Source organism: Allobosea sp. WAO, from assembly GCF_001509835.1.
In the GTDB taxonomy this organism is placed as follows: domain Bacteria; phylum Pseudomonadota; class Alphaproteobacteria; order Rhizobiales; family Beijerinckiaceae; genus Allobosea.
Genome location: NZ_JXTJ01000004.1, coordinates 281772 through 338230 on the forward strand (window position 1 = coordinate 281772; position 56459 = coordinate 338230).

Here is a 56459-nt window from a genome sequence, read left to right on the forward strand (position 1 = left end):
ACGGCCGCCTATCTCGCCGTTTCCGACAAGAACAAGCAGGGCGACCGATGAGTCTCATCGCCACTCTGGGCGCCATCGAGATCGGACTTGTGTTCGCTCTCGTGGCGCTCGGCGTCTACATCACCTTTCGCGTGCTCGATTTCCCCGACCTGACGGTCGACGGGACCTTGCCGCTCGGCGCTGCCGTCGCGGCGGCGATGATCGCGGGCGGCGTCAATCCGATCTTCGCGACGCTGGCGGCGATCGTCGCCGGCTGCCTCGCCGGCACGGTCACCGCCTGGCTCAACATCCGTTTCGCGATCCTGCACCTGCTCGCCGGCATTTTGACGATGACCGCGCTGTTCTCGATCAACCTGCGGGTCATGGGCGTACCCAATATCCCGCTGATGAACCGGCCGACGGTGATCGACTACTTCGCCTGGCTTAACCCGCTGATAGCCGCCACCGGCCTGCCCGGCCGTCCGAGCCTGCGCGTGCTCGCGCTGCTGATCATCGTCACCGTGATCGCCGCGCTGCTCGCGCGTTTCCTCAAGACCGAGTTCGGCCTCGCCATGCGTGCGACCGGCGCCAATCCGCGGATGGCGCGGGCGCAGGGCATCCGCACCGACATGCATATCTATGCCGGCGTCGCCCTCTCCAACGGCCTTGTCGCCCTGGCCGGCGCCCTGTTCGCGCAGACCGCGGGCTTCGCCGATGTCAGCATCGGCACCGGCACCATCATCGCCGGCCTCGCCGCCGTGATCCTCGGCGAGACGATCTTCCGTAGTCGGTCCATCGTCGTGGCGATCTTCTCCTGCCTGATCGGCGCCATCGCCTACCGCCTCGCCATCGCGCTTGCGCTGAATGCCGGCTGGCTCGGCCTGCGCGCCTCCGACCTCAATCTCGTCACCGCTGTGCTGGTCGGCATCGCGCTGATGCTGCCTGGTGTCGCCAACCCGCTGCGCGGCCTGTTCAAGCGGAGCGCGCCATGATCAGCGTCCGGGATGTCCACGTCACCTTCGGGCGCGGCACGCCGTTGGAGAACCGGGCGCTGCGCGGTCTCGACTTGAAGGTGGCCGACGGCGAATTCGTCACCGTCATCGGCTCGAACGGCGCCGGCAAGTCGACCTTGCTCAATGTGCTCAGCGGCGATGCCCGGGCCGAGCGCGGCACGGTCGAGGTCGACGGCATCGACGTGACGCGCTGGCCGACGCCGAAGCGGGCCGGCCTGATCGCGCGCGTCTTCCAGGACCCGATGGCCGGCACCTGCGAGCGCCTGACCATCGAGGAGAACATGGCGCTCGCCCAGGCACGCGGCCGGGCACGCGGCCTCGGCGCTGCGCTCGACACATCGTGCCGGGCCCTCTTCCGCGACAAGCTGGCGATGCTCGGCCTCGGGCTGGAGAACCGCCTCGGCGATTCCATGGGGCTGCTCTCGGGCGGCCAGCGCCAGGCGGTCAGCCTCTTGATGTCGACGCTGGCAGGCACGAAGACCCTGCTGCTCGACGAGCACACCGCTGCGCTCGACCCGCGCACCGCCAGTTTCGTGCTCGACCTGACCCGGCGCATCGTCGACGAGCAGAAGCTGACCGCCCTGATGGTCACCCATTCGATGCGCGACGCGCTCGACCATGGCAGTCGCACGGTGATGCTGCACGAAGGCAAGGTCGTCTTCGACATCGAGGGCGAGCGCCGCAAGGCGATGGACGTGCCCGACTTGCTGCGACTGTTCAAGCAGGTGCGCGGCGAGGAGCTTTCGGACGACAGCCTGCTGCTGAGCTGAGCCCTCCGTCGTCATTCCGGGGCGACGCATCTGGTATCCATGAACACCGCAGCGCCCTCCAGTTCGTCATGCTCGCCCTTGTGGCGAGCATCCACGTCTTGGACGCCGCACGGGATCAGGGATGCGAAGACGTGGATGGTCGGGACAAGCCCGGCCATGACGGAAAGGACGGTGTTCATGGTTTCCGGGCTCAGGCCTTCGGCCCACCCCGGAATGATCGCAGATGCGCTCAGGCTCGAATCTTCACATTCCGCGTCAGGAAATCGATGAAGGCGCGCATCCGCGCCGGCACGAAGCCGCCCTGCCCGAGATAGACGGCGTGAATGACCTCGATGTCGCCGGGGTTGAAGTGGTCCAGCACCGTGACGAGCCGGCCCGCGGCGATCTCCGCCTCGACATGGAAGCGCCCGAGCCGGGCGAGCCCGATGCCGGCGACCGCGAGTTGGCGCGCGATCTCGCCGTCCCCAACCAGGGTGTTGCCGACCGCGGCGATCGAGATCAGCCCGCCATCGACGCGAAATGGCCAGCCCTCGACCGAGCGGGCGAAATTGAAGCCGATGAGATTGTGTTTCTCGAGCTCGGCCGGCGTCTTCGGCGTGCCATGGCGCGAGAGATAGTCGGGCGAAGCGACGACCGCGACCCTGCTCTCGCCGATCTTGCGCGCCATCAATTGGTTGCCGCGCAAGGGGCCGGGCGCGACCCGGATCGCGATATCGGCCCGCTCCTCCAGGAGATCGACGACCTGGTCGGTCAGGACGAGGTCGATGGAAAGCTCCGAATGCTCGGCCAGGAAGGCCGGCAGCAGCGGCAGCAGAATTTGGTTGCCGAAGGCGACATTGGCGTTGACCCGCACCCGCCCGCGCGGCGCCCGCCCCGCTGCCACCTCACCCTCGGCTTCGGCGATGTCCGAGAGAATGGTGAGGCAGCGCTGGTGGAAGGCCTGCCCCTCCGCCGTCAGTTGCAGCTTGCGCGTCGAGCGATTGATCAGCCGCGCGCCGAGCCTAGCTTCCAGCCGCGTCACCAGCTTGCTGACCGCCGACGGCGTCATGCCGAAGAGCTTGGCCGCGGCTGAGAAGCCGCCGCGCTCGACCACGGCAGAGAACACTTCCATCTCACCGGAGCGGTTGCTGAGTAGAGCTGCCATGATGAATTCAAGTCACAAGTGATGTTACGGGCAGCATCCTAGTTCAAATCGTTGCATTGCACCATCTGGCTGGCTCCAGTCTCGCTTGGCGCGGAGCCTCCCATGCCCATTGCCGTCTACGCCCTCACCGCCGGTGCCTTCGGCATCGGCACCACCGAATTCGTCATCATGGGTCTGTTGTTGCAGGTCGCCAGCGACCTCCAGGTCTCGGTGGCGATGACCGGCCTGCTGATCTCCGGTTATGCGCTCGGCGTCTTCGTCGGTGCGCCCATCCTGACCCTCGCCACCCGCAAGCTACCGCGCAAGCAGGTGCTGATTCTGCTGATGGCGATCTTCACCCTCGGCAACATCGCCTGTGCGCTCGCCCCGAGCTACGGCCTCTTGATGGCGGCGCGCATCGTCACCTCGCTGGCGCACGGCACCTTCTTCGGCGTCGGCTCGGTCGTCGCGACCAGCCTCGTCCCGGAGGACAAGAAGGCTTCGGCCATTGCCGTGATGTTCACCGGACTCACCATCGCGACCCTTCTCGGCGTCCCCGCCGGCGCCTGGCTCGGCCTGCATTTCGGCTGGCGCGCCACCTTCTGGACCATCGCCGTGATCGGTGTCGTCGCCATGCTGGTGCTCGCCCGTTTCGTTCCGGCCGACAAGGGCAAGGTCGAGGTCGCGCCGCTGCGCGACGAGCTTGCAACCCTCGCCGACCCGCAGGTGCTGCTCGGCCTCGCCATGACCGTGCTCGGCTTCGGCGGCGTTTTCGCGGTCTTCACCTATATCCAGCCGATCCTCGTCGAGATCACTGGCTTCTCGCAGGAGGCCGTCTCGCCGATCCTGCTGCTCTTCGGCCTCGGCCTGCTCGTCGGTAACATGCTGGGCGGCAAGCTCGCCGACCGCAATCTGCCCGTCGCCCTGCTTGCGACCACGGCGAGCCTCGCCATCGTGCTCTTCGCGATGACAGCGACACTGCACTCGCCTGTCGCCGTGACGATCTTCGTCGGCCTGATCGGCGCCGCCGCCTTCGCCACGGTCGCCCCGCTGCAGATGCGCGTGCTCGACAAGGCCGGACCGGCCGGGCGTAATCTCGCTTCCAGCCTCAACATCGCCGCCTTCAACCTCGGCAATGCCTTCGGTGCCTGGCTCGGCGGCGTCACCATCGAGCATGGGCCGGGGCTCGCCGCCGTGACCTGGGTTGCCGCCATCGTGCCGCTGGCGAGCCTGATCCTGGCCGTGATCAGCCTGCGCCTCGACAAGCGCCCGCAGGCGGCGCTGCAGACCGCTCCCGTATCCTGCCCGCAGTAAGCGTTATCAAAGACCTCGCATAAGGAATTCAACCATGGACTACAGATATCTCGGCCGCTCCGGCCTCAAGGTTCCCGCCCTGAGCTTCGGCGCGGGTACCTTCGGCGGCCAGGGCCCGCTCTTCGGCAACTGGGGTACCAGCGACGCCAAGGAAGCGACCCGCCTCGTCGACATCTGTCTCGAGGCTGGGGTCAACCTGTTCGACACCGCCGATGTCTACTCGAACGGCGCCTCCGAGGAGGTCCTTGGCGCCGCGATCAAGGGCCGGCGCGACAAGGTCCTGATCTCCACCAAGATGAGCCTGCCGATGGGCGATGGTCCCAACGATGCCGGCTCCTCGCGCAGCCGGCTGATCGACGGCACCGAAGCCGCGCTACGCCGGCTCGGCACTGACCATATCGATCTGCTCCAGCTCCATGCCTTCGACGCCTTCACGCCGATCGAGGAGGTGCTGTCGACGCTCGATGCGCTGGTTCGCGCCGGCAAGATCCGCCAGGTCGGCGTTTCAAACTTCGCCGGTTGGCAGCTGATGAAGTCGCTGGCCCTCGCCGAGAGGCACGGGTTCCCGCGCTATGTCGCGCATCAAGTCTACTATTCGCTGGTCGGCCGCGACTACGAGTTCGACCTGATGCCGCTCGGCCTCGACCAGGGTGTCGGCGCCCTCGTCTGGAGTCCGCTTGGCTGGGGCCGCCTGACCGGCAAGATCCGCCGCGGCCAGCCTCTCCCGGAGGGCAGCCGCCTGCACCAGACCGCCGATTTCGGCCCGCCGGTCGACGATGAGAAGCTCTATGCCATCGTCGACGTGCTCGACGAGCTCGCGGAGGAGACCGGCAAGACGGTTCCGCAGATCGCGATCAACTGGCTGCTGCAGCGTCCGACCGTCGCCTCGGTGATCATCGGCGCCCGCAACGAGCAGCAATTGCGCGACAATCTCGGCGCCGTCGGCTGGGCGCTGACGCCGGAGCAGATCGCCCGGCTCGACGAGGCGAGCGCTACGGTCCCGCCGTACCCGGCCTTCCCGTATCATCGCCAGGAGGGCTTTGCCCGGCTCAACCCGCCGGTGGTTTAGCTCCTTCTTCGCTCACATCGTCATCCCGGACGCAGCGAAGCGGAGGTCAGGGATCCCTGCCGGAGCCTTCCCGATCTAAGTTCAGGCATGGATCCCGGGTCTCCCTTCGGTCGCCCGGGACGACATAGTCTGGAGGAACATCGACGCGGCTTGATTTTTTGCGCTCCCGCCTGTCGGCTGCGGGCCCGGCCAGACGTCCTTGGCCATGAGAGGAGCCGCCGATGCACTACGCCATCCTTTGCTATCATTCCGAAGAGGTCGTCACGGCCTGGACGAAGGAGCAGAACGAGGAGGTCATGGGCCGCCTCGAAAAGGTCCGCCAGCGCATCGCCAAGGAAGGCAAGCTCGGCCCCGTCGCGCGCCTGCTGCCGACCACGGCGGCAACGACCCTGCGCAAGGATCGTGACGCGCCGCTTATCCTCGACGGCCCCTTCGCCGAGACCAAGGAGCAGTTCCTCGGCTTCTACATCGTCGACGTCGCCGATCTCGACGAGGCGCTCGGTATTGCGCGCGAGCTCGGCGAGGCCAATCCCGGCGGCGCCTTCGAGGTTCGCCCGCTTGCGGTCTACTATCCGGCGGGAGTCTGAAGATGGCCGACCTCGCCTGGATCGATGCGGCGCTGCTTGCGGCCCGCCCCCAGGCGATCAGCGCATTGCTGCGCTATTTCCGCGATCTCGACATCGCCGAGGAGGCCTATCAGGAGGCCTGCCTCAGGGCGCTCAAGACCTGGCCGCAGAACGGGCCGCCGCGCGACCCAACCGCCTGGCTGATCTTCGTCGGCCGCAATGTCGCGCTCGATCAGGTCAGGCGACAGAAGAAACAGGAACCGTTGCCGCAGGACGACCGGATTTCCGACCTCGGCGATGCAGAAAGCGATGTCGCCGAGCGGCTCGACGGGGCCCACTACCGCGACGACATCCTGCGGTTGCTGTTCATCTGCTGCCATCCGGAGCTGCCGGCGACGCAGCAGGTCGCGCTCGCCCTGCGCATCGTCTCGGGGCTGAGCGCCAAGCAGATAGCGCGGGCCTTTCTCGTCGGCGAAAGCGCGATGGAGCAGCGCATCACCCGGGCCAAGGCGCGGATCGCCGCCGCCGAGGTGCCATTCGAAGCGCCCGGCCCTGTCGAGCGCGGCGAACGGCTCGCGGCGGTCGCGGCGATGCTCTACCTCGTCTTCAACGAAGGCTACTCCGCCTCGGGAGCGGAAGCCGATCGTCGCCGGCCGTTCAGCGAGGAGGCGATCCGCCTGGCCCGGCTGCTGCTCAGGCTGTTCCCGACAGAGCCGGAGATCATGGGCCTGGCGGCGTTGATGCTGCTGCAGCATGCGCGCGCCGCGACACGCCTAGACGATAGCGGCGCGATCGTGCTGCTCGACGACCAGGACCGGGCGCTCTGGGACCGGCATCTGATCGCCGAAGGCCTGGCCTTGATCGACAAGGCGATGCGCCACCAATCCCCGGGTCCTTACCAACTCCAGGCGGCGATCGCTGCCGTTCATGTCCGTGCGGTGCGGCCTGAGGAGACCGACTGGGCGCAGATCGACCTGCTCTACGCCACGTTGGAGCATGTCCAGCCCTCGCCGGTGGTGTCGCTAAACCGTGCCGTCGCGGTCGGCAAGCTGCGCGGGCCCGCAGCCGCCTTGTCCTTCATCGAGCCGTTGGAAGCGTCGCTAGCCGGCTACTTCCACTTCTTCGGCCTGAAGGGCGGGCTGCTGCTGCAGCTCGGCCGCGGTCGCGAGGCGCGGATCGCCTTCGACCGGGCGATCGCGCTCGCGAACAGTGCCAGCGAGGCGGCCCATATCCGCCTACATATCGACCGGCTGATGCGAGAGAGCGAAACCTCGAGCGCCGGCTGACACCACATCTAGCCGGACCGTGCAGCGCAGACGCCACTCGCATATTCACGCGTCAAATCAATGTACTGAGGTACGATCCTCGCCCTTTAGATCAGCGATCGAGACTTAGTGCCAGCCGCGTGAGCAGGCGGGCGAGCTCGGCCTGCTCTGCCGCGTCCAGCCCGCCGAGCAGCCGGTGCTCCAGCGCCATGTCCTCGCGAAAGGCGGCCTCGGCCTTGGTCCGCCCGGCTTCGGTCAACTCGACCAAGAGGCTGCGCCGATCCTCCTGCGCCTCGCGGCGCCGGATCAGCCCAGCGGCCTCCAGTCGATTGAGGCGCGCCGTCAGGCCACCGGAGGAAATCATGAGCGTCTGGTAGAGCTCGGTCGGCGTCAGCCGCCAGGGCTCGCCGGAACGCAGCAGGGTCGAGATCACATCGAACTCGCCGGCATCGAGACCGTGCCGGGCGAAGACTGCCTCGATATCTGGCCGCAGCCGCAGGGTGATCCGCCTGGCGCGGCCGATCACCGCCATCGGGCTGGTATCGAGGTCGGGCAGTTCGCGCGCCCATTGCGCCCGCAGCCGGTCGACATGGTCCTGCCGCTCTCCAACCGCACCATCCATGCCGTTCCCCTGCTCCTGTCCAATCCTGTCAGGAGAACGCTGGCTATATCTTGACGTCAAGACATTATCGCATTTATCTTGACGTCAAGATAAATGGAGGAAGCGATGTCAGCACAAATTCCATTCACGCTAGCCGGGCTGGACCATGTGGTGTTCCGCACCAGCGATCCCGCCCGCATGCTGCGCTTCTACCAGGACGTGCTCGGCTGTCCGCTCGAGCGCCGCCAGGACGAGCTCGGGCTGGCGCAGTTGCGCGCTGGCCGCTCGTTGATCGACCTCGTTGACATCGCCGGCCCGCTCGGCCGTGCCGGCGGCGCCGCCCCGGGCGCGGAAGGGCGTAATGTCGATCATATCTGCCTCGGGATCAGGCCTTTCGACGAAGAGGGCCTGCGCGCCCATCTGGCACGTCATGGCGTCGCGATCGTCGCTGCCGGTTCGCGCTACGGCGCCGAGGGCGAAGGCCAGGCGATCTACATCCGTGATCCCGACGGCAACGCGATCGAGCTCAAGGGAGCCGAGTGAGCACCGAGACCGGCCTCGGAAAATAATTCACGGCCTTTGTCGGCACCGGAAGGTCGTCAACGTCCTAGCGTCAGGCCTCCGGAAAACCCGGCCGGCAGAGACGAAACCAACGTCCAACAGCAGCAAAAGAGGGAATTTCGCCATGTCGCAAGCAGCAACCGCCCAAAAGCCAGAAGCCCAGCCCGAAACCCGCGGCGGCGTCGTGCCCTATATCAGCGTCGATGGCGCGGTGAAGGCCTCCGAATTCTACCAGAAGGCCTTCGGTGCCGAAGAAGTCGCCCGCCAGCCGGTCGACGACAAGGGCCGCACCATGCACATTCACCTCTACGTCAATGGCGGCTCGCTGATGTTGAGCGATCCCTATCCGGAGTACGGCTACCCCTGGCAGGCGCCGCAGGGCTGCACGATGACCCTGCGCGTCGACGATATCGACTTCTGGTGGAAGCGCGGCGTCGAGGCCGGCATGGAGGTCGTCACCCCGGTCGAGGTAATGTTCTGGGGCGACCGCTACGGCCAGTATCGCGACCCGTTCGGCTTCCTCTGGGCGCTGGTCTCCGCGGTCAAGTAAGCGCCCCGCCGGCACGCAAAGCCAGTTTCACGAAGCTCTCGCCGGCCGCCCCCGCGCGCCGGGCCGGCGAAGCCATGCCCGATCAAACCATGCCGTTCCGGAGAGAACCATGCACTCGGAAATCCAAATCACCGCTTCTCCACCCGTGACGCTTTGGATCGGCCGCGTGATGAGCGGGCTGGTCATTGCCTTCCTTATCTTCGACGGTGGCATCAAGCTCGCACCTCTCTCGGTGGTGACCGAGACGATGCAACAGCTCGGCTATTCCGCTTCGCCGGAGCTGGCACGCGGGCTCGGCGTGATGACCCTGGCAATCGCTCTGCTCTACGCGCTGCCGCGGACCAGCATTCTCGGCGCGATCCTGCTCACCGGGCTGCTCGGCGGCGCCATGGCAACACATCTGCGGGTCGGCAGCCCGCTCTTCAGCCATCTCTTCTTCGGCCTCTATCTCGGCCTGATCGCCTGGGGCGGGCTGTACCTGCGCGATGAGAGGCTGCGCCGCCTGATCCCCTTGCGTGCAGAAATCTGACCGCTCGCCAAATACGCGCCCCTATCCTGTCGCAAACTGACGGGAAGCCGTCGCACCTTCTTCAGCAAGCCTTCTCGGAGGCGCCAACACAGGAGGAACACGCCATGTCCAACATTGTTGAAGCCGAAAAGACGCAGGACTTTTCCGGATGCATGCCGGCCAAGCCGCAGCAGGAGCATGAATGGCTGCACAAGCTCGTCGGCGAATGGACCTATGAGGCCGATTGCCTGATGGGCCCGGACCAGCCGGCGATGAAATCGAGCGGGACGCATCGGACGACCTCGTTCGGCGGCCTCTGGATCGTCGGCGACGGCGAGGGCAAGATGCCGGACGGCTCACCCGCGCAGACCCGGTTGACCCTCGGCTACGATGCCTTGAAGGGCGCGTTCGTCGGCAGCTTCATAGGCTCGATGATGTCCAATCAGTGGGTCTACTCCGGCAAGCTCGACGCTTCCGGCAAGATCCTCACCCTCGACACGGAAGGCCCCGACTTCACCACGCCGGGCAAGACCGCGAAGTATCAGGACATCCTCGAGATCAAGAGCGACGACCACCATACCCTGTCATCGCAGGCGCAGGGCCCGGACGGGACGTGGCACAGCTTCATGACCGCGCATTATCGCCGCAAGCGGTAGCGCCAAGGCATCACACGCAGCTGCGGCAACCATTGAACGAGGGCGCGGGCCGGCCGGCTCCGCGCCCTCGTGCTTGACCCGCACGCGCGTTCGGGGCCATGTGCAATCGCAATGACAACGGGTGGGGACGGCCCCGGACGGCGATGCGCATCCTGCTGATCGACAATTACGACAGCTTCACCTGGAACCTGGTCCACCTGATCGGCGGGCTCGGAGCCGAGGTCGAAGTTCGCCGCAACGACTCGCTGACGGTCGCGGAGGCGCTTTCCGGCGGCCACGGCGCGATCGTGCTTTCGCCCGGCCCGTGCACGCCGACCGAAGCCGGCATCTGCCTCGACCTCGTGCGCGAAGGCGCCGGCAAGGTGCCGATGTTCGGCGTCTGCCTCGGCCTGCAGACGATCGGCCAGGTCTTCGGCGGCGAGGTCGTGCGTGCGCCGCTGCCGATGCACGGCAAGGTCTCGACCGTGACCCATAGTGCGCGCGGCCTGTTCCACGGGATAAATGGGCCGCTCGAGGCGACGCGCTACCATTCGTTGGTGGTGAAGCGCGAGACCTGCCCGGAGGTCCTTTCGATCGAGGCGGAATCCGGTGACGGCATGATCATGGCGCTCTCGCATCGCGAGCTTCCGGTGCATGGCGTGCAGTTCCATCCGGAAAGCATCGCTTCGGAGCATGGCGCGACGATCCTGCGCAATTTCCTCGATCTCGCCGAACGATGGTCGGCTGCGTCCGACTCCGCCGCCCTTTCCGCGACAGCCTGATCGATCGAGTTCCCATGGAAGACTTCAAGCCCTTCATCGCCAAGGTCGCGACCGGCGCCTCGCTTTCGCGCGAGGAGGCTAGAGACGCCTTCGAGACCATGCTTTCGGGCGGCGTCACCAACGCCCAGGCCGCCGCCTTCCTGATGGCGCTGCGCGTGCGCGGCGAGAGCACCGACGAGATCGCCGGCGCCGTCAGCGCGATGCGCGCCCGCATGCTCACGGTCTCCGCCCCCGCGGATGCGATCGACATAGTCGGCACCGGCGGCGATGCGTCCGGTTCATACAATGTCTCGACGCTGGCCTCGATCATCACCGCCGCCTGCGGCGTGCCGGTCGCCAAGCATGGCAACCGCGCGGCGTCCTCGCGCTCCGGCGCCGCCGACGTCCTGACGGCGCTCGGCGTAAAGGTCGGCCTGGAGCCGGCCGGGATCGAACGCAGCATCCGCGACGCCGGCGTCGGCTTCATGTTCGCGCCGGCCCATCACGCCTCGATGCGCCATGTCGCACCGGTGCGCACCGAACTCGGCACCCGCACGATCTTCAACCTCGTCGGCCCGCTCTCCAACCCGGCCGGCGTGAAGAAGCAGCTGGTCGGGGCCTTCTCCGAGACCTGGCTCGAGCCGATGGTCAAGGTGCTCGCCTCGCTCGGCTCGCAGTCGATCTGGGCCGTGCACGGCTCGGACGGGCTCGACGAGATCACCACCACTGGTCCGACCCGCGTCGTCGCGCTGAAGGACGGCAAGATCGAGAGTTTCTCGATCTCTCCCGAGGATGTCGGCATCGCCCGGGCGAAGCCCGAGGATCTGCGCGGCGGCGAACCGGAGCAGAACGCAAGAGCCTTGCAGGACGTGCTCGACGGCAAGAAGAGCGCCTTCCGCGACATCGCCGCCTTCAACGCCGCCGCAGCTTTGGTCGTCGCTGGCAAGGCCGGCACGCTCGGCGGCGGCCTCTCGCAGGCCTATCAGGCGCTCGACAGCGGTAAGGCCAAGGGGGTGCTCGCCGCGCTCGTCTCAAGCTCGAACGCCTGAGGCCGCCATGTCAGACATCCTGAAGCGGATCGAAGCCTATAAGCGCGAGGAGATCGCGGCGGCACGCAGCGCCGTGCCGCAGCCCGAGATCGAGCGCCGCGCCGCCGCCATGCCGCCGGCGCGCGACTTCCTCGGCGCGCTCGAAGCCAAGCGCGAGGCCGGACTGCCGGCGCTGATCGCCGAGATCAAGAAGGCGAGCCCGTCCAAGGGCCTGATCCGGCCGGATTTCGACCCGCCGGCGCTGGCGAAGGCCTATGCCGAAGGCGGCGCCGCCTGCCTTTCGGTGCTGACCGACACACCCTCCTTCCAGGGCCAGCCGGAATATCTGGCGCAGGCGCGCGAGGCCTCCGGTCTGCCGGGCCTGCGCAAGGATTTCATGTTCGAGCCCTATCAGGTCTTCGAGGCACGCAGCTGGGGTGCCGACTGCATCCTTGTGATCATGGCCTCGGTCGACGATGCTGCGGCCCGCGAACTGACCAATACCGCCAAGGCGCTCGGCATGGCGGTGCTGGCGGAGATCCATGACGAAGCCGAGCTTGAGCGAGCGCTGAAGCTCGACACCCGCCTCGTCGGCATCAACAACCGCGATCTGCGCAGCTTTGAGGTCAGCCTCGTCGTGACCGAACGCCTCGCACCGCTGGTGCCGACCGACCGGCATCTCGTCGGCGAGAGCGGCATATTCAGCCATGCCGATATCACCCGGCTGCAGGGCTGCGGCGTCAACACCTTCCTCGTCGGCGAGAGCCTGATGCGCCAGCAGGATGTCGCCGGTGCGACCCGCCAACTCCTGACCGGAAAGACGGCGGAGGCGGCGGCGTGAGCCGGCTTTCGCATCTCGACAGCCAGGGCCAGGCTCATATGGTCGATGTCGGCGACAAGGCGGAATCCGCCCGGATCGCCGTCGCCGAAGGCAGCGTCGTGATGCAGGCGGAAACGCTTGCGATCGTGCGCGCCGGTGAAGCCAAGAAGGGCGACGTGCTCGGCACCGCGCGCCTCGCCGGGATCATGGCAGCCAAGCGCGCGCATGAGCTGATCCCGCTCTGCCACCCCTTGCTGCTGACCAAGATCGCGGTCGATCTTACCATCGACGAGGCCCTGCCCGGCGTGCGCGTGCGGGCCGAGGTGCGCCTCACCGGCAAGACCGGCGTCGAGATGGAAGCGCTGACCGCCGTCAGCGTCGCCTGCCTGACGGTCTACGACATGGTCAAGGCGGTCGATCGCGGCATGCATATCGAAGCTATCCAGCTCGTCCACAAATCCGGCGGCAAGTCCGGCGCCTACGAAGTTGCGGAAGGGCAGAGATGAGCCTGACACCGGTTGCCGTCGCGCTGCGCGCGCTGCTCGACAGCGCTCCCGGAACCACCGGCGCCGAAACGCTGCCGCTGGCGCGCTGCGCCGGCCGGGTGCTGGCGGCCGATGTCGCGGCGCTGCGCACCCAGCCGCCTTTCGCCAATTCGGCCATGGACGGCTATGCCGCCCGCGCCAATGACCTCCAGCCCGGCAAGGAATTGCGGGTGATCGGCGAATCCGCCGCCGGCCGCGGCTTTGCCGGCTCCGTGGCGCCGGGCGAGGCGGTCCGCATCTTCACCGGCGCGCCGCTGCCGGAGGGCACTGATGCCATCCTGATCCAGGAGCATGCGGAAGGCGTCGACGGCCCGGTGATCCGCGTCACCAAGGCTGCGAACAAGGGTCAGTTCGTTCGTGCCGCCGGGCTCGATTTCAGCAATGGCGAAGTCCTGCTCGCGGCCGGCCGCCGGCTCGACAGCGCGGCGCTCGGTCTTGCCGCCGCGATGGGGCATCCGGAGCTTCCGGTTCGCCGCAAGCCCGTGGTCGCGATCCTCGCCACCGGCGACGAGCTCGTCCTGCCGGGCGAGCCGGTCGGCCCCGACCAGATCGTCGCCTCGAACAGCTATGCGTTGGCCGCGCTGGTCGAGCAGGCGGGCGGCACGGCGCTCGATCTCGGCATCGCCCGCGACAACCATCCCGACCTTGCGGCCCGCATCGAGGCGGCGAAGGCGGCGAATGCCGATGTGCTGATCACGCTCGGCGGCGCCTCCGTCGGCGCGCATGACCTCGTCCAGGCTGCGCTCAAGGCCCAGGGCATGGATCTCGGCTTCTGGAAGATCGCGATGCGGCCGGGCAAGCCGATGATGATGGGCAGGCTCGGCCCGATGGTCGCGCTTGGCCTGCCGGGCAACCCGGTCTCCTCGATCGTCTGCGGACACCTCTTCGTCACGCCGCTGATCGAGGCCCTGCTCGGCATGGCCGAGCCGGAGCGCGACCGCGGCGAGCCCGCGATCCTCGCCGTCGACCTGCCGGCGAATGACGAGCGCCAGGACTATCTGCGCTCGACCTTCGTGACCGAGGCGGGCGAGCGCCGGATAAAGCCCTTCCCCAAGCAGGATTCCTCGATGCTGGCGAACCTCGCCCGGGCCGAGGCGCTGGTGATCCGGCCGGTCTTCGCCGAGCCGGCCAAGGCGGGCGATCCCTGCCGGATCATCCGGCTGCGCTGACTGGCGGGTCAGCGGCAGCGTCGATAGCGCGTGCCGCCATAGACGACTTCATCGTTCGAGACGACCTTGAGCGTCCGGCTGGCACGGCGCTTCGGCCCGTCGATGCTGAAGCAGGTTCCGTTCAGCCGGTATTCATTGGCGGAGACGCGCTCGATCCGGCTGAACTGACAACCGCCCTCGCCGGCCTCGCCGGTGCGGCCGCCGCGGTTGAAGCCGACATAGGCGCCCTCGGTTCCTTCCTTGAGCCATCTGCAGCCCTGCTGCGCGGGATCGCCGAACTCGCCGCGGATCGGCAGTTCGGCGGCACTCGCCACGCCGGCCGCCGCGATGGTCATGATCCCGCTCAGAATCGTCAACCTGACCGCCATTTCCGCCTCCGTCCCGTCTCGGTGCCCTCTGCTCTGAAATCTTCACTTGCAAGAAGAAGGGAGGCTTTCGCGCCTGCCAATACGAGCCGTAGACCTCTCTTGCGGAACACAAGGCGAACAGGTATGTTGTTCGCGCTTTGTTTCGATTCCGATGCGAAAGGCTGGGGCGGCAAGATCATGCTGACACGCAAACAGTTCGAACTGCTCCGCTTTATCCACGAACGGCTGCGTGAATCCGGCGTGCCGCCTTCGTTCGACGAGATGAAGGACGCGCTCGACTTGCGCTCCAAATCCGGCATCCACCGGCTGATCATGGCACTGGAGGAGCGCGGCTTCATTCGCCGGCTGCCGAACCGTGCCCGCGCGCTCGAAGTGATCAAGATGCCGGACGGAATCGGCGGACCGCAGTCGCAGCGTGGGCGCTTCAGCCCCTCGGTCGTCCAGGGTGGCCTCGGACAGACACCGCCGCCCGCACCGGCAGCCAACCTCGCCAAGCCGCGCCCGGCGGGCACCGAGGAGAACGGGCGCTCGACCGTCTCGATTCCCGTCATGGGCCGCATCGCTGCCGGCACGCCGATCTCGGCGATCCAGGACCGCAGCCATAGCGTCTCCATGCCGGCCGACATGCTCGGCGGCGGCGAGCACTACGCGCTCGAGGTCCGCGGCGATTCGATGATCGAGGCTGGTATCCTCGACGGCGATACCGTCGTCATCCGCAAGCAGGACACCGCCAATACCGGCGACATCATCGTCGCCCTGATCGACGATGAGGAGGCGACGCTGAAGCGGCTGCGCAAGCGCGGTTCCTCGATCGCGCTCGAGGCGGCCAACCCCGCCTATGAGACCCGCGTCCTCGGCCCGGACCGCGTCAAGATCCAGGGCCGGCTCGTCAATCTGATGCGGCGCTACTGAAGTAGCCCGCTTTCCTCCGCCTGCTCGGTCGACGCGTTCGCGGGCGCACGTGCCGGCTCCGATGAGGAAGACGCGGCGGGCCGGGCACGGGTCCAGGGGCGCAGGCGCGTTGCGTCCTCGGCGGTGTAGGCGCGCCAGCTGTTGCCGCGCGAAGGGCCTAGCGCCGTCGCTCCATCGCGGGTGAGTGCTGCCCGGTCGATCAGCCGGGCGGTGCAGGTGCCGTTGGCGTGGAGCGGCGTGACGACGAGGTCGGCGCGCTGGCAGTCTTCGACGATGGCAACGCGGTCCCGGGTATAGGCGACGCTGCGGCCATCCCTGAGGCGGATCACGCAGCCGCGCGCATCGCAGGCGGCGCCTTCCCGCAAGGCGGGATCATCCGGGGAGCGGGAATCCCCGTCGGCATGGAGCCATTGCGCCAGGACGAAACGGCTCGGCTTGCCCGCGAGGACGAGCCGTCCTTCAGCGCCACGCACCAGGATACCGGAGCCGTCGCGCTCGATCAGGATGTCGGGCCGCGTCGGGTCCGAGGCGAGCGCCAGGCCGGCGCAGAGCGGCAGCGCCGCCAGGAAGCGCAGCGCGGTCGTCCACAAAGTCAGCCAGAGCAGCGCCAGCGCGAATAGGGCGAGCGCCGCAGCGTCGAAGGCCGGCAGCACCACCGTCGAGCGCTCGATCCCGGCAACCCAGTGGGCGAGCCGCAGGACGAGGCCGGAAGCCCAGCCCATCAACGCCCAGGCCGGCCAGTCGAGCCCGAACGGATAGGCCAGCACGCCGAAGACCGCGGCCGGCATGACGATGAGCGACACGAAAGGCAAGGCGAGCGCGTTGCCGAGCAGGCCGAACGGGTTGAAGGTCTGGAAGTGATAGACGCCGAAGGGCGCGGTGGCGGCCGTCGCCAGCAAGGTGGTGACGATGATGCCGACGGCCGAGAGCCAGAGCGGCCTTAACGGCCAGGGCCAGCTGGCGGCGGCCGCATCCGGCGGGCGCTCCTGCCAACGCTCGGCGAAGGCGATCAGCGCGGCGACCGCGCCAAAGGACATCTGAAAGCTCGGCCCGAGCAGCGCTTCCGGTTCGCGCAGCAAGACGATGATCGCGGCCAAAGCGAGATTGCGCATACTGAGGGCCGGCCGGTCGACCAGGATGGCGCCGAGCATCACCAGTGTCATGATCAGCGAGCGCACGGTCGCGACCTCGGCGCCCGAGAAGACGCAATAGGCGGTGGCACCCAGCATGGCGGCGAGCGCGGCGAGCTTCTTGACCGGCCAGACGAGCGCAATGGCGGGCGATAGCGCCAGCAACGCCCGCGCCAGCCAGAAGATCGTCCCGGCCGCCAGAACCATGTGCAAGCCCGAGATCGAGACGATGTGGTAGATGCCGGCGGCGCGCAGATCGTCATTCGTCGTCTCGGTGATCAGACCGCGCTTGCCGGTGACCAGCGCGGCCGCCATCGCGCCTGCCTGCCCGCCGCCGATCGTGGCGATGCGCTCGGTCAGCGCATTGCGGGCCTGGTCGATGGCGACGCTCCAGGCGAGCTGCCGCGACGGCGGCACCGGTGCCGGGGCCAGCGCGACCTTGCCGGCGATGCTGCCGACCGCGCCGATGCCGCGGAAGAAAGCGTCGCGGGCAAAATCGTAGCCGCCGGGACGCGCCGGGCCGGGCGGTGGCAGAAGCCGAGCGGTCGCAACGATGTGATCGCCCGGCTTCAGCGTCGTCGCGACCGTGCTGACACGGATCCGACGCGGCCTCTGCTGCGGGTCGACGCCCGGCATGTCGGTGACCAGCACGACAAGCCGGACGCCCTTCTCACGCTGCTCCAGCGCCTCGACGAAGCCGGTGACCTTGCCGACGTGGAGGCGGGCGAGCGCTGGCGCAGCGATGCTCGCCGTGCGCCAGGCTCCAGCGGCGAAGCCAGCGAAGAGAGCGGCGAGCGCCACGCAGATCGCCATGGCGCGCCGCTTCCGGCGCAGCAGCAGCGCCGCGAGCGCCGACAGCGCGAAGCCGAGCAGCGGCGCGGCCAGGCCCGGCTCGCGATCGGCGAGGAAATACAGGATGACGCCGAGCCCGAGCGGCGCGGGAAGCCAGTTGAAGAGACGGCGCCGTTCGATCTCGGTTTCGAGCATGGCGCCGAAGCGCATGCGCCAGCTCGCGGGGTCCCAGGCCGGGCTCTGCGACAGCCGACGCGTCCACCCTGCCCCGCCCTGCAAGGCAAGGACAGCCCCAACGGCCTTGCGGCGACGCCCGGGCGGAACGGAGAGCAATCGGCCTCCCTTTCGCCGCCGGCGCAGGAAGGCGCTTAACGGCGGCCGCAAAGCCATGTTACAGCGACCGCGCCGGTTGTCAGCCCCGGCCGAGACCGCCTGTGAGCCGGCCCTCGCCCTCCCTTCGCCCGTTCCGTCGGAGTCCTTCTTTCATGAGCGATGAGGTCGTCACGCGCTTTGCGCCGTCGCCTACCGGATTCCTCCATATCGGCGGCGCCCGCACCGCCCTGTTCAATTGGCTCTACGCCCGCCGCCATGGTGGCAGGATGCTGCTGCGTATCGAGGATACCGATCGCGAACGTTCGACCGATGCCGCGATCGCCGCGATCCTCGACGGGCTGTCCTGGCTCGGCCTCGATTGGGATGGCCAGACCGTCTACCAGTTCCAGCGCGCAGCCCGCCATCGCGAGGTCGCCGAGCAGATGCTCGCCGCCGGTCGCGCCTACCATTGCTATGCGACGCCGCAGGAACTCGACGAGATGCGCGAGAAGGCCAAGGCCGAAGGCCGGCCGATGCGCTATGATGGGCGCTGGCGCGACCGCGATCCCGCGACGGCGCCGGCCGGCGTCAAGCCGGTGATCCGCCTGCGGGCCGACCAGACCGGCGAGACCGTGGTCGAGGACGAGGTCCAGGGCCGCGTCGTCTGGCAGAACGAAAATCTCGACGACCTCGTCCTGCTCCGCTCCGACGGCAACCCGACCTATATGCTCGCCGTGGTCGTCGACGACCACGACATGGGCGTCACCCATGTCATCCGGGGCGACGACCACCTCACCAATGCGGCACGGCAGACGCAGATCTACCAGGCGATGGGCTGGAAGGTTCCCAGCATGTCGCACATCCCGCTCATTCACGGCGCCGACGGAGCCAAGCTCTCCAAGCGCCATGGCGCGCTCGGGGTCGATGCCTACCGCGCCATGGGCTATCTGCCGGCCGCCTTGCGCAACTACCTGCTGCGCCTCGGCTGGAGCCATGGCGACCAGGAGATCTTCTCGACCGAGGAGATGACGGCGCTGTTCAACCTGTCCTCGATCGGGCGCTCTCCGGCGCGCTTCGACTATGCCAAGCTGGAGAACCTGAACGGGCTCTACATGCGCCAGTCGGACGACCGCGAGCTGCTGGAGGCTCTCAAGGCGATCCTGCCCGAGATCGGCCCGGCCCGCGGGGTGCCGGCAAAGCTCGACGCGGCACTCGAAAGCCGCTTCCTGGCCGCCATGCCCGGGCTGAAGGAACGCGCCAAGACTTTAGTCGAACTGCTGGACAGCGCCTTCTATCTCTATGCCCAGCGTCCGTTGGCCCTCGAGCCCAAGGCGGCCGCGCTGCTCGACGACGCGGCGCGCGAGCGGATGCCGAAGCTCGCGGAAAAGCTGGCGGCACTGCCGGAGTGGGAAACCCCGGCACTCGAAGCCGCCGTGCGTGAATTCGCCGAGACTAGCGGCGTCAAGCTCGGCCAGGTGGCGCAGCCGCTACGTGCCGCCCTTACCGGCCGCACCACCTCGCCGGGGCTGTTCGACGTGATGGCCGTGCTCGGGCGCGAGGAGGTTCTGGCGCGGCTCTCCGACGTCGCCTGAGCCGGACCGGCGCAGGCGGCAATGCCGCAGTGCGGGAGGGAACAGCCGTGGCCATGTCGCTCTCTGTTGAACCCCTCCCGGAAATGGTCTAGCAACGCGGCGTGGCGGCTGCTCCCTCCCCGGAACAGCAGCCGCCAAAAATGCTTCAAAATCAGTCTGATGAACGCTTCCTCGCCGCAGCGGCACCCTCACATTCCGTCATGGAGCCGGCATTGCGGAGCTTCGGACGGCGCCTGATGACCAGTGATCGGTCGGAACGACATTCGGCCGCTGAGATGATTTGAGATCGAGCCTGAAAGGATCGGCATCCATGAGCGGAACCACGAGTCAGTTGAATGTTGACGGCAAGACCGTCGACATGCCGGTCAAGACTGGATCGATCGGGCCTTCGGTCATCGACATCAGCAAGCTCTACGCCCAGACCGGGATGTTCACCTACGATCCCGGCTTCACCTCGACGGCGAGCTGCGAGTCGCAGATCACCTATATCGACGGCGACGAGGGCGTGCTGCTCTATCGTGGTTACCCGATCGAGCAGCTCGCCGAGCATGGCGACTTCCTCGAGACCTGCTACCTGCTGCTGTACGGCGATCTGCCGACCGCGGCCCAGAAGGCCGATTTCGACTATCGCGTCACGCGCCACACCATGGTGCACGAGCAGATGGCCCGCTTCTTCCAGGGCTTCCGCCGCGATGCGCATCCGATGGCGGTTCTGGTCGCCTCGGTCGGCGCCATGTCGGCCTTCTACCACGACTCGACCGACATCTCGGACCCGCAGCAGCGCATGATCGCCTCGATGCGGATGATCGCCAAGATGCCGACGCTGGCGGCGATGGCCTACAAGTACACGATCGGCCAGCCCTTCGTGTATCCGCTGAACTCGCTGGACTACAGCTCGAACTTCCTGCGCATGTGCTTTGCGGTCCCGGCCGAGGAGTACAAGGTCAACCCGGTGCTGGCGCGCGCCCTGGACCGCATCTTCATCCTGCACGCCGACCACGAGCAGAACGCTTCGACCTCGACCGTGCGTCTCGCCGGCTCCTCCGGCGCCAATCCCTTCGCCTGCATCGCGGCCGGCATCGCCTGCCTGTGGGGGCCCGCCCATGGCGGCGCCAACGAGGCGGCCCTCAAGATGCTCGAGGAGATCGGCTCGGTCGACAACATCCCGAAATACATCGCCAAGGCGAAGGACAAGAACGATCCCTTCCGCCTGATGGGCTTCGGGCATCGCGTCTACAAGAACTACGATCCGCGCGCCAAGATCATGCAGAAGACCACGCATGAGGTGCTGAACGAGCTCGGCATCAAGGACGACCCGCTGCTCGATGTCGCGATGGAGCTGGAGCGGATCGCCCTCTCCGACAGCTACTTCATCGAGAAGAAGCTCTATCCGAACATCGACTTCTATTCGGGCATCACCCTCAAGGCGATGGGCTTCCCGACCTCGATGTTCACGGCGCTGTTCGCGCTGGCGCGCTCCGTTGGCTGGATCGCGCAGTGGAAGGAAATGATCGAGGATCCGTCCCAGCGCATCGGCCGTCCGCGCCAGCTCTACACCGGCGCGCCGAAGCGCGACTACGCGCCGATCGGCCGCCGCTGAGCCGCACGCCATTCAAAGCCTTTTGAGGCCGCGACGGGAAACCGCCGCGGCCTCATTGTTTCCAGGGATTGAACTTAAGCCTGATCGTGACGCGCGGCCTCGACGCGCTACAGTCGGCTACAACGTCCAGGAGGGTTTGAATAATGCCTCGTCCAACCGATCTGAGCCGCCGCAGCTTCCTCGTCGGCGCCTCGGCACTTCCGCTCGCCGGCGGGCTCGTCGCCCCGTCTCATGCCCAAGCCAACTTTCCGACCCGGCCAATCACCCTGATCGTACCCTTCGCCGCCGGCGGCTCGACCGACATCGTCGCGCGCCTGGTCGGCCAGAAGATGGGCGAGCTGCTCGGCCAATCCGTGGTGATCGACAACCGCGCTGGCGCCGGCGGCAATATCGGGTCGACGGCGGTCGCACGCGCAGCACCGGACGGCTACACGCTGCTGATGGGCACGATCTCGACCCACGCGCTGAACCCCGCCATCCTGAAGACGGTGACCTTCGACGCGGTCAAGGATTTCACTCCGATCTCGCTGCTGGCAGTGGTGCCTAATGTGATGGTGGTGCATCCGAGCTTCCCGGCCAAGACCGTCCAGGAGGTCCTGAAGGTCCTGAAGGACAACCCAGGCAAATACTCCTACGCCTCGTCCGGCGTCGGCACGCCGCTGCACCTCTCGGGAGAGCTCTTCAAGTCTCTCGGCGGCGTCAGCATGAACCATGTGCCTTATCGCGGCGCCGGGCCGGCGCTGAACGATGTCGTCTCCGGCGCGGTGCCGATCATGTTCGACAACCTGCCCTCCTCGGCCCAGTTCATCCGCACCGGGCAGCTGCGCGCGATCGGCGTGACCACCAAGGAGCGGGTTTCGTCCTTCCCGGATCTGCCGACGATCGCCGAAGGCGGCCTTGCGGGCTACGAGACCTATACCTGGAACGCGCTCTTCGGCCCCGCCAACATGCCAAAGGCGGTCGTCGACAAGATCAATGCCGCGGCGAACAGTTCGCTTACCGATCCGACCGTGAAGCAGCGCCTGGAGGATGTCAGCGCGGTGATCGTCGGCTCGACCCCGGAAGCCCTGGGCGAGCACGTCAAGGCGGAGCTCGCGAAATGGGCGCCGATCGCCAAGGCCTCGGGCGCCGCCCTCGAATAGCGCGGCGCTATCGTCCGGACGCGGCGGCCGCTCGCGCTTCTACCAGCGCGAGCGCCGCTTCGACGGCATTCGCGGCGGGGCTTGGCCCGGCGCTGCGCATGTTGTGCTCGACCCTGGCAAAGCCGTCGAGTTGGCGGCGGCGGGCAGCCCCCTCCGGGATCACTGCGAGCAACGCCTGCGCCAGCGCATCCGGCGTCACATCGTCCTGGATGAACTCGGGAACGACGTTCTCACCGAGAATGAGATTGGGCAGGATCACGGTCGGCAGCTTGATCAGGCGGCGGGCAAGCGCCGCTTCCCACCCGGCGCCGCGATAGGCCGCGACCGTCGGAACCTGTGCCAGAGCAAGCTCGAGCGTGACCGTTCCAGATGCGGCGAGAGCCGCGCGTGCCTGACGGAAAGCCAGAAGCTTGGCCGCTTCGCCCGTGACGATCTCCGGCTTCACCGACCAGTCGGCAACGACCTGGCTGATGGTCTCAACCAGACGCGGCACGGCCGGCAGGACGAAGCGCGCCTGCGGCAAGACCTGGGCGATGCGAGCGATCGCCTCGCCGAAGGCGGGCATGAGATGGCGGATCTCAGAACCGCGGCTGCCGGGAAGCACGAGAATGAGGGGCGCAGCCGCATCAGCTCGCAAGCGGACCTCGTCGGCGTCGGGGCGCAGCTCGTCGAGCCGTTCGATCAGCGGATGCCCGACATAGACCGTCTCCGGGCCGCCGAGGCGCGCCAGCGCCTCCGGCTCGAATGGCAGCAGTGCCATGATGCGGTCGACATGCGGGCGCATGCGCCGCGCCCTGCCCTGACGCCAGGCCCAGACGCTCGGACAGACCCAGTGTACGATCGGCACGGCCGGATTGAGCCGGCGCAGCTTCTTGTCGACGCGCAGGCTGAAATCCGGCGCGTCGATCGTCAGCATCAGATCGGGAGCGAAAGCCGCTGCAGCCTTGGCAGCGTCCGATATTCGCCTCAGCAGCAGCGGCAGGCGCGCTACGACCGGGCCGAAGCCCATCACCGCGATGTCTTCCTGGGGGAAGACGCTCTCCAACCCCTCGGCCGCCAGCACCTCGCCGCCGACGCCGTGCAGGTCGAGCGGCCGGTCGCCGAGGTCACGGCGAAGCTGCTGCACGAAGCGGGCACCTAGCGCATCGCCCGAGGCTTCGCCCGCGACGACAAAGAGCCGGAACGGCCGGCTGCTCACGCCACGCCCTCGATGAAGATGCCGGCAGCATCGGCCTGGGCCGCAAGGCGGGCGCGGTCGCCGACGAGGACGCCTCCGGCCCGGACGGCAATCCCAGCCAACCCCGCCTCCGCGACGCGCGCGACGGTATCCGGCCCGATCGCCGGCATGTCGACGCGCAGATCCTGGCCGTGCTTCGGCGCTTTGACCAGCACGCCATCGCCCTTGCCGAGCTTGAGGCGCCCTGCCCTGACGAGACCTGCAACGCGTTCGAGCATGGCATCGGTGCCCTCGGCCGCCTCGACCGCAATCACGCGATGATCGGCGACGACGGCGCCCTGGCCGATGTCGAAAGGAGAGAGCGCCGCCAGCAGATCGAAGCCGCGCAGCAAGGCTTGGCGTGTCATCTCGGCTGGGCGGGTTCGTCCGAGCACGCCGAGCGGGGCAACGATTTCGGGCGCCATCTCGGCGGGGCTTCCGACCCGGAACCCCTGCCCCTCGAAGAAGCTCACCACCCCCTTCAGCAGGTGATCGTCACCGCCCTGGAAGGCACGTGCGAAATGCGGCAGGTACTTCAAGGTCGAAAGCTCTGGCGCCAGCGCACCGAAGCTGGGGCGCGGCAAGGCGCCGATCATCACGATATCGGTGACCTGGCGGCGCTTGAGCGCATCGAGAAGCCGGCCGAGCTGACCGAGCCGGTACTCGTGCGCCTCGCAGCCGGGGAAATCTGCGATGCTCGCCGCGCCTGAAAGCGCCGCGACGTAGACCTCGGCACCTGCGGCCCGCGCATTGCGAGCGATATGCGCCGGGTACTCGCCGGCGCCGGCCAGGATGGCTAGGCGCAGCCCGGCTCGTCGACCGGGCCCTTCCGCCGGACTAGTGCTCACCGGTCCGGCGCGTTGACGTCATGCGGCACGCAGATCGCCCGCTCGCCACCACTGCGAATGAAATCGAGGATCTCGTGGATCAGCGGATGCGAGGCGAACTCGCTGGCGACGTCCTCGACGCGCTCCGACAAGGTGCCTTCGTCAGCGAACAGCAGGCGGTAGGCACGGCGCAGCTCATGGATCTGCTCGCGGGAGAAGCCGCGGCGCTTCAGGCCGACGAGATTGAGGCCAGCCAGATGGGCCGGGTTGTCACGCACCATGCCGAAGGGAATGACGTCGTGCATCACGCCGGCACCGCCGCCGATAAAGGCGTGATCGCCTACCCGGATGAACTGGTGCAGACCGGTGCCCCCGCTGACGATGACGAAGTCGCCGACAGTGACGTGGCCGGCGCACATCACATTGTTCGAGAAGATGACGTTGCAGCCGATGATGCTGTCGTGACCGACATGCGAATTGGCGAGGAAGAGGCCGTGATCGCCGATCACGGTCTTCATGCCGCCGCCCTCGGTCCCGGGGTTCATCGTGACGCCTTCGCGAATCACGCAATCGGCACCGATGGTTAGCGTCGAAGGCTCACCCTTGTACTTAAGGTCCTGCGGCGGATGCCCGATCGAGGCGAAGGGATAGATCTTCGTGCGGGCGCCGATGCTTGTGAGGCCAGCAACCGCAACATGGCTGATCAGCTCGACCCCGTCACCGAGCGTGACCTGCGGACCGACCGTGCAGAACGGACCGACGATGACGCCCTCGCCCAGCCGTGCAGCGGGGTCGACGACCGACATCGGGTGGATCGTAGCACTCATGAAATGGGACCTGTCGACTTGGTTTCTGGTCGGAATCAGCGGCGCGGGATCAAATTGCGCCGCGTCTCACATCACCATTGCGGAGAGCTCTGCCTCGGCGACGAGAACGCCGTCGACCTTGGCCTCGCCGCGGTAAAACCAGATATTGCGCTTGCGTGCGATCTTCGTGAGGTGGAAACGCAGGCTGTCGCCGGGGACGACGGGCTTGCGGAACTTGGCCTTGTCGATGGTGGTGAACAGCACCGTGGAGACGGCGCTCTCATCCTCGCCGCGCGAGCTGACGACAAGCACGCCCGCCGTCTGCGCCATCGCCTCGATCATCAGCACACCCGGGAACACCGGCCGTCCCGGGAAATGGCCAGTGAACTGAGGCTCGTTGACGGTGACGTTCTTGATACCGACGCCGGAAGCATCGCCATCCATCTCGACGACACGGTCGACAAGCAGAAAAGGATAGCGGTGCGGGATGCAGGCCATGATCTTCTGGATATCGGCCACGCCGAGCGATTTCGTCGCATCCGTCATCGTATCACTTCTCCTAGAGCGCCTTCCGGCCATGCCTCCGGTCGCTCATTCTCTGCCATGCAAGCTGCATTGCCGGAAAAGCCGGCCGCAGATCAAGCGCTTTCGTCGCCACCCGTCGCCTTGCCGCGCTTGGCGACGAGCTGTTTCAGCAAGGCGGTTTCGCGCGCCCAGCTCAGCGCCGGTTGCGCTGGAGAGCCGCCATAGCGGGCGCCACGCGGAACATCGCCGGCGACGCCGCTCTGGGCCGCGATCTGCGCGCCCATGCCGATCGTCAGATGGCCGGCTAGGCCGACCTGCCCGCCGAGAACGACGAAATCCTCCAGCGTGCTGGAGCCGGCGATTCCGACTTGCGAGACGATGACGCAATGGCGGCCGATCACGCAGTTATGGCCAATCTGGACGAGATTATCGATCTTTGTGCCTTCGCCGATCACCGTATCGCGGCTCGCGCCGCGGTCGATGCAGCTATTGGCGCCGATCTCGACATCGTCTTGGATGATCACGCGGCCGACCTGCGGCACCTTCATGTGCCCCCTGGGGCTCATGGCGAAGCCGAAGCCGTCTTGGCCGATGCGCACGCCCGGATGGATAATGACGCGGTTGCCGATCAGCGCGCTCTGCAGGGAGCTGCCGGCGCCGATGCTGCAGTCGCGGCCGATCCGGACCTGCGGTCCGATCACCGCATGCGGGCCGATGATGCTGCCGGCGCCGATTTCCGCACCGGGTCCGACCACCGCGCCGGGATCGACGGTGACGTTGGCCTCGAGCCGGGCCGTGGCATGGACGAAGGCGCCCGGAGCCACCCCGGCCGAACCGAACATCGAGGCCGGCCGCAGGGCCTGCGGGTGGAAGGTGGCGAGCAGCTTGGCGAAGGCGTGATAGGGCGCCGGCGTCACCAGCGCGACGGTGCCGGCCGGCACGCGATCGGCAAAGCGCGGCGAGACGAAGCAGAGCCCCGCCGAAGTGCCGGCAAGCGCCGCGACATATTTCGGGTTGTCCATATAGGCGGCGTCGGTCGCGCCGGCCGTCTCGAGCGGCGCGACCCCTTCGACGCGGCGCGCCGGGTCGGCGCCTTCCGGCAAGGTGAGACCGCAAAGCGAAGCGACCTCGTTGAAGGACAACGAGGTCGCCACGGGAAAGAAGCTGGGATCTGCCATGAGCGAGTCCAAAGCAGGGCGGACTACGCCGCCCTGCTGGGGGTCAGAAGCGGGCGCCGCCCGAGAAGCGGAAGGCCTGCAGGCGATCGCCGCCGTACTTGCCGGCAATGCCGGTCGCCGGGTTGACACCGTACTGGCCGTCATCCTTCGACAGCGCATAGGCGTAGTCGAAGCGGATCGGACCGAGCGGCGACTGCCAGAGCAAGCTGACGCCGACCGAGGAGCGGATCACGTTCTTGTCGCGAACGCAGGCCACGTTGTTCTGGTAGGCCGAATTCGTCGCAACGTTGAACTGGCGCGCTTCCGAACCGTTCGGGCAGCCCGCGAACGCGCCGTTGGTGATGCCCTTCGAGCCGCCATCATAGTTGAACAGCGTGCCCGCATCGGCGAACACCGCACCCTTCAGGCCGAGATCGCGCGGCAGACCGAAGATCGGGAACTGCACTTCGAGCGAGCCACCGAAATAGGTGGTGCCGCCGAGGGCATTCGCCGTCGGATCGTTGAGCACGTCGCGCGGGCCGATACCGGACGGCGCGAAGCCGCGCACCAGCGTCGGTCCAAGGAAGTAGTGGTCGATCATCCGGAGCTCGCCGCCACCGGTCGACTGGACGTGACCGCCCTGGACACGCGCGATACCGACGAAGTCCTCGAGGAACTCCTTGTAGTAGCGCGCATCGGCGCTGACACGGAGAAACTTCGAGTCGCCGCCGACACCGGCGAATTCCGGCTTGAGCTCCGCGATGAAGCCGTTGCGCGGGCTCTGGTAGTTGTCGAGCGAGTTGTAGTTGAAGTTCAGGCCGACCAGAGAGGTCAGCGTCGTGCCCTGAGCTTCCTTGACCGCGATGGACGCTTCGCCATTGGTCAGGCAGTTGTAGATATTGTCGGCGGAGGGGCCGCCCACCGAGCCGGGCGTGATGCCGGGGATCGGATAGCTACAGTCGTTGTAGGGACGACTGAAGTTATTCGGGATCTTGATCTCGGTCGTATAGAGCGAGTAGCGCGGCGTGATCGAGAACTCCTCCGTGATCGGGAAGGAGAAGCGAATCTGTCCGCCCGTCACACGGCTCTCGAAACGGCCGATATTGTAGTTGTCGTTGAACTTCGAGAACAGGTCGAAGCCCGCCGCGATCCGGCGACCGAGGAAATAGGGCTCGGTGAACGAGAAGTCGATGCCCTGGGTGCGCTGACCGAGCGTGCCGGCGATGCGGACGAACTGGCCACGGCCAAGGAAGTTCGATTCGGAGAGCGAGACCTCGCCGATCATACCGTCCGAGGTCGAGTAGCCGCCGGCGATCGAGAACGAACCGGTCGCCTTGTCCTCGACGTCGATGTTGACGACCACGCGATCGGGCGCGCTGCCCGGCTCGTTGGTGATCCGGACCTTGTTGAAGAAGCCGAGATTGTTGAGGCGGCGCTCCGCACGGTCGATGAAGACCTTGTTGTAGGCATCGCCTTCGCCGAGGTCGAGCTCACGGCGCACGACGTAGTCACGCGTCCGTGTATTGCCGCGAACGTTGATCCGCTCGACATAAACACGCGGACCTTCCTCGACGACATAGGTGATGCCGATCAACTGGCCGTTCGCATCACGCTCGCCGCGCGGGCGGACCTGCGCGAAAGCATAGCCGCGGCGCGAAACCTCGGTCGTCAGATTGACCAGCGACCGCTCGACCGCCTCGGCGTTGTAGGTATCGCCGGCGGAGGTGGTGACCAGCCGCTCGAGCGCGCCGGGATCGATGTCCCGCAACTTGGAATCGACCGAGACGTTTCCGACGCGATAGCGCTGACCTTCATCGACCGTAACGTCGATGATCCAGCCACCCTTGGCGTCGTCGAAGCGCGCATCGTTCGCGACGATCCGGAAATCGGCGTAGCCGTTCTTCAGATAGTAGCGCCGAACCAGTTCGAGATCGGCAGCGATACGATCGGGATCGTAGACGTCGGACGTCTTGATGAAGCTGAGGAAATTGGACTCCGTCGAGCTCATCAGATTGCGCAGGCGCGACGAGGAATAGACACCGTTCCCGGAGAAATTGATCTCCTTGATACCGGTCTTGCCGCTCTCGACGATCGTGAAGACGACGTCCGAGCGGCCGTTCGGCAGCGCCTGGATACGCCCGGAAACGGTCGCCGAGCCATAGCCCGCGCGACGATAGACTTCCTTGAGGCGCTCGACGTCGGCGTCGATCAGCGCCTGGCTCATCGGACCGTTCGCCTTGGACTGGACCTGACCGAGCAGCACATCGCTCTTCAGGCGGCGATTACCCTCGAAGGCGACGCGGTTGATCGAGTCGTTCTCCTGGACGGAGACGACGGTCTGGGAGCCGCGACGGCTCACCTGAACATTGGAGAAGAGCCCGGTAGCCAGCAGATTCTGACGAATCTCCGCCGGATTTCCGGCTCCCTGCGCGGTCACGTAGGAGCGGATCGTCTCCGCATCGACGCGCCTGTTGCCTTGGACAATCACGGCCTGCGCAAACGCCACGCCACCGCTTACGGCCAACATAAAGGCCGAAAGTCCGACTGATCGAGAGAGCCGAGTTCTCAAGGGCCGGCTCTGAAGCGTCGACGTCATCGGGTCGCCTATTCCATTCTTGGGTCACCATCCCCGCGAGGGGACCCCCGCGAGTAGCGGGAGCACGGCGACATTGAAGACCAAACGCTTCTACAAAGTTTCCTGCGGGACGCAAACCAGCATTGTCGTTAACAAAGTGTTTTTACGCCGTTCGTTGCCGTCAGGTCACGCGCGGCCCCCGATAAATTCGGGCGCCGCCGCCGGAAACGGCCAGAAAATGCCATAATCCGGCGAGGCAGCGTGGCGGGGATATCACAACCGGAAAGGTTGGATTCGGCAATTTCCGTTAACGCGCCGCCGCTCAGAGCAGCGAGCGGACATGGACGAGATCATTCCATGTCACGAACAGCATCAGCATCAGCACCAGGCCGAGGCCGACCCTGAAACCGATCTCCTGCGCCCGTTCGCTCAGCGGCCGGCCGCGCGCGGCCTCGATCGCGTAGAACATCAGATGCCCGCCATCGAGCATCGGCACCGGGAACAGATTCATCAGGCCGATCGAGACCGAAAGGATCGCGGCGAGGTTGATCAGCGCCAGCAGACCACCGCTGGAGGCGACCATTCCGGAGACCTGGGCGATGCGGATCGGCCCGGAAAGCTGGTCGGTCGACTCCTTCCCCTTGATGAGCTTGGCGAGGTAGTCATAGGTCCGCTCGACCACGAACCAGGTCTCGCTCACGCCGAGCTTCAACGATTCGACCAGGCTGAAATGCTGGGTGGTCCAGTCGCTTGGCTTCGACGACGCCTGCACGCCGATGATGCCGAGGCGCTGCTTGCCCAGCGGCGAGGATGTCTCGACCAGATCCGGCGTCACGGTCAGGACCATGGTCGCCCCGTCCCGCTCGAAGGTCACTGGCAGGGGCTCGCTCGGACGGGTCGAGATCTGGCGCTGCAGGTCGGCGAAGCTCTTGATCTCCCGATCCTCGACCTTGAGGATCAGGTCGCCGGCTTTAAGGCCGGCCCGCTCCGCCGCGCCTCCGGACGTGACCATCTCGACGCGAGGCGCCAGCACCGGCTTGCCGAAGCTGTAGGCGGTGGCCGCGAAAATCGCGATCGCAAGCAGGAAATTGGCGATCGGCCCGGCAGCGACGATCGCCGCGCGCTCGCCGACGGATTGAGCCGGGAAGGAGCGCTCGCGCTCCTCGCGGCTCATATTCGCAACGGCTTCGCCATCCGGCGAGCTCGAGGCGTCGGCATCGCCGGAGAACTTGACGTAGCCGCCGAGTGGGATCAGCGCGAAGCGCCAGCGCGTGCCATGGCGATCGTTGAAGCCGAAGAGTTCCCGTCCGAAGCCGATGGAGAAGGTTTTGACGTCGACGCCGCACCAGCGCCCGACCAGGAAATGGCCGAGCTCATGGACGAACACGACGATGGTCAGGACGAACAGGAAGGGCACGAGGTAGCCCAGCAGGAAGCTTCCCGCGTGCCAGACCGATCCCAGGATATCCATAAAACTCTCCCGACTTGCCGCCACTAGGTGACAGCGAAGCGGCCTTCCGACAAGAGGAGGCGCGTCCGGTTTCTCGCATCTTGGTCAATCGCGAGCGCCGCGGCGACGCTGTCGGGGGCCTGACGCCCCTGCCCGGCCGGCTGCGCGCAGACGGCTTCGACCAGGGCTGGGATCGCCCAGAACGGGATCTGCCGCGCGAGGAACGCTGCCACGGCGATTTCGTTGGCCGCGTTCAGGATTGCCGGCGCAGCCCCGCCTTCCGCGAGAGCGGCCATGGCCAAGCCTAGAGCCGGAAAGCGCGTGAGGTCCGGGCGCTCGAAGACAAGAGGCGCACAGCCCGCGAGGTTCAGGAAGCGGTCCTGCGGCGCATCAAGCCTGCCGTCGACACCGAGACAATGCGCCGCGGCAACGCGCATGTCGGGGATAGCCATGCCGGCGCTGACAGAACCGTCGCGAAAATTCACCAGGCCGTGCACGATCTGCTGCGGATGGACCAGCACGTCGACCTGATCGGCCGAAAGCCCAAACAGGAAACGGGCTTCGATCAGCTCGAGCCCCTTGTTCATCATGCTGGCGGAATCGATCGTGATTTTGGCGCCCATCGCGTAGTTCGGATGGGCGAGCGCCTGCTCCGGCGTCGCCGCGGCGATCTGCTCGGCGCTCCAGGTCCGGAACGGGCCGCCCGACGCGGTCAGCGTCATCGTGCGGATCGCCGAGACCGGCTCGGCGCCGAGCACCTGGAACAGGGCATTATGCTCGGAATCGAGCGGCAGGATGCGCGCGCCGACCCGGGACGCCTGGGCCATCACGGCCTCGCCGGCGCAGACCAGGCTCTCCTTGTTGGCGAGCGCGACGACGCGTCCGGGCAGCAGCGACGCGAAGGTCGCCTCCAGGCCGGCCGCGCCCGAGATCGCGCTGACAACGATGTCGCACTCTAGGCTCGCAGCTTCCAGCACCGCCGAGCGCCCCGCGCCATGCGCGATTCCGCTGCCGGCGAGCGCCTCGCGCAGCGCGCCGGCAAGCGCTTCGTCGGCGACCGCGGCAAAGCGTGCACGGGTTTCGCGCGCCACACGCGCAAGGCCGGCCACGTCGCGCCCGGCGACGACCGCGGCAACCGCGAGGCGGTCCGGATTCTCGGCGATGACATCGCGTGTCGAGCGACCGACGGAGCCGGTCGCTCCGAGGATGGTGACGAGGCGGCGCATGGTACGATCAGTGCCCCAGGCGGGCGAGATAGAGCAGCATGCCGGCAAAGACCAGCACGGCCCAGTAGCCATCGAGCCGGTCGAGGAAACCGCCATGGCCGGGAATCAGGCGGCTGGAATCCTTGGCGCCGAAGCGGCGCTTGATGGCGGATTCGAACAGGTCCCCAGCCTGGCTGAAGATCGAGGCGACGAGCGATATCGCCAGAACCAGACCAAGGCCGAACCCGGTCGCCGGAGCGAGATACCAGACGGCGACGCCGCCCGCCGTGCCGGCCGCCGCTCCGCCGAGCGCCCCCGACCAGGTCTTCTTCGGGCTGACGCGCGGCATCAGCTTGGGCCCGCCGAGGGCGCGACCGGTGAAATAGGCGGCGATATCGGTGAACCAGACCACGGCGAAGGTCCAGACGATCAGGAACAGCCCGATCTCCGGCACCTGGCGCAGCGCCGGGGCGACCAAAGCGAAGCAGAGCGCATAGGCGACGCCGCAGGCCTCCAGAATGCGTCGATCCTCGACGCGGGTGGTCACGACCGCACCCGCGAGGGCCAGTACCGCCGAGACACCAGCCAGTGCCGGATCGCTCAGCGGGGCGAAGCCCAGCGCGAAGCCGGCCAGGGCGACACCGACCCCGCCCGCTACGGCGTTGCGCGCGTTGACGATGGCGAGCCACTCATAGGCGACGAGGCCCGCGACCAGAACCCAGAGGAAGCGAAAGGCGGGACCGCCGACCAACGTGACCGTCAGGACCACGGCAGCCAGCACCAGCGCGGACAGGACGCGCAGGCGCAGTTCGGAAGCGCCGGCCTTCACAGCGTCGCCGGAAGGCTCATTCACGCGACCCCCACATTGCGGGAGGCCGCTTCCGTGACGCCGCCGAAGCGGCGCTCGCGGCGGTGGAACTCGGCCACCGCATCCTCGAGCGCCTTGCGGTCGAAATCGGGCCAGAGCACGGGCGTAAACACGAACTCCGCGTAGGCGGCCTGCCAGAGCAGGAAGTTCGAGATCCGGGTCTCGCCAGAAGTCCGAATGACAAGATCGGGCTCCGGAAGGTCTCCGGTGTCGAGCCTGGAGGTCAGCATGTCCTCGTCGATCGCCTCCGGGCTGAGGCGGCCGGCCGCGACGTCTGCGGCAAGAGCGCGGGTGACCCGGACGAGTTCGTCGCGGGAGCCGTAATTGAAGGCAACGACCAAGGTGAGCCCGTCATTGCCGGCGGTCATGCTCTCGGCGCGTTCGATCAGCTGGCGCAGATCCGGCGCGAGATCCCGGCTACCGATGATGCGGACGCGGACGCCGGCCTCATGCAGCTCGGCGAGATCGTTCTCGACGAAGCGGCGGAGCAGGCCGAGCAGGAAGGAAACCTCCGCCTTCGGCCTGCGCCAGTTCTCAGTCGAAAACGAGTAGAGCGTCAGGACCCGAATCCCGAGCTCGCCGGCATTGCGGACCGTACGGCGCAGGGCCTCGAGCCCACGGCGATGGCCTTCCTGCCTCGGCAGGCCGCGCATCTGCGCCCAGCGGCCATTGCCGTCCATGATGATCGCGACATGGGTCGGGGCCGATTCGATGCCGGGCGATACCGGGCGCGGGCCGTCTGCCATTCCTGTGCCTCTTCGGGCCAAGCCCGTCCGTCGATGATTACAGGCCTGCGCCGAAGCTCAGACGTGCAGGATTTCCTTTTCCTTCGACGCCAGCGCCTGATCGATCTCGCCGATATGCTTGTCGGTCGCCTTCTGGACCTGGTCCGACTGCTTGGTGACGTCGTCCTTGGGCAGGTGGCCGTCCTTCTCGAGCTTCTTGATCAGGTCGATGCCGTCGCGGCGGACATGGCGGACCGCGATCTTTGCCTCTTCGGCGTATTTATGCGCGACCTTGACCATCTCCTTGCGACGCTGCTCGTTCAGCTCGGGGATGCGGATGCGCAGGACCTGCCCCTCGGTCTGCGGGTTGAGGCCGAGATCGGATTCGCGGATCGCCTTCTCGACCGCCTGAACCATGCTGCGGTCCCAAACCTGGACCGAGAGCAGCCGCGCTTCGGGCACGCTGACCGTGGCGAGCTGGGAGAGCGGCGTGCGCGCGCCATAAGCCTCGACCGTGATCGGATCGAGCACATTGGCCGAGGCGCGGCCGGTGCGCAGCGAAGCGAGATCGCTCTTGAACGACTGGACTGCGCCGTCCATGCGGCGGTTCAGATCGGCGAGATCGAAAGTGGTTTGGGCCATCGTCTTCAAAACCTTGTCGAAACCCGGCAGAGGACCGAACCGGAAATGCGCGCGACCATGGCGAGCGGCTCGCGCAGGGTCAAGGATTTCATGCCTCGGTGGCACTTTGCCGGAGCAAGCTGGATATCAGCCTCCCGGTCGCGTGTATTGCACCTGTCCGGAAAGCCTTGCGGCGGCGAACATGCCGCCCTTTGCTTCATAGCCGATCTGGAAGGCTGCGCCAGCCCATCGGCCCTCCATTCTGAACAGCCGAGGAGCAAGCACGTGCCCCGCCTCAACCGCATCATCGAGACCGCGCTCTATGTCGACGACCTCGAGCGTGCCCGCGAATTCTACGAGGACAAGCTCGGCCTGGCCCCGCTGCTCAAGACCGCCACGCTGTTCGCCTACGATATCGGCGGGGCGAGCGTGCTACTGCTTTTCCTGCGCGGCCAGTCGCTCAGGACGCAAATGTCGGCCGGTGGCAGCATACCGCCGCATGACGGCTCCGGCCCGCTCCACATCTGCTTTGCCGTCGATCTCGACGAGCTCGCCCTCTGGGACGAGAGGCTGCAGCAGCAGGGGATTGCGATCGAGGGCCGGATGAGCTGGGAGCGCGGCGGCAAGAGCCTCTACTTCCGCGATCCCGACGGCCACATGCTGGAGCTGGCGACGCCCGGCCTGTGGCCGAGCTACTGAGGCCAGCCCCTTGATGGCGCGCCCCGATCAGGGGGTAACGTAGGTCGCCCTGCCCTCGCCGCGCAGGACGGCCGCGAGCATGCCGGGTTCGGCAATCGAGAAGACCACGATGGTCAGACCGGCATCGCGTGCCAGCGCGAAGGCGGCCGTGTCCATCACCTTGAGGTCGCGGGTGATCGCCTCGACATGGGTCAGCCGCTCGAAGCGAACCGCATTCGGGTCCTTCTTCGGATCGGCGGTGTAGACGCCGTCGACCTGCGTGGCCTTGAGCAGATGGCTGCAATCGAGCTCGGCCGCACGGAGCGCAGCGCCGGTATCCGTGGTGAAATAGGGATTGCCGGTGCCGCCGCCCAGGATCACCACCTTGCCGTTGCTGAGATGGTCAAGCGCCCGTTTGCGGGCATAGCTCTCGCAGAGCGAGGGCATCGGCACGGCCGACATGGCGCGTGCGGGAGCACCAGCCGTCTCGATCGCATGTTCGAGCGCGAGCGCGTTCATAACCGTGCCGAGCATGCCGATCGAGTCGGCGCTGGTGCGATCGAGACCCTTGTTCAGCCCCTGGACGCCGCGGAAGAAATTGCCGCCGCCGACGACGATGCCGATCTCGACACCCTCGCGCGCCGCAGCGGAGATGTCGGCAGCGAGCGCCGTCAGCGTCGCGCCGTCGAGGCCGTTTCCGCTCGCTCCGGCAAGGGCTTCGCCCGAGAGCTTCACAAGCACGCGTTTGGGTCTCATCGGGGCTCTCCGTTTCGTGCCGCCACTCTCGGATTGGGAGCGATGTCAGCTTCTTGCAAAAAAGGCCGCGCGATGCGCGGCCTTTCTGGTCTCTATCAACCGGCTTTTCAGCCAGCCGTCCCGCCGGCCGCGGCAACCTCGGCCGCGAAATCCTGCTCTTCCTTCTCGATGCCCTCGCCGAGCGCGAAGCGCGCGAATCCGGTGACCTTGATCGGTCCGCCGACCTTGCCCTCGGCCTCCTTCAGCACCTGCGAGACCGACTTGGAGCCGTCATGGATGTAGACCTGCTCGAGCAGGCAGTACTCCTTGGCGTAGCTCTTCATGCCGCTCTCGACGATCTTGGCGAGGACGTGCTCGGGCTTGCCGGCGTTCTTCTCGGCCAGGATGCCCTTCTCGCGTTCCAGCACGGCCGGATCGACCGAGGCGAGATCGAGCGCGACCGGGTTGCTGGCGGCGATGTGCATGGCGACCTGGCGGCCGATCGTGGCGAGTTCCTCGCCCTGGCCCGACGTTTCCAGGCCGACGATGACGCCGATCTTGCCGAGACCGTCGGTGACCGCGCCATGGACATAGGAGCCGATGACGCCGGCCGAGACCGAGACCTGCGCAACACGGCGCAGCGTCATGTTCTCGCCGATCGTGGCGATGGCGTTGGCGATCGCGTCGGCGACCGTGCCGCCGCCCGGATAGTGATGGGCGGCCAGCGCCTCGACGTCGCCGCCACGCTCGAGCGAGACATCGGCGATGGTGCGGGCCAGCGCCTGGAATTCGAGGTTGCGGGCGACGAAGTCGGTCTCGGAGTTGACCTCGACCACGACGCCGCTGTTGCCGCGCACGGCGACGGCGACAAGGCCCTCGGCGGCAACGCGGCCGGCCTTCTTGGCGGCCTTGGACAGGCCCTTGGCGCGCAGCCAGTCGATGGCGGCTTCCATGTTGCCGTCGGTGGCCGACAGGGCGGCCTTGCAGTCCATCATGCCCGCGCCGGTCTTGTCGCGGAGTTCCTTCACCATGCCGGCGGTGATCGCAGCCATTTGCGTCGTCCTTGCTCTCTTGGCGGCGCCGCCCGATGGCGTGCCGCAATCCTGGTCGTGGTTCCGATCGGCAAACGCCGACGCTCCGTTTCCGGCCGTCGGCGCTGCTTCGGCTTTAGTCAGTATCGAAGTGCGACGCGCCGATGACGCGCCGCAATCCTGGAAAATCAGGCGTCGACGAGATCGCGCGCCTGGGCAACCCAGCCCTGGCTCTCGATGCGGCCGGCGAGCTTCAGGTCGTGGTCGACCTTGCTGACATCGGCCGGGCTCATGGCAGCGAGCTGCCAGAAGTGGAAGACGCCGCCGTCATTGAGCTTCTGCACGATCTCCGGGCCCATGCCCGAGAGCTTCATGAAGTCGTCCGGGGCGCCGCGCGGCGCGGTCAGCAGCTCGAAGGCCGGGGCAGCGTCGGCAGCCGGTTCGGCGAGAGCGGTCTCGACGATCGGGGCCTCGGCAGCGCCGAGGTCGATGCCGTGATCGCCCGAGGCGCGCGAGATGCCGTCGATGGCCGAACGGGCGATCAGGTCGCAATAGAGCTGGATGGCGCGGCCGGCGTCGTCATTGGCCGGAACCGGGAAGGTGATGCCGTCCGGATCCGAGTTCGAATCGACGATAGCGGCGACCGGGATGCCGAGGCGCTGAGCCTCCTTGATCGCCAACTGCTCCTTGTTGGTGTCGATCACGAAGATCATGTCGGGCGTGCCGCCCATGTCCTTGATGCCACCGAGCGCCTTTTCGAGCTTGTCGCGCTCGCGCGCCAGCATCAGGCGCTCCTTCTTGGTCAGGCCGGTGCCGGCGCCGGCAAGCAGCTCGTCGACCTTGCGCAGACGCTGGATCGAAGCCGAGATGGTCTTCCAGTTGGTCAGCATGCCGCCGAGCCAGCGGGAGTTGACATAGTACTGGGCCGAGCGCTTGGCGGCGTCGGCGATGGCGTCCTGCGCCTGGCGCTTGGTGCCGACGAAGAGGACGCGGCCGCCACGGGCGACGGTGTCGCTCACCGCCTGCAGGGCGCGCGACAGCATCGGCACCGACTGCGACAGGTCGAGGATGTGGATGTTGTTGCGCGTTCCATAGATGAACGGCGACATCTTCGGGTTCCAGCGGTGGGCCTGGTGGCCGAAGTGAGCGCCGGCCTCGAGGAGCTGGCGCATGGAGAAATCAGGCAGAGCCATGGTATTCTTGTCCTTCCGGTTGAGCCTCTGGGGAGCGAATGAGCCGGGCATCGACTGGCCGGTCACCGGAACGCCTCGGTATCGAGGTGATGCTCCCCATGTGGAATGGCCTGCGCCTTACAGGGCGCGCGGCGAAATTGCAAGGCGGCACCTTGGAAATTCCAGGAGCCGAACCGGCCGACCTCAGCGGACGCCCCCGAGCCCGACCGCGAGCTTGTCGCCAATCTCGATGAACTTCAGCGGATTGCGCGCCTGATCGGACAGGCGCGTCTCATAGTGCAGATGCGGCCCGGTCGAGCGCCCGGTCGAGCCGACTCGGCCGATCATCTGCCCGGCCGCGACAAGCTGGCCCGCCTTGACCTCGAAGGCGTTGAGATGGGCATAGCGGCTGGTGACGCCATTGCCATGGTCGAGCTCGACGAGATTGCCATAGCCGCCCGAGACTTCGGCGCGCAATACCTGCCCGGCCCCTGCGGCGCGCACCGGCGTGCCGATCTCACCCCGAAAATCCATGCCGGCATGCATGGCCGTCTGGCCGGTGAACGGGTCGCTGCGCGGGCCGAAATTGCTGGTCGTGCTGTCGTCGCCTTCGAGCGGCCGCTGGAACGGCACGATGGTGGCGAGGTCACGCCAGCGCCCGTAGACCGAGCGAGCCTGGTTGAGCTGCATCAGCGCGTGCTCGAAGCTGCCCGGCCTGATCGAGGCCGAGAGCGGAACCAGCGGGCCGCCCATGCCGGCCCGCGCCGCCGGCAGCTTGACCTTGGCGGGATCGAGGCCGATCTCGCCCAGCGCCGCCCTGACCTCCTGGACCCTGCCGACGAACTGCCGCCCCAGCCCGGATATCTGTCGGCTCTGGCCGGTTTCGACCCGGTCGAGCGACTGGCCGAGCAAGGCGATGCGCTGATCGAGCGACAGGGCCTCGCCCGCCTTGACCTGTGCCGAGACTTGCCGGCGCTGCTGCGCCAGCACCGCCGGATTGATCTTGTCGATGATGCTGGATTCGCCGGCGAACTGATTGCCGCCCGGCACCTGCGCCCCGCCCTGGGGCAGCACCGGCCCGACCGCCTGCCCGGCCAGCGCCCCCAGCAGCGCCTGGCGCGCCTCGAGCTCGATCTGCCGGGTGATCAGGTCGGCGAGTTGGTCCTGCGTGCCTCCCCCGGCGACGGAGGGCGGCTGCCCCGGCTGCGCCGGCACGCCCGGCGAAGCGCCTTGCGCCATGATCGCGCCGACCAGCCGCCGCTGCAGCGCCTTCAGCTTCTCGTCATAGCTGCTTTGCAGGAAGGCCTGCTCCTGCTCCAGCGCCGCGACGCGTCTCTTCTCCTGATAGAGCAGATAGCCGGTCACGCCGGTCGCGAGACATGCCGCGACTGCGACGCTCCAGGGCAGCAGACCACCACGGCCGCGCAACGAGCCACCGGAGCCTGAGCTCCGTTGCCGCGGCGAAGGGCCGAGCGCGGTCGGCGAGCCGGGCGCCGGCGCGGCGGCCTTCTCCTCGTCGCGCCGTTTCAGTCGAACGGGCTGCATGGTCGTCGTTCCGATCCAGAGCCGTCAGTTCGCGCTGCCGGCGAGCCACGGGCGGTGACGCGGCACAGGGGAGCGTCACCGGATCGGGTACAAGTATAGCGCAAACAGGGGCTTGCCGCGATCCTCAGGACTTGCGAGGCCAAGGCCGGCCTCCTCCTGCGGAGCTGGGCGTACGCCGCTGCCGAACGCCCCGATTACCGCCGGCACCGTCATGCACAGGCATAGCGGAACTCGCCATTCTCGACGCTGACGCTCGCTCTGGTCAGCGGCTTCTTCTCCAGTTGCAGGTTGAGGATGCTGCGCGACAGCGCCGGCAGCATCGAGTTGGTGATGATGTTGTCGATCATGCGGCCGCCCGAATCCGGATCGTTGCACTGGGCGACGATATGCTCGACGACTGCATCATCGTAGCTGAAGGCCGCGCCGTGATTGTCGCGCAGGCGCTTGCCGATGCGACCGAGCTGGAGCCGCACGATACCGCCGAGCATCTGGCCGGAGAGCGGATAATACGGGATCGTCACCAGACGCCCGATCAGCGCCGGCGGGAAAACCTTCAGCAGCGCCGGCCGCAGGGCCACTGCGAGCGCCTCGGGATCAGGGCGGCTCGCCTCGTCGCCGGCCATGCGCATGATCTCGTCGGTGCCGACATTCGAGGTCAGGATGATCAGCGTGTTCTTGAAGTCGATGCGCCGGCCGGTGCCGTCCTCCATCTGGCCCTTGTCGAAGACCTGGAAGAACAGCTCGTGCACATCCGGGTGCGCCTTCTCGACCTCGTCGAGCAGCACCACCGAATAAGGCTTGCGGCGCACCGCCTCGGTCAGGCGCCCGCCTTCGCCATAGCCGACATAGCCGGGAGGCGCACCTTTCAGCGTCGAGACGGTGTGCGCCTCCTGGAACTCGCTCATGTTGATGGTGATGACGTTCTGTTCGCCGCCATAGAGCGACTCCGCCAGCGCCAGCGCCGTCTCGGTCTTGCCGACGCCCGACGGGCCGCAGAGCATGAACACGCCGATCGGCTTGTTGGGATTGTCGAGCTTCGCCCGGCTGGTCTCGATGCGCTTGGCGATCATCGAGATGCCGTGCCCCTGCCCGACCACGCGCCGGTTCAGCGTTTCGGCGAGATTGAGCACCGTCTCGATCTCGTCCTTGACCATGCGGCCGACCGGGATGCCGGTCCAGTCGGAGACCACGGAGGCGACCGACTGCTCGTCGACATGGGCGTAGATCATCCGGTTGGCCGGATCGATCTCGCCGAGCGAGTTGAACTTCTCCTTCAGGCTGGCGCGCGTCGCCTCGGGATCGACCGGAGCCTCCGCGGAGGCGGAGTCGGCCGCCGCTGCGCCACCATCGGCAGGCGGCGCTTCGGCGGCCGGTTTTTCGCCGAGCTTGCCGCGCAGCAGCGTGATCTCCTCGACCAAAGCAAGCTCGGAGGCCCAGTCCGCCTCGAGCTTTTCGAGCTTCGCCTTCAGAGCTGTGCTCTCCTCCTCGATCTTGCCGAGGCGCTCGTCCGTGGCGTCACCGAGATCCTGGTCGGCGATCAGCGCCACCTTCTCCTTTTCCAGCGCCGCGAGGCCGACGCGAGCATCCTCGATCGCAGCCGGAACCGCGGTCTGGCTGATCGCGACGCGGGCGCAGGCCGTATCGAGCAGGCTCACAGCCTTGTCCGGCAATTGCCGCGCCGGGATGTAGCGTGAGGAAAGCTGCACGGCGGCGACGATCGCTGCGTCGGAGATACGAACCTTGTGATGCTTCTCCATCGGCCCGATCAGCCCGCGCAGCATGGTGCAGCAGCACGCGACGTCCGGCTCATCGACCTGCACCGGCTGGAAGCGCCGGGTCAGGGCCGGGTCCTTCTCGAAATACTGGCGGTATTCCGACCAGGTCGTCGCCGCGATGGTGCGCAAAGTGCCTCGCGCCAAAGCCGGCTTGAGCAGGTTGGCGGCGTCGCCCGTGCCGGCCTGTCCGCCTGCGCCGATCAGCGTATGCGCCTCGTCGATGAACAGGATCACCGGGGTCGGCGAGGACTGGACCTCGTCAATCACAGAGCGCAGGCGCTGCTCGAACTCGCCTTTCATCGAGGCGCCAGCCTGCATCAGGCCGATGTCGAGCGCGCAAACCTTGACCCCGCGCAGCGGCGGCGGCACGTCGCCCGAGACGACGCGTTGCGCGAAGCCCTCGGCGATCGCCGTCTTGCCGACGCCGGCCTCGCCGGTGAGGATCGGATTGTTCTGACGCCGCCGCATCAGTACGTCGATCACCTGGCGGATCTCGTCGTCCCGGCCCAGGATCGGATCCATCGTGCCCGAGCGTGCCTTCTCGGTCAGGTCCTGCGAGAAGCGGTCGAGCGCCGTCGTGCCCTTGGGCCCTTCCGCCTGCTCGGCGCCGGGCGTGCCGGCGGCACGCAGGCCCGAGCCGTCCATCGGCCGCAGGTTCTCTTCCTCGGAGTCCTTCCAGATCTTGGCGTGCCCGGCCGCGAGTTCCTCGACCGCGATCTTGCCGAACTCCCGGGAGATCGCGGCGAGCGCCCGACGCAGCTCCAGCGACTTCAGGGCCGCGACCAGGACATGGCCTGTCCGGATCTGGGTCTCGCCGAAGAACAGGGTCGCGTAGTGCCAGCCGCGGTCGAGCACGTCGACCACGTTGTTGGCGACGCCCGGCATCTCGGTTTCGTTTTTGCGGAAGCCCTCGATGACGCCGCCGATATCGGTGGCGAGCCGCGCCATGTCGAGGCCGTAATGCTGCGCGGTGAGGCCGATATCGGTCGAGCGCCGCTGCAGGATCTGGGCGAGCCAATGTGCCAGCTCGACATTGCGGTTGCCCGCTCCCTTGGCCTGGCGCAGCGCCTGGATGAAGGCCTCATAACCGACGCGGTTGAGCTTGCCGGTGACGGCTTCGAGACTGATGTCGGCCATGCCTGTCTCCTATCGTCGGTCTTTTGGGCGGGTATCCTTTGAGCGTCGATCCTGACTTTGCCGGCTACGTTTCTGGCGCATGCGCTCGGCGGGGTGGAAACGCGCATCGCGCCGGAGCGTACCGTCGGGCACATCCCAGTTCGGCGAGAGCCAGCTCGACCAGCCGAGCGCCCCGAAGCGCCCGAGCTGTGCCGGCCTGACCTTGCCGACCGGCAAGGCGAGCTCGACATCCCATTCGAACTGCTCGCCGAGGTAGAAGAACACTGCATCGGCCAGCGGCTCGCAGCGATCGCCATTGGGCAGGAAGCGGTTGAACTGCTCCATGTCGCGGGCGACGATGCGCAGCCGGAACTTGTCCTCGACGCTGTAGACGCTGGCGCCGACCAGGGCATTGCTGCCAATGGCGCATTGCCCACGGCCGAGCCTGGTGCGGTCGGCCGGATCGAAGGTCAGCCACATGCCGACGAACTGCTCGACCTCGACCTCGATGTCGAACAGGCCGGCGAGCAGGTTGCGCAGTCGCGAGGCTGATTTGGCCTGCGCCCCGGTCAGCCCGGCATGGGCGAGCTTCTCGGCGTCCGGCACGCTGTCCAGGTTCTGGTAGGGCTTGGAGCCGAGGCCGGTCATGCTCCCGACATAGGCGACGAACCTGTCGAGATCGGGCCGGTCATGCTGGGCGATCGGCCGCGAATCCGCCCAGGCCCGGAAGAAGAGCTGCAAGAAACGGTGATTGAAGATGTCGAGGAAACGCGGGAAGGCGTCGTCGTGCGCGATCTGCCAGTGATAGCTTTCCTCGGTGGTCGCCAGCGGCAGCGCGCCCTGCGGCCCGAGCAGGCCAAGGAACTTGACGAAGAGCCGTAGCCGCCCCTGTCCGTCCCGATCCGCCCCAGCAAGGGACGAGGCCGGGAAATCCATATAAGCCTGCTCGCCCAGTGCCAGGTATTCATCGCGCCGCGCCGCCACGTCGCCGATGCGCTCGCGGTCGGGAAAGCTGCGCTCGATACGTCGCAGCACCGCATAGAAATCGTGGCGCCAAGGCTCGGCCCGCAGCGCCTCGACGAAGGGCGGCTCGACGCGCAAGCCTTCGAGCACGGCCGGCGGGACCGTATCGTTCTCCGCGCTCACAGGATCCGCCTCGTGCCGGCACGCGGCGGAAAGCGCATGATCTCGCCGCGCTCGACGGTGCGGATCACCGTCTGGGTGAAGTGGTTCATCCCGGCGTATTCGGCGAGGAAACGATCGAGTACCGCCCCGAGCAGGAAGACGCCGCTGCCCTCGAAGGCCTTCTCGTCGAGCAGCAATGTGACCTCGAGCCCCCGGGCCGCGCCGGTCCCCGCCCGCTGCGGGAACCGCCTGACGACCGGCCTACTGTCGACGCTTTTGACCCCGCGGATGCGGCGCTCGATGGCGCCATCGGCGAGATCGGCGAAAAGCGAGAGCATTTCGCGCAGCGCCTCGCCATTGCGCCCGGCACCGTGCTGGACGAGGCCGAGCTGGTTCAGGCTGAGCAGGTTGATCAGACGCCAGGTGACGACGCCCGTGCTCGCCGTCTCCGAGCGCAGCCTGAGTTGCGAGACGATCGGTTCGCGTGGCGGCGTCGGCCCCGCGAGGCAGACGACGTCGAGCGCGACATTGTCGATCAGGCGAAAATCGGCACCGCCGGTCCCGGTCGGCAAATGCTCGGTGAGGTGGCGGTTCGAGCACAGCGCCCGCACGCTGAGCTCGGCCACGGAGGCTGCGTCGCTGACTGTTGCGGGCTCGGCCAGCGAGATGAACATCTCGGTGCCGACATAGTCGGTTTCGCGCCCTTCGCGGCGCTCGGCCGCCGAACGGCGGCGCGGCAGCCGGCGTTGCGTGTAGAGCAGCCCCTGCGCCGGCGAAGCCCCCTCCGGAGAGGAGTAGAGCGGGTGCACCTTCTGCTTCTCGCGCCCGCCGACATAATGGGCGTAGACATCGAGGATACTGTGCGGCTCGTAATCCAGCATCCGGCTGCGATCGGGCACGACGTGGTACTCATGCTCGTTCTTGCGCACCGGGATACGGTCGGTCGTCTTCTCGAACAGGTTGACGGCCGGCGCGGCATAGAGCGCGAACATCGCGCGCTGCACCGCCGCCGCGAGCCGGGCATTGACCTCGTCGAAGACGAAGATCACGTCGACGTTGTTGGACTTGAGGCGCGGCATGATCCGCTCCAGGCCGCCGAGCCTGAAGCCCAGGAACTTGCGCGGAAACCAGAAATACTCGCGCAGCAGGTCGAAGCCGCGGAACACCCGCGTGTCGGCAGGCAGCAGGGGCTCGTCCTCGTCGAAACCGATCTGTTCGAGCGTGCATTCGGCGCCCGAGGTGATCACGGGGTCGCCGAACGCGTCGAGGTGGCGGAAATGGATGCCGACGCAGTTGGCGAAGAGCTGCTCGTAGAGCGCGACCGCATCGGCCTCGCCGCCGAGCAGATGCACCTTCAACTCCCGGCATTTGCAGCCGGCAAACCAGCTCATCGGCAGCTTTGCCGCCTGTGCCGGGCCCGGCTCGTCGGCAGGGTCGCTGGCGGTCCGGTGGGTCAGGGACAACCGCAAACCCGACAGCATGCGCGCATCGGCCGGCAGGCCCAGCGCCTGCAGCGGGCCGGGCGCAGGAATGTACTCGGCCGCCGCCACGTCGAACGGCCAGAGCGTAACGTCCGCCCCCAGCCGGTAGCGGCAGGCGATGCGCCGGTCCCGCTCGACATAGGTAGCGTCGAGATAGGCTCCGCGTGGGACCTTCACCCCCTCGCGCAGGCCCGGATCGGCATAGAGCGGCATAACCCCGGCTAGCAGCGCCGAGGGAGTCGGCGCGAGATAGTTCGGGATCAGCTGTTCGAGCAGGTTGTTGGTGAATTCGGGAAACTCGTGCTTCAGCTTGAGCTGGACGCGCGCCGCGAGGAAGGCGGCACCATCCAAAAGCCCGCGGACCATCGGGTCCATGCGCTCGCCGACCAGGCCGCCGAGCCGCTCCGCGATCCCTGGATACTCCTCCGCGAACTCCTTGGTGTGCTCCTCGAAGAGCCGAAGCTCGCGATTGTAGAAATCCAGGAACTCTTGGTTCATGAGGCGCTATCGGCTCTTGATTGCGATCTTGCCGGTGTCCAGCTCGACATCGGCGACGAATTGAACCGGCACGTCGACCGGCTCGCAGTTCAGGTCGGCCCGGACGAGGAAGCGGACCTTCAGTTCGGCCTTGTCGACGCTCTCATCGCGCTCGACGGCGATGGACTGCCGGATCAGACGCGGCTCGTAGCCGATCAGCACATCGGCCAGCTCGTCCCTGATCGAGCCGACCCGGTACTCGTCGATCGAACGGTTGGTGATGTCGGGGAAGCCATGATTGAGCACCGAGCGCCGGACATGCTCGAAATGCGAGAGATCGGTCGAGGAGGCGAGGTTGGTGGAGTTGACCAGCGCGTCGAGATCGAGCGCGATCTCCTGCCGCAGCTTCTGCTCGGTGATCGCGGCGCGTGGCGCGGCGCGGCGCCCGGCGATGACCCGCTCGCCGCCGGCATCGCGCAGGTCGAGCGGCGTCTTGGCGTCCTTGCTGCGATGCGCCTCCCGGAACGCGAACATCAGCGGCGGGCGCAGTCTGTTCTTCGCTCTCGCATCCATGACCGAGCCCTCCAGCCGCCGCGTGAAGGCCGGACGCCGCAGCGTCCGGTCATCGTTTCCCCGTGAACCCCGCAGGACGCAGCCCCTGCTTCCCGGCCTTCGAACATCGCTCCCAGAAGACCGGAAGCGCAGCCGCCACTGTGTCTCCCGCACGAGCGACCGTCGCGTTCCCGCACGCGGCATGCGGAGCCCGGCCGCCTTTGCGGCCGGGCTCCGGCCTGTCATTCCTTGTTGGCCTTGATGTCCCAGGTGCCGGTCGAAGGCGGACCGAGCGTGCCATCATCCTTCTGGAACTTGTACTCGAACTTGATCTTGGCGAAGTTGAGCGAGAACTGGTCGGTCGGGACCGGGTTGCCGCCGGTCGAGTCACCGGACTGGTAGCTCGAGACGAGAAGATCCTGCAGGGTCACAGTATAGAACTCCTGCTGATCCTTGCCCTGCTTGCGGACGAACAGGACGGCCTTCTTGATGTGCTTGCCCGAAGCGCAGGACAGCATCAACACGGGCGAGGCCTTGTTGACATTGGCCGTGCAATGGAGATCCTGAAAGCTGACTTTGCCGGCACCGCCGCCGGACCCGGCCGAATGCGTGCCGGAGTTGCTCGCCCCCCAGGAGAAGGATTCGATCTCGATCGTTTCCTTGTGCTTGGAATCGTGGCTCTCGCCCTTGATCCCCTCGATCTCGAGCAGGAAGTCGCTTGCCATTTCTCTCTCCAGTGCTTGACCGTCATGAGACGAGGTCGATTGCGACGGCGCATCGCTCGCGGGGTTGCACCGGCGCGCGACCGCTCAGCCCCCGACGCGACCGGCGCGGGGTAGGCACAGGCTGGCGACCCCGCGCGCCCGAAAGCGCGCGACGCCCTACTCCTTTCGCCCGGGTAGGCGCGAGACCAGGCTCAGGCCGATATCCATTCCTTCGAGCTGGAAATGCGGCCTGAGATAGAACTTGGCCGAATAATATCCGGGGTTCTCCTCGTCTTCGAAGACGTCGATGCGCGCATCGGAAAGCGGACGACGCGCCTTCGTCTCCTCGCTGGAATTGACCGGATCGCCGTCGATATAGTCGGTGATCCATTCCTGCAGCCAGCGACGCAGGGGTTCGCGCTCCTTGTAGGAGCCGACCTTGTCGCGCACCATGCATTTGAGGTAGTGCGCGAAACGCGAAACGGCGAACATGTAGGGTAGCCGCGACGACAGGTTGTCCGACGCGGTCGCCGCGACGCCGTCGGGACCGAAGAAGGCTTTCGGCTTGTAGAGCGACTGCGCCCCGATGAACGCCGCCTTGTCGGTGTTCTTGCGGTGGATCAGCGGGATCAATCCGGACTTCGCCAGCTCCGCTTCGCGGCGATCGCTGATCGCGATCTCGGTCGGGCATTTCAGGTCGACGCCGCCATCATCGGTCGGGAAGGTGTGGGTCGGCAGGTTGACGACCTCGCCGCCCGACTGCACGCCGCGAATGCGGGTGCACCAGCCATATTCCTTGTAGGCGCGGTTGATGTTGACCGCCATCGCATAGGCCGCGTTCATCCAGGCGTACTTCTCGCCCCGGTGCCCGTCGGTATCCTCCTCGAAAGCGAACTCCTCGACCGGCTCGGATTTCGCGCCATAGGGCACGCGCGACAGGACGCGCGGCAGGCACAGGCCCATGTAGCGCGAGTCCGCGGCGTCGCGGAGCGACTTCCAGGCCGCATAGTCCGGCGTGTCGAAGACCTTGCCGAGATCGCGCGGGTTGGAGAGCTCCGTCCAGGCATCCATGCCCATCAGCACCGGGTCGGCACCGGCGAAGAACGGAGCATGGGCCGAGGCCGCAACCTTCGACAGATCGCGCAGCAGCTGCACGTCGGTGGCGAGATGGCTGAAATGGTAGTCACCGATCAGGCAGCCGAAAGGCTGGCCGCCGAGCTGACCGAACTCCTGCTCATAGACCTGCTTGAAGAGCGGGCTCTGGTCCCAGCGCGCGCCGGGATAGGTCTTGAGATTGCGGTAGAGCTCGTTCTTGCCGACATTCATCACCTTGATCTTCAGCTGCGAGTCGGTCTCGGAGTTGAAGACAAGGTAGTTGAGACCACGCCAGGCGCTCTCGATCTTCTGGTATTCGGGCGCGTGCAGCACCTCGTTGATCTGCTCGGTCAGCTTCGCGTCGAGCCGCGCGATCATTTCCTCGATCGTGTCGAGCACGTCGTTCTTGATCAGCGTGGAATCTGCGAGCGCCTGGTTGACCAGCGTCGCGACCGCATTCTCGACTTCGGTCGCGGCCCGCTCGGTCTTCGGCTTGAAACTCTGCTTGAGAACGTTCGCGAACTCGTCCGCGTCGCGCGTCTCGGTGGCCGCTGCGCCGGGCTGTTGGATCTGTGCTTCCGCCATGACCGCCTCGCTTACCCGTTGCCGTCTTGCTTGTTGCCGTCAGCCGATTTCTCGCCGAGCCTGTCTTTCAGCGCCGCCATCAGTTGCGGATCGGCGAGCAGCGCCTTGATCTGGTCGCTCGCAGCCATCTTGCCGTCCATGTAGCGCAACAGGTTGGCGAGCTGCTCGCGCGCCTCCAGCAGTTTCGCCGTGGCTGGAATCTGGCGGGCGATCGCCGCGGGGTTGAAGTCATCGAACTTCGAGAACTTCAGCGCGACCGAGAGCTTCTCGTTGCCGTCGCCTCCGAGCTTGTTCGGCACGTTGAAGGCGATGCCGGGTTCGATCGCCGCCATGCGCTGATCGAAATTATCCATGTCGATGTCGAGGAACTTGCGCTCGGAGATGTCGGGTTTCTCGACGGCCGACGCATTGCCGGAAAGGTCGGCGAGGACGCCCATCACAAAGGGCAGTTCGATCTTCTGCTCGGCGTTGTAGGGATCTTCATAGGTGATGTGGACGCGTGGCGGCCTGTTGCGGCGAATGAACTTCTGCCCGGAATCCCCAGCCATCTCAGTGCCCCTTCGTTCAGAGGCATCACGCAAAGGTAGCGTGACACCACGCCAAGTCACCTAGCTCGCTATACCATACACATTTGCCGTCAGCTTGACAGTTCCCGTCGAACTGCTCGCCTCGTATCGGCTGGTCATGCAGTCCGGTCGCGAATTCGTGAATTCGCGACGGCCGAAAGGCAGCACGACAACATTCGCGGGGCGAACACCTGCCCGGTCGGACAGGCATCCGGGTGCTTACTCGTCGCTGCTCCGACGTATGCCTACTTCTGGAAGGATATCGCTGAGCAGCGATATAAAATCCTGCTGCGCCATGGCGCAGGCCTTATCCATCAGGAGCGGTACAGGGTTCGAAGGCTCGACCTGACGGTAGAACGCCGCGACGGCCTTCATCCGGCCCACCGCCTCCGCTCGGGTCGCCACACTGGCCATCGAAGATTTCGCGGCAGGCTCTGCTTCGATGAATGTCTCCTGCTCTGCAGCAGGCTCGGCTTCGCCATCTCCGCCCTCGCCTTCCCCTTGCTCGGTCTCGCGTCCTTCTTCGGCTGCCCCCTCCTCCCTGGGCGCCTCGTCCCAGGAGCCCGCAGTCTCCTCATCTTGTCCGGAATCGTATTCGCCGCTGCCGGAACCGCAATCGTCGCCATAGCCCTCCGACGCATTGAGGCGTTCGAGCGGCAGCTGGAAGCGCGGCTCGGTGCCGATTTCGAGGATCGCCTTGTCGACATGCTCCGGGAACATGATCTGGATCACCTCGATCAGCGACTTGCCGATCAGGCGCTGCGCCTGCCCGATCAGCAGCACCGCCGGGCTGGAAGGCTCGGCCCGGCGGAAATAGGCCAGGCAGCCGGCGAGTGCTGCGCGCGCCTCCTGCACCGAGGTGCAAGAGCCCGGCGGCAAGGGGACGGAAGGCACCGTAGCCGCGGCCGGAACTCCGGAATCCCCGGCGGGCTCGGAAGCTTCGGCCAGAGCTCTCCGCCCGACGAACGGCTCCAGGAAGTCGACGATCTGGCCGATAAGCGCCGAGAGCCGTGGAAAGCTCAGCGCCTGGACGCCACCCGCTCGCTCGATCCAGGTCGTGCGGATCCGGCCAAGCGCCTCGTGGATCGCTACGACGTGTCCGAACGCCGTATTCAGCTCCGCAGCGTCGTGCTTCGCGAGCTCCTTGAGCGTGGCCTCGATCGCACCGGCTTCCGGATGCTCCTCCCCCTCGTTGGGCTGGACGGCGCCGATGGCGACGAGCTGGCTGCGGAAAGCCAGAGCCCCGATCCGCTTGCTGTTCAGGAGCGGCGCATGCTGAAGCGGCAGCACCACCGTGGCGAGATCGTCGAGGCTCTGCAGCGCGACCTCGCGCAGGACGAGGCTGCCTCCATCGGGGCGGGGGTGCACCTCGTTCCAATATTGCGAGAGATGGGCGGCGACCAGGTCTAGGCAGGCGGAAAAGCCGGGGATGTCGCGGTTGAGCAGGCAGAGCTTGCCGGCCAGCACCAGCACGCGGATATCGCGGCTGAGTTTGAGGAGCTTGGTGACATCGCCGAAGGCGGCGGGGAAATCGATCGTCGACCGGTCGAAAGCGACCAGCCCGCCCTCCGTCTTGGATGTGAAATAGGACGTCGGCAGCATCACTTCGAGATGCGCGATGATGTTGGTGAGGTCCGCGTCTTCCTCGGGATCCGGTCCGCACGGACCACCCACCGAAACCGGGCCGGCGAGGTCAGCGAAGTTCAGCGCCGCCATAGGCCCTCTCGGTGGTTAAGGGGCGCCAAGCAGCGGCCGGCAAGAGCCACGCTCACTCCACCTTGATCCTGGTCTCAACTCGACGATTATCGCCCGAGAACGGGTCGGCGACGATCGGCTTGCTCTGGCCATAACCGCGCGGCACCAGCTTGGCGGCGTCGACGCCGCGCTCGCTGAGGTAGCCGACCACGGCCTTCGCACGCCGTTCGGACAGGTTCAGATTATAGTCGGCCGAGCCATGGGCGTCGGTATGCCCTTCGACCAGAAAACTGTTCGTCGCCAGCTGTGGGTCCTTCAGCGCCTTGGCGAACTCGTCGAGATTGCTCTTTGCATCGGGCTCGAGCGCGTCGGAATTATACTTGAACCTGACGACGAGATCGAAGGCTGCCGCCGGCTTCACGCCATGTCCAGCCTTGTTGCATTCCGCTTCCGTGCCGATGCAGAGTCCGCGCGAAACGCCGAGATCGGACTTCCCGCCTCCGAAGTGCTTGATGATGTCATCCGCCTTGTAGCTCTGTGACAGTGCGGGCAAGGATAAAAACGTCCACACAACCGCAGCGAAAGCGGCGCCGACGCTCGCAATGGCCTGCTTGCGCACCGTCTTCCTCCCGTTTAACTTCAGGAACGGCGGTTGAAGACTGAATACGGAGATTATGACTCGCAGCACCCGCTGCGTCAATGTCGTGTCCGAGCACAAGCGACGAGGTTTCGTTGATGCCCGCCGAACTTCGACAGTCAAAAAGACTTGCCTCCTTCACGACTCCTCTGGAGGCAGACTTCTTTTCACTTATCAAGTTCGAAGCGCGCGAAGCTCTTAGCGAATTGTTCGTCTATCAGGTCGAAGCGACGAGCATGACTGCCAATGCCGACCTGCAAAGCATCATCGGCGAAAAATGCTCCGTCAAGATGACTTTGAAGAACGGGCAGGAGCGCGTCTTCAATGGCGTTCTGGTCGATGCGCAATGGCTCGGCCGCGAGAATGACATCGACAGCTATCGTTTCATCCTGCGCCCCTGGCTCTGGCTGCTCTCGCAACGCTCCGATTGCCGCATCTTCAAGGACAAGACGCCGATCGAGATCGTCAAGACGATCTTCGGCAAGGAAGGCAAGGCAAGCTTCGACGACCGGGTCAGCGACAAGCCGACCGCCATCGACTACTGCGTGCAGTACCGCGAGACCGATCTCGACTTCGTGCTTAGGCTCCTCGAGAAGTACGGCATCTATTACTATTTCAAGCATACGGACAACGATCACCAGCTCGTCCTGTCCGATGCCCGCTCCTCGCATGATCCCGTCATGGCCGCCGCCGAGCCGACCTTCGCCGGCGCCGGCACGGACTATCCCTTCATGCCGAAAGACGGCCGGCAGCGCCGTCAGATCGAGCACATCACGCAATGGTCTACGCTTCGACGCCTGCGCACCGGCAAGATCGAGCTCAAGGACTACGATTTCGAGAAGTCGACCGCCGACCTGACCGCCAAGGCCGAGGAAGGCTTTGCGCGCAGCAAGGCCTATGAAAGCTATGACTATCCGGGCGCCTATCTCGACCGCGGCAAGGGTGAGCGCTTCGCCAAGGTGCTGGCACAGGCCGAGCAGGCGCAGGACGACCGCCGTCAGGCCATGGGCGAGGCGCCCAGCCTGCATCCGGGCTCACTGATGAAACTCGGCGTCCACCCGGTCGGCTCCGAGAACGCCGAGTATCTGGTGGTGCGCGCCACGCACAGTTTCGGCGTCCAGAGCTATCGCTCCTCGAAGCGCGCCGACGATGCGATCTATCAGGGATCCTACGAGTTCCAGAAGGTCGACAAGCGCTTCCGCGCGCCCCTCGTCACGCCCTGGCCGGTGATCGTTGGGCCGGACACCGCCAAGGTCGTCGGCGAGAAGAACAAGGGCGAGGAAGGCGATATCGACGTCGACAAGTTCGGCCGTGTCTGGCTGCGCTTCCACTGGGACCGCGAAAAGGATTCGACCTCCTGTCGCGTCCGCGTCGGCCAGGTCTGGTCCGGCAAGAACTGGGGCGGGCAGGTCATCCCGCGCATCGGCCAGGAGGTCATCGTCGAGTTCATCGAGGGCGACCCCGATCGCCCGCTCGTCACCGGCACGGTCGTCAACGACGAGCATATGCCTCCCTATGCCCTGCCGGGCAGCAGGACCCAGTCAGGCCTCAAATCGGAATCGACCGACGGCGGCGGCAAGAGGGGCAAGTTCAACGAGATCAAGTTCGAGGACCTCGCGGGCAACGAGGTCTTCAGCATGCAGGCCGAGAAGGACCACAAGACCGTAGTCTTCAACACCGAGACCCGCGATGTCGGCGAGAAGTTCGAGGGCGGGCCGACCGATTTCACCCGCACCACCCAGATCATCGGCGGCAGCGACAAGCTGCACGTCAAGGATGGCAAGCGCTATGTCGAGGCGGCCCTGGAGATCAAACTGGTCTGCGGCCAGAGCACCATCACCATGACGCCGACCGAGATCACGATCTCGTCGCCGACCATCAAGGTCACCAGCACCCTCAAGACCGAGGTTCACGCCGACGCGACCACGATCATCACCGGCGGCATCGTCAAGATCAACTGAGCAAGGTTCAACCAGGCACGAGATGTCCCGCCTCCGCTTCAGTTCGGCCCGCGAGGTCTTCGAGAGCTTCCCGGCGCTGCGTCAGCTCGTAGGCACCGCGCCCACCACCGAGCCGCCGCTGACCTTTCTCGCCCGCCTCGCCGCCGGCGCGGAGCCCCAGCAGGCTATCGGCTTCTGCGCCTTCCTGCTGCCGCGGCGCGAGGCCGTCTGGTGGGCCCTGCAGAGCGTCCAGCGGCTGCGGCCGCCCGGGGCGCCCGCCGACCCCGGGCTGCAGGCGGCCGAGGCCTGGGTTCGCGATCCCAGCGATGCCTTACGCCGCGCTGCCCTCGACATCGCCGAAGCTGGCGACAGCGCCGAGCCCGGTACCTGGGTCGCCTGGGCGGCGGGCTATTCCGGCGGCAGCATGCTGGCGAGCCATCCGGTCCCCTGCCCGCCCGACCTCACGGCCAAGACGGCGCGCATCGCGGTGTTAACCGCACTCGGCCGCGTTCCGGCCCGCGAGCGTGATGCCGCATTGCGGAATTGCGTCGAAGCATGCTTTCGTTTGGTCGATGACGAAGGCGGCGGAACGCGGACGTAGAGCTGGCGTGGCGATGCCGCCGGAGCGGCGGAAGCCTTGTGGCAGCGATACGGGCATTTCCAGATGGCGCTGACGCTGACGATCGAGAACGAGACCTCGCTGCCCGATGGCGGCCCGCTCAGCGTGACCTTGAGCGGCGGCCGCGGCCTCGACATCGGCCGCGACCAGCATCTCGACTGGGCGCTGCCTGACCCGACGCGCGCCATTTCCGGCCGGCATTGCGAAATCCGCTATCGCGACAACGCCTATTGGCTGCGCGACATCTCGACCAACGGAACCTTCGTCAACGGCGGGACCCACAGGGTGCAATCGCCCTATCGGCTGCAGCATGGCGACAGGCTCGAGATCGGCCACTACATCATCGCGGTGACCATCGACGAGGCGGACCGCCAGGCCGCGGCGATGGCCGAACGCCCGCCCGCCCCGCCACCACCAGGGCAGTCCCTCTGGGACGGGAATGGCGACGAGGCTCCGCCGATCGCGCGCCGGGACCTGATGCCGCTGCAGAAATACAAGCCGGTCCATGCCGGTTTCATCGACTGGGCGACCGACATCCCCAATCCCGCCGACACGGGCCAACCCGCCTTCACGCCCTATGCACCATCACATGCGCCTGCGCCGCCACGGCAAGATGACCTCGCCTGGGCTCCCTATCAGCCGCCGGCGGCTCCGGAACCCGAACCGATCGCGCCGATCCCGACACCACGCCGACCGGTGAGCCAGCCGTCGGCAGGCGATCCCTGGGGCGAGCCGACGACCGCCGCCCAGCAGCCATCCGGATTCGGTGCGCCGCTCCATCAACAGCCCCCGCCGCCCTCGCCGACTCCTCAGCCCGTTCCGGCAGGCGCACCTGCCATCTCGCCGGCCGAGTTCATCGCCCGCTTCGCGCGCGGCGCCGGCCTGCCCGTCGAAGAACTAGCCTGGCAGGACCCCGGCGCCTTTGCCGAGCAGACCGGCATGCTGATGCGGCTGATCGCGGTCGAGCTGAAGCAGTTGCTGGCGGCGCGCGCCGAGAGCAAGCGCATCGCCCGCAGCGCCAACCAGACGATGATCCAGGCGCAGGACAACAACCCGCTGAAATTCTCGCCGACGATCGAGGACGCACTGAAACTCATCTTCGGCCGGCCGACCAGCGGCTACCTCAACGCCCAGAAGGCGTTCGAGGAGAGCTTCAAGGATCTGAAGATCCACCAGATCAAGACTTACTCGGCCATGCAGCACGCACTGCGCATGCTGGTCGAGGATCTCGATCCCCAGGCCGTCTCGGAAAGCGTCAATACCGAGCGCGGCCTCGAAGGCCTGCTCTCCTCACGCAAGAGCAAGCTCTGGGACGCCTATGTCGCGCGCTGGGAGGCCAAGACCGCCCCCTATGAGGACGGGCTGGTCGACGCCTTCATGCTCTATTTCGCCGAGTGCTACGACCGTGGAGGCCGCTGAGCCCCCGCCGCGCTCATAGTCCGAGCAACGTGCGGATCGCCTGCGGCTCGAGTTCGCGTGGCGTCTCGTCGAAGCTCGCCCGATAGTAATCGAGCATGCTCAACTGCTCGAAGCGGTTCCGCAGACTCTTGTCGTTCATCGCCGCGCCGCGCTCCTCCAGGTTCGCAATCATATTGTGATTGGTGCCGTCGGGATCCTCGAAGACGAGGTCGGGCACCTGTGGTTTGACGCGTAGCGCGGCCGCGCCGGCAGCGATCCCGGCGAGCGCTCCCGGTGTCCAGACCCGGGCATAGGCATCGGCGACATCGCGTTCGGGCGCGCCGGTCCCGGTCAACACCGCGCGGCAGGCATCGGCGAAGGCCTCGACCATGCCGCTCCGCTCGGCCCACCAATCTGCGCGGTTGAAGTTGGCGTGGATGGGTTCGACATAGGCGAACTCGTTCTGGAGCAGCCGGGCCGGTTCGCCCTGCAGGTAGAGCCAGGGCTCGGCATTGTCGATCAAGAGCTGCCCCGGCAGCAGATGCGCGGCCTGATCGTCGCCGGTGGCGCTGAAGAACTGCTGGCTGGCCCCTCGACATGTCACAGTCGGAGATGCTGAAAGCGGCTTGCCGGGGCGTCCGGGAGCCCGGATCAGAACCATGAAGGCCAGTACCTTCGCGACCCCTGCATTGCGCGAGCGCCCGTGCCAGATCGCAAGGTCCGGATGGCTTTGGAAACGCTCGACCTCCACCAGCCGAAAGAACTCGGCCTGCTCGACGACCGGATCGGGAGAGCTGCGCTTGCCCATCTCAGCCGCCTTGGAAGGCCTGGAAGCGGCCGCAACGATCACAATCCAGCGCGTGCGAGACCTGCATCATGCTGCTGCTCCACCGAAAATGGCCGCGTAATTCCAGCAGCCTACAGCCATCTGTGACGGCCTGCTATGATTTCGCGTCCCTACCGCAGCGAAAGCGGCTCAAATTGTTGCAATGGCGCCTTGCGAATACCTCACGCCGCAGGGTGACGCTGGTTGACGAGCTGTATATGCTCTTGCCCTAGCCTAGAGATAGCGAGAACCGGATGTCGTGGTACAGCAAGGTTGTCTGGTCCGAAGGCCTGTTCCTGCGACCGCACCATCTGCAGCAGAACGACCGCTACCTCGAAAACCTACTGGAAAACCGCGTCCGGCACACCACGCCCTACCCGTGGGGATTTTCGGTGCTGGAGATCGACCGCGACCTCGCCCAGCAAAGCCGCATCGGCCTGCGCCGCGCCGTCGGCGTGATGCCGGATGGCACACCCTTCGCCATGCCCGACAACTCGCCGCTGCCGCCGGCGATCGAAGTGCCGGACAATGCCGCCGGGCAGGTCGCCTGGCTCTCACTGCCGCTGGCCTCGGCCAACACCCGCGAGGTCGAGGACAGCCTGAACGG

The 56459-nt window shown here is 66.6% G+C and carries 54 protein-coding genes (1 of these 54 only partly in view); 24 read left to right on the forward strand and 30 right to left on the reverse strand.

The annotated features are described in order from the left end of the window. Positions 1-47: 47 nt before the first annotated feature. Entirely contained in the window at positions 48-971 is a 924-nt protein-coding gene (locus tag DK26_RS05840) for an ABC transporter permease (protein WP_066469309.1), read from the forward strand. Beyond that, on the forward strand, positions 968-1762 hold the full coding sequence (locus tag DK26_RS05845) for an ABC transporter ATP-binding protein (RefSeq protein WP_066469311.1): 795 nt from the start codon (positions 968-970) through the stop codon (positions 1760-1762). Before DK26_RS05840 ends, DK26_RS05845 begins: the two co-directional genes overlap by 4 nt. Positions 1763-1773: 11 nt before the next feature. On the opposite strand, the gene DK26_RS28895 is transcribed toward DK26_RS05845, so the two are convergent. Together DK26_RS28895 and DK26_RS05850 are read right to left on the reverse strand one after the other, a co-directional pair. After that, complete coding sequence (locus tag DK26_RS28895) at positions 1774-1941, reverse strand: hypothetical protein (protein WP_157089531.1); 168 nt, start codon at positions 1939-1941, stop codon at positions 1774-1776. Between the two features lie 50 nt (positions 1942-1991). Continuing rightward, on the reverse strand, positions 1992-2906 hold the full coding sequence (locus DK26_RS05850) for a LysR family transcriptional regulator (RefSeq protein WP_066469312.1): 915 nt from the start codon (positions 2904-2906) through the stop codon (positions 1992-1994). A 102-nt stretch (positions 2907-3008) separates the two neighbouring features. Here DK26_RS05850 and DK26_RS05855 point away from each other — a divergent pair, with 102 nt between their 5' ends. From DK26_RS05855 to DK26_RS05870, 4 genes are all read left to right on the forward strand, one after another. Then, entirely contained in the window at positions 3009-4199 is a 1191-nt protein-coding gene (locus DK26_RS05855) for an MFS transporter (protein ID WP_066469313.1), read from the forward strand. 34 nt (positions 4200-4233) lie between these two features. Next, a complete protein-coding gene (locus DK26_RS05860) occupies positions 4234-5268 on the forward strand; it encodes an aldo/keto reductase (RefSeq protein ID WP_066469314.1) in 1035 nt (344 codons plus the stop codon). Between the two features lie 221 nt (positions 5269-5489). Then, positions 5490-5855: a YciI family protein gene (locus DK26_RS05865; protein WP_066469316.1), complete on the forward strand. Its 366-nt coding sequence runs from the start codon at positions 5490-5492 to the stop codon at positions 5853-5855. Between the two features lie 2 nt (positions 5856-5857). After that, complete coding sequence (locus tag DK26_RS05870; protein WP_066469317.1) at positions 5858-7120, forward strand: RNA polymerase sigma factor; 1263 nt, start codon at positions 5858-5860, stop codon at positions 7118-7120. Between the two features lie 91 nt (positions 7121-7211). On the opposite strand, the gene DK26_RS05875 is transcribed toward DK26_RS05870, so the two are convergent. Continuing rightward, complete coding sequence (locus DK26_RS05875; RefSeq protein WP_066469319.1) at positions 7212-7721, reverse strand: MarR family transcriptional regulator; 510 nt, start codon at positions 7719-7721, stop codon at positions 7212-7214. A 105-nt stretch (positions 7722-7826) separates the two neighbouring features. On the opposite strand from DK26_RS05875, the gene DK26_RS05880 reads away from it, so the two are divergent. The 9 genes from DK26_RS05880 to glp all read left to right on the forward strand — a co-directional run bounded on the left by DK26_RS05880 (position 7827) and on the right by glp (position 14277). Continuing rightward, on the forward strand, positions 7827-8243 hold the full coding sequence (locus DK26_RS05880; protein WP_066469321.1) for a VOC family protein: 417 nt from the start codon (positions 7827-7829) through the stop codon (positions 8241-8243). A 142-nt stretch (positions 8244-8385) separates the two neighbouring features. Next, on the forward strand, positions 8386-8811 hold the full coding sequence (locus DK26_RS05885) for a VOC family protein (RefSeq protein WP_066469322.1): 426 nt from the start codon (positions 8386-8388) through the stop codon (positions 8809-8811). A gap of 109 nt (positions 8812-8920) precedes the next feature. Next, on the forward strand, positions 8921-9340 hold the full coding sequence (locus DK26_RS05890) for a DoxX family protein (RefSeq protein WP_066469324.1): 420 nt from the start codon (positions 8921-8923) through the stop codon (positions 9338-9340). A gap of 104 nt (positions 9341-9444) precedes the next feature. After that, positions 9445-9975: a DUF1579 domain-containing protein gene (locus tag DK26_RS05895; RefSeq protein WP_248309876.1), complete on the forward strand. Its 531-nt coding sequence runs from the start codon at positions 9445-9447 to the stop codon at positions 9973-9975. Positions 9976-10118: 143 nt separating this feature from the next. After that, positions 10119-10736 (forward strand): aminodeoxychorismate/anthranilate synthase component II, encoded by a 618-nt coding sequence (locus tag DK26_RS05900; RefSeq protein ID WP_066469326.1) that lies wholly within the window; start codon positions 10119-10121, stop codon positions 10734-10736. Between the two features lie 14 nt (positions 10737-10750). Continuing rightward, the gene (trpD, locus tag DK26_RS05905; RefSeq protein ID WP_066469329.1) at positions 10751-11764 is read left to right on the forward strand and encodes an anthranilate phosphoribosyltransferase; all 1014 of its coding nucleotides are present in this window, start codon (positions 10751-10753) and stop codon (positions 11762-11764) included. A gap of 7 nt (positions 11765-11771) precedes the next feature. Next, complete coding sequence (gene trpC, locus DK26_RS05910; protein WP_066469330.1) at positions 11772-12584, forward strand: indole-3-glycerol phosphate synthase TrpC; 813 nt, start codon at positions 11772-11774, stop codon at positions 12582-12584. After that, positions 12581-13069, forward strand: a complete 489-nt coding sequence (gene moaC, locus DK26_RS05915; RefSeq protein ID WP_066469331.1) for a cyclic pyranopterin monophosphate synthase MoaC — start codon at positions 12581-12583, stop codon at positions 13067-13069. The genes trpC and moaC overlap by 4 nt, the downstream gene beginning before the upstream one ends. Further along, entirely contained in the window at positions 13066-14277 is a 1212-nt protein-coding gene (gene glp / locus DK26_RS05920; RefSeq protein ID WP_066469332.1) for a gephyrin-like molybdotransferase Glp, read from the forward strand. Before moaC ends, glp begins: the two co-directional genes overlap by 4 nt. Before the next feature lie 8 nt (positions 14278-14285). Here the strand turns inward: glp and DK26_RS05925 are convergent, their stop codons facing one another. After that, positions 14286-14612: a hypothetical protein gene (locus tag DK26_RS05925; RefSeq protein ID WP_184231665.1), complete on the reverse strand. Its 327-nt coding sequence runs from the start codon at positions 14610-14612 to the stop codon at positions 14286-14288. A gap of 210 nt (positions 14613-14822) precedes the next feature. Between DK26_RS05925 and lexA the strand changes: the two genes are divergently transcribed. Next, the gene (gene lexA, locus DK26_RS05930; protein WP_066470163.1) at positions 14823-15557 is read left to right on the forward strand and encodes a transcriptional repressor LexA; all 735 of its coding nucleotides are present in this window, start codon (positions 14823-14825) and stop codon (positions 15555-15557) included. Here lexA and DK26_RS05935 read toward each other — a convergent pair. After that, positions 15551-17689 carry a ComEC/Rec2 family competence protein gene (locus tag DK26_RS05935; RefSeq protein WP_066469336.1) on the reverse strand — a complete coding sequence of 713 codons (2139 nt, stop codon included), beginning with the start codon at positions 17687-17689 and terminating at the stop codon, positions 15551-15553. The genes lexA and DK26_RS05935 overlap by 7 nt on opposite strands. Before the next feature lie 275 nt (positions 17690-17964). Between DK26_RS05935 and gltX the strand changes: the two genes are divergently transcribed. The 3 genes from gltX to DK26_RS05950 all read left to right on the forward strand — a co-directional run bounded on the left by gltX (position 17965) and on the right by DK26_RS05950 (position 22125). Next, positions 17965-19383, forward strand: a complete 1419-nt coding sequence (gltX, locus tag DK26_RS05940; protein WP_066469337.1) for a glutamate--tRNA ligase — start codon at positions 17965-17967, stop codon at positions 19381-19383. A gap of 310 nt (positions 19384-19693) precedes the next feature. After that, positions 19694-20983 carry a citrate synthase gene (gltA, locus tag DK26_RS05945; RefSeq protein WP_066469341.1) on the forward strand — a complete coding sequence of 430 codons (1290 nt, stop codon included), beginning with the start codon at positions 19694-19696 and terminating at the stop codon, positions 20981-20983. Positions 20984-21126: 143 nt separating this feature from the next. Continuing rightward, complete coding sequence (locus DK26_RS05950) at positions 21127-22125, forward strand: tripartite tricarboxylate transporter substrate binding protein (protein WP_066469342.1); 999 nt, start codon at positions 21127-21129, stop codon at positions 22123-22125. 7 nt (positions 22126-22132) lie between these two features. Here DK26_RS05950 and lpxB read toward each other — a convergent pair whose 3' ends face one another. The 11 genes from lpxB to frr all read right to left on the reverse strand — a co-directional run bounded on the left by lpxB (position 22133) and on the right by frr (position 34121). Continuing rightward, positions 22133-23323: a lipid-A-disaccharide synthase gene (lpxB, locus tag DK26_RS05955; RefSeq protein ID WP_066469343.1), complete on the reverse strand. Its 1191-nt coding sequence runs from the start codon at positions 23321-23323 to the stop codon at positions 22133-22135. Continuing rightward, complete coding sequence (lpxI, locus tag DK26_RS05960) at positions 23320-24189, reverse strand: UDP-2,3-diacylglucosamine diphosphatase LpxI (RefSeq protein ID WP_066469345.1); 870 nt, start codon at positions 24187-24189, stop codon at positions 23320-23322. Before lpxI ends, lpxB begins: the two co-directional genes overlap by 4 nt. Beyond that, on the reverse strand, positions 24186-24995 hold the full coding sequence (gene lpxA / locus DK26_RS05965) for an acyl-ACP--UDP-N-acetylglucosamine O-acyltransferase (protein ID WP_066469347.1): 810 nt from the start codon (positions 24993-24995) through the stop codon (positions 24186-24188). The genes lpxI and lpxA overlap by 4 nt, the downstream gene beginning before the upstream one ends. Before the next feature lie 66 nt (positions 24996-25061). After that, complete coding sequence (gene fabZ, locus DK26_RS05970; protein WP_066469349.1) at positions 25062-25520, reverse strand: 3-hydroxyacyl-ACP dehydratase FabZ; 459 nt, start codon at positions 25518-25520, stop codon at positions 25062-25064. 92 nt (positions 25521-25612) lie between these two features. Then, positions 25613-26677 carry a UDP-3-O-(3-hydroxymyristoyl)glucosamine N-acyltransferase gene (gene lpxD / locus DK26_RS05975; RefSeq protein WP_066469351.1) on the reverse strand — a complete coding sequence of 355 codons (1065 nt, stop codon included), beginning with the start codon at positions 26675-26677 and terminating at the stop codon, positions 25613-25615. A gap of 43 nt (positions 26678-26720) precedes the next feature. Continuing rightward, on the reverse strand, positions 26721-29183 hold the full coding sequence (gene bamA / locus DK26_RS05980; protein WP_248309877.1) for an outer membrane protein assembly factor BamA: 2463 nt from the start codon (positions 29181-29183) through the stop codon (positions 26721-26723). A gap of 370 nt (positions 29184-29553) precedes the next feature. Next, positions 29554-30702: an RIP metalloprotease RseP gene (gene rseP / locus DK26_RS05985; protein WP_066469358.1), complete on the reverse strand. Its 1149-nt coding sequence runs from the start codon at positions 30700-30702 to the stop codon at positions 29554-29556. Positions 30703-30725: 23 nt separating this feature from the next. Further along, positions 30726-31907, reverse strand: coding sequence for a 1-deoxy-D-xylulose-5-phosphate reductoisomerase (gene dxr, locus DK26_RS05990; RefSeq protein WP_066469359.1), 1182 nt, complete (start codon positions 31905-31907; stop codon positions 30726-30728). Positions 31908-31914: 7 nt separating this feature from the next. Continuing rightward, the gene (locus DK26_RS05995; RefSeq protein ID WP_066469360.1) at positions 31915-32739 is read right to left on the reverse strand and encodes a phosphatidate cytidylyltransferase; all 825 of its coding nucleotides are present in this window, start codon (positions 32737-32739) and stop codon (positions 31915-31917) included. Then, positions 32736-33500 (reverse strand): isoprenyl transferase, encoded by a 765-nt coding sequence (locus tag DK26_RS06000; protein ID WP_066469361.1) that lies wholly within the window; start codon positions 33498-33500, stop codon positions 32736-32738. Before DK26_RS06000 ends, DK26_RS05995 begins: the two co-directional genes overlap by 4 nt. A 57-nt stretch (positions 33501-33557) precedes the next feature. Further along, positions 33558-34121, reverse strand: a complete 564-nt coding sequence (frr, locus tag DK26_RS06005) for a ribosome recycling factor (protein WP_066469363.1) — start codon at positions 34119-34121, stop codon at positions 33558-33560. Between the two features lie 264 nt (positions 34122-34385). Here frr and DK26_RS06010 point away from each other — a divergent pair, with 264 nt between their 5' ends. Further along, positions 34386-34799: a VOC family protein gene (locus DK26_RS06010; protein ID WP_066469364.1), complete on the forward strand. Its 414-nt coding sequence runs from the start codon at positions 34386-34388 to the stop codon at positions 34797-34799. A 27-nt stretch (positions 34800-34826) separates the two neighbouring features. Here DK26_RS06010 and pyrH read toward each other — a convergent pair whose 3' ends face one another. The 13 genes from pyrH to DK26_RS06075 form a co-directional block, all read right to left on the reverse strand. Then, positions 34827-35534 carry a UMP kinase gene (gene pyrH, locus DK26_RS06015; RefSeq protein WP_066469365.1) on the reverse strand — a complete coding sequence of 236 codons (708 nt, stop codon included), beginning with the start codon at positions 35532-35534 and terminating at the stop codon, positions 34827-34829. Between the two features lie 107 nt (positions 35535-35641). After that, positions 35642-36565 carry a translation elongation factor Ts gene (tsf, locus tag DK26_RS06020; protein ID WP_066469366.1) on the reverse strand — a complete coding sequence of 308 codons (924 nt, stop codon included), beginning with the start codon at positions 36563-36565 and terminating at the stop codon, positions 35642-35644. Positions 36566-36732: 167 nt separating this feature from the next. Further along, positions 36733-37737, reverse strand: a complete 1005-nt coding sequence (locus DK26_RS06025; RefSeq protein WP_066470166.1) for a 30S ribosomal protein S2 — start codon at positions 37735-37737, stop codon at positions 36733-36735. A gap of 183 nt (positions 37738-37920) precedes the next feature. Beyond that, complete coding sequence (locus DK26_RS06030) at positions 37921-39261, reverse strand: M23 family metallopeptidase (RefSeq protein WP_066469371.1); 1341 nt, start codon at positions 39259-39261, stop codon at positions 37921-37923. Between the two features lie 209 nt (positions 39262-39470). Continuing rightward, on the reverse strand, positions 39471-42173 hold the full coding sequence (gene tssH, locus DK26_RS06035) for a type VI secretion system ATPase TssH (protein WP_066469372.1): 2703 nt from the start codon (positions 42171-42173) through the stop codon (positions 39471-39473). 9 nt (positions 42174-42182) lie between these two features. Then, entirely contained in the window at positions 42183-43298 is a 1116-nt protein-coding gene (gene tssG / locus DK26_RS06040; RefSeq protein ID WP_349236322.1) for a type VI secretion system baseplate subunit TssG, read from the reverse strand. Further along, on the reverse strand, positions 43295-45256 hold the full coding sequence (gene tssF, locus DK26_RS06045; RefSeq protein ID WP_066469373.1) for a type VI secretion system baseplate subunit TssF: 1962 nt from the start codon (positions 45254-45256) through the stop codon (positions 43295-43297). Before tssF ends, tssG begins: the two co-directional genes overlap by 4 nt. A gap of 6 nt (positions 45257-45262) precedes the next feature. Then, complete coding sequence (locus DK26_RS06050) at positions 45263-45808, reverse strand: GPW/gp25 family protein (RefSeq protein WP_248309878.1); 546 nt, start codon at positions 45806-45808, stop codon at positions 45263-45265. Positions 45809-46029: 221 nt separating this feature from the next. Further along, the gene (locus tag DK26_RS06055; RefSeq protein ID WP_066469374.1) at positions 46030-46512 is read right to left on the reverse strand and encodes a type VI secretion system tube protein Hcp; all 483 of its coding nucleotides are present in this window, start codon (positions 46510-46512) and stop codon (positions 46030-46032) included. Positions 46513-46668: 156 nt separating this feature from the next. Continuing rightward, positions 46669-48171, reverse strand: a complete 1503-nt coding sequence (gene tssC, locus DK26_RS06060) for a type VI secretion system contractile sheath large subunit (RefSeq protein WP_066469375.1) — start codon at positions 48169-48171, stop codon at positions 46669-46671. A gap of 11 nt (positions 48172-48182) precedes the next feature. After that, positions 48183-48719 (reverse strand): type VI secretion system contractile sheath small subunit, encoded by a 537-nt coding sequence (tssB, locus tag DK26_RS06065; RefSeq protein WP_066469376.1) that lies wholly within the window; start codon positions 48717-48719, stop codon positions 48183-48185. A gap of 237 nt (positions 48720-48956) precedes the next feature. Further along, positions 48957-50453, reverse strand: a complete 1497-nt coding sequence (locus DK26_RS06070; RefSeq protein ID WP_066469378.1) for a type VI secretion system ImpA family N-terminal domain-containing protein — start codon at positions 50451-50453, stop codon at positions 48957-48959. 52 nt (positions 50454-50505) lie between these two features. Next, complete coding sequence (locus DK26_RS06075) at positions 50506-51132, reverse strand: OmpA family protein (RefSeq protein WP_248309879.1); 627 nt, start codon at positions 51130-51132, stop codon at positions 50506-50508. A 35-nt stretch (positions 51133-51167) separates the two neighbouring features. Between DK26_RS06075 and tssI the strand changes: the two genes are divergently transcribed. From tssI to tagH, 3 genes are read left to right on the forward strand one after another with little or no spacing between them, the layout of a single operon-like run. After that, positions 51168-53030, forward strand: a complete 1863-nt coding sequence (tssI, locus tag DK26_RS06080) for a type VI secretion system tip protein TssI/VgrG (protein ID WP_083532993.1) — start codon at positions 51168-51170, stop codon at positions 53028-53030. A gap of 22 nt (positions 53031-53052) precedes the next feature. Further along, positions 53053-53610, forward strand: coding sequence for a hypothetical protein (locus DK26_RS06085; protein WP_066469381.1), 558 nt, complete (start codon positions 53053-53055; stop codon positions 53608-53610). Positions 53611-53646: 36 nt separating this feature from the next. Then, positions 53647-55047 (forward strand): type VI secretion system-associated FHA domain protein TagH, encoded by a 1401-nt coding sequence (gene tagH / locus DK26_RS28435; RefSeq protein ID WP_157089532.1) that lies wholly within the window; start codon positions 53647-53649, stop codon positions 55045-55047. Between the two features lie 13 nt (positions 55048-55060). Here tagH and DK26_RS06095 read toward each other — a convergent pair whose 3' ends face one another. Next, on the reverse strand, positions 55061-55834 hold the full coding sequence (locus DK26_RS06095) for a hypothetical protein (protein WP_066469383.1): 774 nt from the start codon (positions 55832-55834) through the stop codon (positions 55061-55063). A 272-nt stretch (positions 55835-56106) separates the two neighbouring features. Here DK26_RS06095 and tssK point away from each other — a divergent pair, with 272 nt between their 5' ends. After that, positions 56107-56459: the 5' end (the start) of a type VI secretion system baseplate subunit TssK gene (gene tssK / locus DK26_RS06100; RefSeq protein WP_066469384.1), read on the forward strand. Its footprint extends 985 nt past the window's final position; only the first 353 of its 1338 coding nucleotides appear in the window; it begins with the start codon at positions 56107-56109; the stop codon falls past the right edge of the window.

Coding starts and splice junctions, on each gene's coding strand:
- DK26_RS05840 (WP_066469309.1), top strand. CDS start 48: ATGAGTCTCATCGCCACTCTGGGCGCCATCGAGATCGGACTTGTGTTC.
- DK26_RS05845 (WP_066469311.1), top strand. CDS start 968: ATGATCAGCGTCCGGGATGTCCACGTCACCTTCGGGCGCGGCACGCCG.
- DK26_RS28895 (WP_157089531.1), bottom strand. CDS start 1,941: ATGAACACCGTCCTTTCCGTCATGGCCGGGCTTGTCCCGACCATCCAC.
- DK26_RS05850 (WP_066469312.1), bottom strand. CDS start 2,906: ATGGCAGCTCTACTCAGCAACCGCTCCGGTGAGATGGAAGTGTTCTCT.
- DK26_RS05855 (WP_066469313.1), top strand. CDS start 3,009: ATGCCCATTGCCGTCTACGCCCTCACCGCCGGTGCCTTCGGCATCGGC.
- DK26_RS05860 (WP_066469314.1), top strand. CDS start 4,234: ATGGACTACAGATATCTCGGCCGCTCCGGCCTCAAGGTTCCCGCCCTG.
- DK26_RS05865 (WP_066469316.1), top strand. CDS start 5,490: ATGCACTACGCCATCCTTTGCTATCATTCCGAAGAGGTCGTCACGGCC.
- DK26_RS05870 (WP_066469317.1), top strand. CDS start 5,858: ATGGCCGACCTCGCCTGGATCGATGCGGCGCTGCTTGCGGCCCGCCCC.
- DK26_RS05875 (WP_066469319.1), bottom strand. CDS start 7,721: ATGGATGGTGCGGTTGGAGAGCGGCAGGACCATGTCGACCGGCTGCGG.
- DK26_RS05880 (WP_066469321.1), top strand. CDS start 7,827: ATGTCAGCACAAATTCCATTCACGCTAGCCGGGCTGGACCATGTGGTG.
- DK26_RS05885 (WP_066469322.1), top strand. CDS start 8,386: ATGTCGCAAGCAGCAACCGCCCAAAAGCCAGAAGCCCAGCCCGAAACC.
- DK26_RS05890 (WP_066469324.1), top strand. CDS start 8,921: ATGCACTCGGAAATCCAAATCACCGCTTCTCCACCCGTGACGCTTTGG.
- DK26_RS05895 (WP_248309876.1), top strand. CDS start 9,445: ATGTCCAACATTGTTGAAGCCGAAAAGACGCAGGACTTTTCCGGATGC.
- DK26_RS05900 (WP_066469326.1), top strand. CDS start 10,119: ATGCGCATCCTGCTGATCGACAATTACGACAGCTTCACCTGGAACCTG.
- trpD (WP_066469329.1), top strand. CDS start 10,751: ATGGAAGACTTCAAGCCCTTCATCGCCAAGGTCGCGACCGGCGCCTCG.
- trpC (WP_066469330.1), top strand. CDS start 11,772: ATGTCAGACATCCTGAAGCGGATCGAAGCCTATAAGCGCGAGGAGATC.
- glp (WP_066469332.1), top strand. CDS start 13,066: ATGAGCCTGACACCGGTTGCCGTCGCGCTGCGCGCGCTGCTCGACAGC.
- DK26_RS05925 (WP_184231665.1), bottom strand. CDS start 14,612: ATGACCATCGCGGCGGCCGGCGTGGCGAGTGCCGCCGAACTGCCGATC.
- lexA (WP_066470163.1), top strand. CDS start 14,823: ATGCTGACACGCAAACAGTTCGAACTGCTCCGCTTTATCCACGAACGG.
- DK26_RS05935 (WP_066469336.1), bottom strand. CDS start 17,689: ATGCGCTTCGGCGCCATGCTCGAAACCGAGATCGAACGGCGCCGTCTC.
- gltX (WP_066469337.1), top strand. CDS start 17,965: ATGAGCGATGAGGTCGTCACGCGCTTTGCGCCGTCGCCTACCGGATTC.
- gltA (WP_066469341.1), top strand. CDS start 19,694: ATGAGCGGAACCACGAGTCAGTTGAATGTTGACGGCAAGACCGTCGAC.
- DK26_RS05950 (WP_066469342.1), top strand. CDS start 21,127: ATGCCTCGTCCAACCGATCTGAGCCGCCGCAGCTTCCTCGTCGGCGCC.
- lpxA (WP_066469347.1), bottom strand. CDS start 24,995: ATGAGTGCTACGATCCACCCGATGTCGGTCGTCGACCCCGCTGCACGG.
- fabZ (WP_066469349.1), bottom strand. CDS start 25,520: ATGACGGATGCGACGAAATCGCTCGGCGTGGCCGATATCCAGAAGATC.
- lpxD (WP_066469351.1), bottom strand. CDS start 26,677: ATGGCAGATCCCAGCTTCTTTCCCGTGGCGACCTCGTTGTCCTTCAAC.
- bamA (WP_248309877.1), bottom strand. CDS start 29,183: ATGTTGGCCGTAAGCGGTGGCGTGGCGTTTGCGCAGGCCGTGATTGTC.
- rseP (WP_066469358.1), bottom strand. CDS start 30,702: ATGGATATCCTGGGATCGGTCTGGCACGCGGGAAGCTTCCTGCTGGGC.
- dxr (WP_066469359.1), bottom strand. CDS start 31,907: ATGCGCCGCCTCGTCACCATCCTCGGAGCGACCGGCTCCGTCGGTCGC.
- DK26_RS06000 (WP_066469361.1), bottom strand. CDS start 33,500: ATGGCAGACGGCCCGCGCCCGGTATCGCCCGGCATCGAATCGGCCCCG.
- frr (WP_066469363.1), bottom strand. CDS start 34,121: ATGGCCCAAACCACTTTCGATCTCGCCGATCTGAACCGCCGCATGGAC.
- pyrH (WP_066469365.1), bottom strand. CDS start 35,534: ATGAGACCCAAACGCGTGCTTGTGAAGCTCTCGGGCGAAGCCCTTGCC.
- tsf (WP_066469366.1), bottom strand. CDS start 36,565: ATGGCTGCGATCACCGCCGGCATGGTGAAGGAACTCCGCGACAAGACC.
- DK26_RS06025 (WP_066470166.1), bottom strand. CDS start 37,737: ATGGCTCTGCCTGATTTCTCCATGCGCCAGCTCCTCGAGGCCGGCGCT.
- DK26_RS06030 (WP_066469371.1), bottom strand. CDS start 39,261: ATGCAGCCCGTTCGACTGAAACGGCGCGACGAGGAGAAGGCCGCCGCG.
- tssH (WP_066469372.1), bottom strand. CDS start 42,173: ATGGCCGACATCAGTCTCGAAGCCGTCACCGGCAAGCTCAACCGCGTC.
- tssF (WP_066469373.1), bottom strand. CDS start 45,256: ATGAACCAAGAGTTCCTGGATTTCTACAATCGCGAGCTTCGGCTCTTC.
- DK26_RS06050 (WP_248309878.1), bottom strand. CDS start 45,808: ATGGATGCGAGAGCGAAGAACAGACTGCGCCCGCCGCTGATGTTCGCG.
- DK26_RS06055 (WP_066469374.1), bottom strand. CDS start 46,512: ATGGCAAGCGACTTCCTGCTCGAGATCGAGGGGATCAAGGGCGAGAGC.
- tssC (WP_066469375.1), bottom strand. CDS start 48,171: ATGGCGGAAGCACAGATCCAACAGCCCGGCGCAGCGGCCACCGAGACG.
- tssB (WP_066469376.1), bottom strand. CDS start 48,719: ATGGCTGGGGATTCCGGGCAGAAGTTCATTCGCCGCAACAGGCCGCCA.
- DK26_RS06070 (WP_066469378.1), bottom strand. CDS start 50,453: ATGGCGGCGCTGAACTTCGCTGACCTCGCCGGCCCGGTTTCGGTGGGT.
- tssI (WP_083532993.1), top strand. CDS start 51,168: ATGCCCGCCGAACTTCGACAGTCAAAAAGACTTGCCTCCTTCACGACT.
- DK26_RS06085 (WP_066469381.1), top strand. CDS start 53,053: ATGTCCCGCCTCCGCTTCAGTTCGGCCCGCGAGGTCTTCGAGAGCTTC.
- DK26_RS06095 (WP_066469383.1), bottom strand. CDS start 55,834: ATGGGCAAGCGCAGCTCTCCCGATCCGGTCGTCGAGCAGGCCGAGTTC.